Source organism: Pseudoduganella sp. GW821-FHT11H04, assembly GCF_058807935.1.
The window spans coordinates 56511-113408 of record NZ_JBXARE010000011.1 but is presented as its reverse complement, the minus strand read 5'-3'; the positions used below and the strand labels follow the sequence as shown (position 1 = coordinate 113408).

Below are 56898 nucleotides of genomic sequence, written 5' to 3'. Positions count from 1 at the left end.
AGTGTCTGACCCTGCGGGTCAGACACTGGGTTACCGGTTTGAAGAGGCAATCGCCGGCGCCGACCTGATCCTGCTGGCCGCGCCCGTCGCGCAGACAGGCCGCATCCTGCAGTCGATCCTGCCGCACCTCGACGCCAGCACCATCGTCACCGACGCCGGCAGCACCAAATCCGACGTCGTCGCCGCCGCCCGCGCCGTGATGGGCGAGCGAGTGCGCCAATTCATCCCCGGCCACCCCATCGCCGGCCGCGAAACCAACGGCCCCGACGCCGCGATCATCGACCTATACCAAGGCAAAAAAACCGTCCTCACGCCCCTGGCCGAGAACGACCCCGCCGCCGTCGAACGCGTGGCCGCCGCCTGGAAAGCCTGCGGCGCCATCATCCACACCCTGACCCCGGAAGACCACGACAAGGTCTTCGCCGCCGTCAGCCATCTTCCCCACCTGCTGGCCTACGCGCTGGTAGACGACATCGAGCGCAAGCCCCACTCGGATTTGCTGTTCCAATATGCTGCCAGCGGATTCCGCGACTTCACCCGCATCGCCGGCAGCTCGCCTGAAATGTGGCGCGACATCAGCCTCGCCAACCAGGCCGCACTCCTGACTGAGCTGGATGCATATCTGGCACAATTAACCCGTTTGCGCGCCAGCTTAGCCGCTGGCGACGCCGCCGCCCTTGAAGCTACCTACGCCAACGCCCAACGCGCGCGCCGGCAATGGATCGAGACCATCGAGGCGGCTGAGCCGCCGCAGCCGAAAGACGCGGCGGCAGAATAAGGAACACGCATGACTGATTATCCGCACCACCTCGACCTGCTGCCGGTCGCCCAAGCACAGGGCACCGTACGCCTGCCAGGCTCGAAATCCATCTCCAACCGCATCCTGCTGCTGGCCGCTCTGGCCGAAGGCGAGACCCGCGTCATCGACCTGCTGGCATCCGACGATACCGCCGTGATGCTGTCCGCACTGCGCTCGCTGGGCGTGGAATGGACCGAACACCGCGAAGGCGAAAGCACCATACACGTCGTCAACGGCGTGAAAGGCAGCTGGCCGCAACGCACGGCAGACCTGTTCATGGGCAATGCCGGCACCGCGATCCGCCCGCTGACCGCAGCCCTTGCCGTGATCGGCGGCGACTACAAGGTGCACGGCGTGCCGCGCATGCACGAGCGCCCGATCGGCGACCTGGTGGACGCGCTGAACGCCGCCGGCGCCGATATCGAATACACCCTGAACAAAGGCTACCCGCCGCTGCACATCCGCACCGGCGAGTTCAAGTCGCAGCGCCTGTCCGTGCGCGGCGATGTGTCGAGCCAATTCCTGACCGCCCTGCTGATGGTAGCGCCGCTGATGGCACGCGATCATGCTGTGACCATTGACGTGGAAGGGGAGCTGATTTCCAAGCCTTATATCGAGATCACCCTGAACCTGATCCGCCGCTTTGGCGGCGTTGTTGAGCAGGATGGCTGGTCTTCGTTCACCATTCCGGCGGGGCAGACGTACAAGAGCCCGGGCACCATTCACGTTGAAGGCGACGCATCCAGCGCCTCCTATTTCCTGGCTGCCGGCGCGATAGGCCGTGGCCCGGTGCGGGTGCAGGGCGTGGGCAACAATTCGATCCAGGGCGACGTGCGCTTTGCGCAGGCGCTGGAGCAGATGGGCGCGACCATCGTCATGGGCGATAACTGGATTGAGGCCAGCGCCTCCGGCCCGCTGAAGGCCGTCGACATGGACTTCAACCATATTCCGGATGCGGCGATGACGATTGCTGTCGCTGCGCTGTATGCGGAAGGCACGACGACCCTGCGCAATATCGCTTCCTGGCGCGTGAAGGAGACTGACCGCTTGTCGGCCATGGCGACTGAGCTGCGCAAGCTGGGCGCGACGGTGGAGGAGGGGGCTGACTGGTTGTCCGTCACCCCGCCTGCCGTCCTGCAGCCGGCTGCCATCGACACCTATGATGACCACCGCATGGCCATGTGCTTCTCGCTGGCGTCGCTGGATGGTTATATCCGCCAGGGCGCCAAGGTTCGGATTAATGATCCAAAATGCGTCGCCAAGACCTTCCCTGAGTATTTTGCCGCGTTCGCGTCGATCGCGAAGCGTGGTAGCGTTTAACTTTTAGCCGATCAAAACCGGTAAAGCAGTGCCTGACCCGCAGGGTCAGGCACTGGTCTGCGGCGGCCGCAGGCAAGTGTCTGACCCTGCGGGTCTGACACTGGGGTACCGGTTTAAACATTAAACTTATGCCAACATCGAACATCCCAGTCATCACCATCGACGGCCCGACCGCTAGCGGCAAGGGCACCGTGGCCCACAAGGTCGCGGACAAGCTTGGCTTCCACCTCCTCGATTCCGGCGCGCTGTACCGCCTCACCGCATTGCAAGCCCTGCGCCGCGAAACCAACCTGAACGATGAGCACGCCCTGGCCAAGCTGGCCGAGCACCTGAACATCCACTTCGCCGGCGACGCCATTTACTTGTCGCAAGAAAACGTCACCGACGCGATCCGCGCCGAAGAAGTTGGCAATACTGCATCAAAAATCGCCGCACTGCCAGCCGTACGCCAGGCGCTTTTCGGCCTGCAGCTGAGCTTCCGCAAGACCCCAGGCCTGGTCGCCGACGGCCGCGACATGGGCTCCGTTATCTTCCCGCACGCCCCCCTGAAGGTGTTTTTGACCGCTTCCGTGGAAGCGCGCGCCGATCGTCGCTATAAGCAATTGATCGGAAAGGGAATTTCTGCTAGTATGCAAGACCTGCTGATGGATTTGAAAGCGCGCGACGACCGGGATATGAACCGGGCCATTGCGCCGCTGGCGCCAGCAGAGGGTGCTTTCCTCCTCGATACATCTGAAATGAACGCTGATGAAGCGACCGAGCAGGTGTTGAAATGGTGGGCCGCTGCCCATAAATAAATAGCTGTTTTTGTTCAACCCTCAACCCAGTTGAAGCCGCACATCGCGGGCCTTACTGGCTAACCTGGAAATAAATAATGGAAAGTTTTGCAGCCCTCTTCGAAGAGTCCCTGTCGCGTCAAGACATGCGCTCTGGCGAAGTGATCTCCGCTGAAGTCGTGCGTCTGGACCACAACTTTGTGATCGTTAACGCCGGCCTGAAATCGGAAGCTTTCATTCCTGTTGAAGAATTCAAGAATGACCAAGGCGAACTGGAAGTCAAAGTAGGCGACTTCGTTTCCGTGGCCATCGAATCGCTGGAAAATGGTTTCGGCGATACCATCCTGTCCCGTGACAAGGCTAAGCGCCTGGCATCGTGGCTGGCACTGGAAAAAGCAATGGAATCCGGCGAGATCGTCGTTGGTACCGTCAATGGCAAAGTCAAGGGCGGCCTGACCGTTCTGACCAACGGCATCCGTGCTTTCCTGCCAGGTTCGCTGGTAGACACCCGTCCAGTTAAAGACACCACCCCATTCGAAGGCAAGACCCTCGAGTTCAAGGTTATCAAGCTGGACCGCAAGCGTAACAACGTGGTTCTGTCCCGCCGCGCCGTCATCGAAGCTTCGATGGGCGAAGAGCGTCAGAAGCTGATGGAAACCCTGAAAGAAGGCACCGTGGTTACCGGCGTCGTCAAGAACATCACCGACTACGGTGCGTTCGTTGACCTGGGCGGCATCGACGGCCTGCTGCACATCACCGACCTGGCATGGCGCCGCGTGCGTCACCCTTCGGAAGTCCTGACCGTTGGTCAAGAGATCACCGCTAAGGTCCTGAAGTACGATCAAGAGAAGAACCGTGTGTCCCTGGGCGTGAAGCAACTGGGCGACGATCCTTGGACCGGTCTGTCCCGTCGTTACCCACAAGGCACCCGCCTGTTCGGTAAAGTCACCAACCTGACCGACTACGGTGCGTTCGTTGAAGTTGAACAAGGCATTGAAGGCCTGGTTCACGTGTCCGAAATGGACTGGACCAACAAGAACGTGGCTCCTAACAAAGTCGTTCAACTGGGCGACGAAGTTGAAGTCATGGTCCTGGAAATCGACGAAGAGCGTCGTCGTATCTCCCTGGGTATGAAGCAGTGCAAGGCAAACCCTTGGGACGACTTCGGCATGACCCACAAGAAGGGCGATAAAGTCAAAGGCGCAATCAAGTCGATCACCGACTTCGGCGTGTTCATCGGCCTGCCAGGCAACATCGACGGCCTGGTGCACCTGTCCGACCTGTCCTGGACCGAGTCCGGCGAAGAAGCCGTACGCAAGTTCAAGAAAGGTGACGAACTGGAAGCCGTTGTTCTGGCAATCGACGTTGAGCGTGAGCGCGTTTCCCTGGGCGTTAAGCAACTGGAAGGCGATCCATTCAACAACTTCGCAGCCATGAACGACAAGGGCTCCCTGGTAACCGGTACCGTTAAGTCGGTTGAGCCAAAAGGCGCCGTGATCCAGCTGTCCGAAGAAGTTGAAGGCTACCTGCGCGCTTCCGAAATCTCCCGCGACCGCGTGGAAGATGCCGGCACCCACCTGAAGGTTGGTGATTCCGTGGAAGCCCTGGTGATCAACATCGATCGCAAGGCACGTTCGATCCAGCTGTCGATCAAAGCTAAAGACAACGCGGACACCGCTGAAGTGATGTCGAAGATGGCTGCTGACTCCAGCGCCGCTTCCGGCACCACCAGCCTGGGCGCGCTGCTGAAAGCCAAGTTCGACAACAAGAACTAATCTACCGAGCACTTAGATGACTAAGTCCGAATTGATCAACCGCCTGGCTGAGCGTTACTCTCAGCTGGTGGCCAAAGATGCGGAGTATGCCGTCAAGACCATTCTCGATGCGATGACCAACGCCTTGGCTGAAGGCCAGCGCATCGAGATCCGTGGTTTTGGCAGCTTTGCCCTGAATTCGCGGCCGCCACGCATTGGACGCAATCCCAAGTCCGGCGACAAAGTGATGGTCCCTGAAAAACGGGTGCCTCACTTCAAGCCTGGCAAGCAGCTGCGCGAGCGGGTCGATGCGATGGTCGGGCAACCGATCATTGAGGACTGAGTCTCTGGCACAGTAGAATGAAGGGGCGGGCATTTGCCTGCCCCTTTTTTGTTGTATAGAACCGGTAAACCAGTGTCAGACCCGCAGGGTCAGACACTGGGCCCGCGACAGCCGCATGACAGGTGTCTGACCCTGCGGGTCAGACATCGGTCTACCGGTTTTAAAATTTGGAACCGACAATGAAATTTATTTCAACCGCCTTCGGCGTTGTCCTGTTTGTCCTGTTCTTTGGTTTTGCGTTAAAAAACACGCAGGAAGTCGACCTGCACCTGTTCCTGAATTACGAGCTGCGCGGCCCGCTGGTGCTGATGCTGCTGGCCTTCTTCGTGGCCGGCGCCGCACTGTGCTTCCTTGCACTCACCCCAACCTTGTTCCGCCAACGCCGCGAATCGAACAAGCAGAAATCCACTATCCAATCCCTGCAAAGCGCGGCCATGCAAGTGAACGAGCGCCCGCTGCCGGACAGCATCAACACCCAGCACTAAGAAAAATATGGAATTTGAATTCTGGTGGCTGCTGGGCATCCCAGCTTTCTTCACCCTTGGCTGGATCGCCGCCCGCGTCGATATCCGCGCCGTGGTATCCGAATCGCGCACCCTGCCGCGCGGCTACTTCCGTGGCCTGAACCACTTGCTGAACGACCAGCCGGACAAGGCGATCGACTCTTTTATCGAGATCGTCAAGCTCGACCCGGAAACGGCCGACATGCACTTCGCGCTAGGCAACCTGTTCCGCCGCCGCGGCGAGACGGAACGCGCCATCCGCGTGCACCAGAACCTTTTGTCGCGTCCCGACCTGCCGGCCGAACAGCGCGCCCACGCCGAGTATGAGCTGGGCCAGGATTACCTGAAAGCCGGCCTACTGGACCGCGCCGAAGAGACCTACACGCGCCTGCTCGACACCTCCTACGCCGTGCAAGGCCGCAAAGCCCTGCTGGAAATCTACCAGCGCGAAAAGGAATGGCAGCGCGCCATCGATGCAGCGCTGGCGCTGCAGGATGCCGGCGCCGGTTCGCGCCAAAAAGAGATCTCCCAGTTCTACTGCGAGCTGGCGCAAGACGCGCTGGTGCACATGAAGCCTGAAGAAGCGGAAGCCTTGCTGGAAAAGGCCCTGCAAGCCGACCGTTCCAGCGTGCGCGCCACCATCCTGTGCGGCGACGCCTTGCTGGCCAAGGGCGACACCGAAGCCGCGCTCACCATGTGGCGCCGCGTCGAACAGCAATCCGTGCCGCACACCGCGCTGGTGGCAACGCGCCTGATGGATGGCTACCGCAAGGTGGGCCGCCCGCAGGAAGGCGTCAGCCTGCTGAAATCCTACCTGGAGCAAGCCTCCTCGATCGACCTGCTGGAAGTAGTGTTCAAGGCCGTCATCGAACTGGAAGGCGTGGAAACCGCCAAACAGCTGGTGATCGACGAGTTGCGCCGCACCCCGACGCTGCTCGGTCTCGACAAGCTGCTGGAAGCGCGCATGATGGACGCGCCGGCCGCCGTGCTGTCCGAACTGTCGATGGTGAAGAACCTGGTGCACGGCTACACGCAAAAGCTGGCCCGCTACCAATGCAGCCACTGCGGCTTCAAAGCGCGCCAGTTCTACTGGCACTGCCCGGGCTGCAGCCGCTGGGATTCCTACCCGCCGCGCCGCACCGAAGAACTCAACGTAATGAACTGATATGAGCAAAGCCCCCGCACTCGATAAAGTACGCATCCTGGTCGCCGGCGACGTCATGCTGGACCGCTACTGGTTCGGCGATGTCAGCCGCATCTCGCCGGAAGCCCCTGTTCCCGTGGTGCGCATCGAACGCCGCGAAGCCCGCCTGGGCGGCGCAGCCAACGTCGCACGCAACGCCGCAGCCCTGGGCGCGCACGCCGGCCTGCTTGGCATCGTCGGCGCCGACGAAGCGGGCACCGAAGTGGAACAGCTGCTGCAAAGCGGCGGCATCCACAGCTACCTGAAGCACGACAACGCCATCTCCACCATCATCAAGCTGCGCGTGATCGGCCGCCAGCAGCAAATGGTGCGCATCGACTTCGAAGAACCGCCAAGCGACGCCGTACTGCGCAACAAGCTGGTGCAGTTCAAGACACTGCTGCCGGAATACGACGTGATCGTACTGTCCGACTACAACAAGGGCGGCCTGGTCGACGTATCCGAAATGATCGCCACCGCCCGCGCCGCCGGCAAGATCGTGATGGTCGACCCGAAAGGCGACGACTTCTCGCCGTACAAAGGCGCCACCGTGCTGACCCCGAACAAATCGGAACTGAAACGCATCGTCGGCTCCTGGAATAGCGAAGAACAGCTGATCACCAAAGCCCAGAACCTGCGTGCCGAACTGTCGCTGGACGCACTGCTGCTGACCCGCTCGGAAGAAGGCATGACCCTGTTCACTGACGAAGGTATCTTCAACGTCCAGGCCAGCGCCCGCGAAGTGTTCGACGTCTCCGGCGCAGGCGACACCGTGATCGCCACCATGGCCGCCATGCTCGGTTCCGGCGCCGGCTGGCAAGAAGCCGTCGAAACCGCCAACCGCGCCGGCGGCATCGTCGTCGGCAAGCTCGGCACCGCCACTGTCACCCGCGACGAACTATTCGCCTAAAAGTCGGGGTCAGGTCGAGCAAACGGACACGGGCTCAGCTGCGCAGCAGCTGAGCCCGTGTCCGTTTGCTCGACCTGACCCCGACTTTCATGGTAATTGGCAGATACGATTACCGGCGCGGGCGGGAGGGGAACTTTGCTATATTGGCAATCCATCCATCCTTCCCAAATTGCCATGCGCCTGCTCATCCTTTCCCTGCTTGCCGCAGTCTCATTGCAAGCCCACGCACAACCCAACTTCTCTAAAGACATCGCCGGCGGCAGCGACCATCCGCTGCTGCACCGCTATGAGGGCTCCATGCTCTATATGGTCGGCGGTGAAAACCTGGGGCCGGCCCAGGTCGTCGATACCGAAGCGGGCAAGCCTGTCCTGCGCAAGGTGGAAGGCAAGACTGCCAACCGCTTCTATTGGGGACCGAAGGGCCGCAGCGCGCTTGAAATCTACCGCAACTATCAGCAGGCATTGAGCGCTGCCGGCTTTAAGGTCTTGTACGCCTGCGAGACCGATCAGTGCGAGAAGGCCAACACCCAGCGCCTGGTGCAGGAGTGGCCGCGCGAAGCGAACTGGAAAGAATTCAATCCCTTCGTCAGCAATATGTTCAATAGCTCCAACCAGCCGCGCTTTCACCTGCTTAGCGCGGTCAAGGCCGGTCCGGGCGGCAATACCTATGTCCAGGTCGGTCTGAGCGAATTTGCCGAGTACCAGCGTATTCGCCAGTTCGTGCAGATCGTTGAGCCTACCGTGATGGAGGGCGGCAAGGTGACTGTCGACACGCGCGCCATCCAGGACGGCTTGCAGCGCGATGGCAAGGTGGCCTTGTATGGCGTGACCTTTGATACCAACAAGGCGGTCATCCGCGAGCAGTCTGGCGAACAGTTGGAGCAGATGGCCAAGGCCTTGCAGGCTCAGCCGAAGATGAAGGTCTTCATCGTCGGCCATACCGACGACCAGGGTGAATTCGAAGCCAACCTGACGCTGTCGCAGAAGCGTGCGCAGGCCGTGGCCGATGCGTTGGCCTCCAAATACGGCATCCCTGCCAATCGCATGCTACCGAAGGGCGTGGCGAATATGGCGCCGGTGGCGAGCAATGCCAGCGATGAAGGCCGCGCAAAGAACCGTCGTGTTGAATTAGTTGTGCGTTGATTGATCTGCCTCAAACCCCGGGCCGTCCGTGTCAGCCGGGCGGCGCGCGGGGCGTTGTGTCGGGACGAGGTCTTCTCGTGTCCACATTTGGAGGCAATCATGATCAGGAAACTGCTGCTCGCCGTCGCAACCCTCGTAGCTTGCATGGGCATGGCGTTCGCCCAGGTTGATGTCAACAAGGCCGATGCGGCCGCACTCGATAGCGTTAAGGGTATCGGCCCGGCCAAGTCCAAGGCCATCCTGGCTGAACGCGCAAAAGGGGAGTTCAAGGACTGGGCGGACCTTGAGCAGCGCGTCAAAGGCATCGGCGAGAAGAACGCCATCAAACTGTCGGAGGCAGGGCTGATGGTCAACGGCAAGCCGCGCGAAGGCGGGGCTCCTGCACCACATAAAGAAAGCATGAAGAAGAAATAAGCTTTCGCAGCGAGCCGTTTGCGGCAGGCGCTGCCTTTCGTTAAGATGGAACACCAACGACTAGGGACGCCTGCTTACACAATGGCTAATTGCAAATCCACCCTCATGGCCGCGGCAATCGCTGCGGCCTCCGCCAACGCCATGGCGGCCGCGCCGGACACTGAACGCCGCCAGCCGCAAGTCGAAAAGATCGTCGCTGAGATATCGCCGCAGCGCATCGAAGCCAATATCCGCAAGTTGGTAAGCTTCAAGACCCGCCACACCATGTCTGATACCGAATCAGAGACCGTCGGTATTGGCGCTGCGCGGCGCTGGATTAAGTCCGAGATGGAGCGCTGCGGCGCGGGTAAATTGCAGGTCGCCTTCGATAGCCATATCGCACCCATCTCCGCCCGCATCAGCCGACCGACTGAAGTAGTGAACGTCGTCGCCAACTTGCCCGGCGCGCAAGCCGAATCGAAAGACCGCGTCTACGTGGTCAGCGGCCACTATGACTCGCGCAACAGCGACATCATGGACGCCAAAGGCGATGCACCCGGCGCCAACGATGATGCCTCCGGAACTGCCGCCGTGATCGAAATGGCCTGCGTCATGGCCAAGTACAAATTCGACGCGACCCTGGTCTTCATGGCTGTCGCCGGCGAGGAGCAAGGCTTGCTCGGCGCGCGTCACTATGCGGAGCAGGCGAAGGAAAAGGGCGTCAACATCGCCGGCATGTTCACCAACGACATCATCGGCAGCTCGCACGACGAGCATGGCAACAGCAATGGCAAGTCTGTGCGACTGTTTGCCGAGGGCCTGCCGATCGAGAAGGAAGCCAGCGAGACCACGCGCATGCTGGTGTCCACCGGAGGCGAAAACGATTCCCTTTCCCGCCAGCTGGCGCGCCATGTGAAAGAGCAGGGCGAGCGCTATGTGCCAGGCTTTAAAGTGAATGTGATCCAGCGTCGTGACCGCTACCTGCGCGGCGGCGACCACATGCCTTTCCTGGAACGCGGCTACGCAGCGCTGCGCTTCACCGAACCGGCGGAAGACTTCAGCCACCAGCACCAGAACCTGCGCACCGAGAACGGCAAGGTCTATGGTGATTTGTCGGAGTTCGACGATTTCAATTACATCGCCCAAGTGGCGCGCGTGAATGCTGCGGCGCTGGCGACCCTGGCCAATGCGCCCGCTGCACCGGCCAAGGTGCAGGTGCGCACCAAGGAATTGGAAAACGATACGGCCTTCGTCTGGCAGGCAAACAAGGAGCCGGACATCGCCGGCTACCGCATCGTCTGGCGCGAGACCACGGCCGCCGACTGGCAGTCCAGCCTCTTCGTCGGCAACGTGAGCGACGCGAAGATCAGCCTGTCGAAGGACAACTTCTTCTTCGGCATCCAGGCGGTGGACAAGGACGGGAACGTCAGTCCCGCCGCTTATCCGACGCCGCTGCGCTAATGCACGCCAGGTTGGCAAGTTTTGCGCAGCGTCCCGTGCTCGCCGGCGGACTTGCGGGGATGGTTGCATTTGTCATTGGACAGGTTTCCCTGACGCTGCTGCTTGGTACGCCGCCGACCGATGAGCCTTTAGCGGCGGATCGTCTTTTCTCCACAAACAATTTGTGGCTGATCTCATTTATGGCGAGCGTCTGGGCGCCAGTCTTCGAAACGGCTGTGGCCCAGTGGCTGCCAATTGAGCTTTTGCGCCGCCTTGGCGCGCCTTCGATAGTCAGTCTGCTTACTAGTGCAGCCGTGTTCGGCTGCGGTCATATGCTGGGTGGCGGCGGTGCGCTGCAAGGCGTGATTACTCTTGTGTTTGGCGTGATGCTGGCGACAATCTACCTGCAATTCCGTGACAAGGGTCCAGGCCGGGCATTTGCCGCGGCCTGGGCGTGCCATTGCGTGAACAACACCCTCGCGATCGCCGGGATCGCGCTGGGATTCAACTGACCTGCTCGACCGGCAGGTTGGCGAGGAAGGCGTGGATCTGCGAAACCACGGCTGCGCCTTCACCGACACCAGCCGCAACGCGCTTGGTGGACCCTGAACGCACGTCGCCAATCGCAAACACACCCGGCACGCTGGTCTCCAGCGGTGCGCGCTGCGGTGCGTCGGCCAGGGTCATCTTGGCGCGGCACTGGTCCTTGACTGCGTCGAAGCCGGTGCGGATGAAGCCTTGCGCATCGACTTCCACACCGCAGTCGGCCAGCCACGCCGTATTCGGGTCGGCGCCGATGAACAGGAACAGGCGGCACACGTCGCAGCTGTCGACTTCACCAGTGTCCTTGCAGCGGAAAGTTACGCGCGACAGGCCGTCGTCATTGCCTTCCAGCGCGACGATCTCGGTGTGCGTGTGCAGCTCGATATTCGGCGTGGCCTTGATGCGGTCGATCAGGTAGGTGGACATGGTGGACTTCAGGCCCTCGCCGCGGATCACCATATGCACCTTGGAGGCATGGCCCGCGAGGAAGACTGCCGCTTGGCCGGCCGAGTTGCCGCCGCCGACCAGCACGACTTCCTCCGATTTGCACAGCTTGGCCTCGATTGGCGAGGCCCAGAAGTAGATGCCGCGTCCTTCGAATTCGCTGATGTTGTCGAGGGCAGGGCGCTTGTAGCGCGCGCCGCTGGCCAGCACCACGGTCTTGGCGCGAACCATCTGGCCCTCTGCAATTTCCACGCGCAGCGGCCAGCTGTCGCACAATAGGCGCGTTGCGGGAGCGGGGATTGCTACTTCCACGCCAAACTTTTGCGCTTGCACGAAGGCGCGGCCGGCCAGGGCGCGGCCGGAAACGCCGGTGGGGAAGCCAAGGTAATTCTCAATGCGGGCGCTGGCTGCGGCTTGCCCGCCGTAGGCGCGCTGCTCAAGTGCCAGCACGGACAAGCCTTCCGAGCCTGCATACACGGAGGTCGCCAGGCCGGCGGGACCTGCGCCAACCACCACCACATCCCACAGCTTTTCGGTATCGATATCCGGCAGCAGGCCAATGCAGTAGCCGATTTCGGCGTTGCTCGGGTTCATCTTCACCACGCCGTCCGGACATACTACGAGCGGCCAGTCGTCCGGGCCGGGCTGGTAGTAGTCGCACAGGGCCTGCGCCTGCTCGTCGTCCTTCGGATCGAGGATGCGGTAAGGGTAGCCATTGCTGCTCAAGAAGGAGCGCAGGTGGAACAAGGCTGCGTTGCCCGGCGGGGAAACCAGAACCAGGCCGCCGCCTTCGCGTTCCAGCAAGCCTACGCGGCGCAGGATCAGGGCGCGCACAATGCGCTCGCCCAGTTCCGCTTCCGCGATCACCAGGGCGCGCAGGTTTTCCGGCGTAACTTCCAGCACTTCGACATCATCCTTCGCCGTGGCGTTGACCAGGGAAGGGCGGCCGGACAGCTGCGATACCTCAGCGGTAAATTCGCCGGGGCCGTGTTCGGCCAGGAATTCTGAATTACCCAGCCCATCGTATTTGCAGATGGTGATGCTGCCTTTCAGCTGGATGATCAGGCCAAAGCAGGTATGGCCCGCTTCGAGAATGCGCACGCCGCGCGCATATTGGCGCACGGTGCCAAAGCGGTGCAGGCGCTTGATTTCCTGCTCGGTCAGCACGGGGTTCACCTGGTGCCGGCGGCTCTCCAGAGAGGATGGCACGGAGATGACTTCAGATTCGCTCATGGGGTAGGGCTCCTGTCGTAATGAATGCAGTTTAATGCAATTCCAGCCCCTGTTATGATCTGCCATGACCTTTATCATCCGGCCGCTGGAATTCGAAGAACTGGCCGCCTTCTTTCATTACCTGAACGACCACCTGCTCGATAACGGGCGCGATGGCGCTCCCTTGTTCCAGCCCATGCCGCGCACCAGCGCCGGCTTCCCGCCTGAGAAAGCGAATGGCTTCAGCACCGGCCTGCAGGCCAGCTTCGGCCAGCAGGGCTGGCGCCGCGTCTGGGTCGCCGTGCGGGAGGACGAAATCATCGGCCACATCGACCTGCGCTCGCGTCCCGAGGCTGCGGCCCGCCACCGCTGCCTGCTGGGCATGGGCGTGCACCGCGCCGCGCGCCGCGAAGGCCTGGGCGCCGCGATGGTGGCGACGGTGGCCGCCTGGGCGCGCGAACAAGGCCTGGAATGGATAGACCTGGAGGTTTTGGCGGGTAATGCACCGGCCCGCGCCCTGTATCGCAAATGCGGTTTCGTGCAGACCGGCGAGATCGGCGATATGTTCCGGATCGACGGCGAAAGCCATGGATATGTGTTCATGTCACTGCAGCTCGCCGCCGAAGCGGATAGAATGGCCGTTTGACAGAACAATCGCAAAGCAGGAAACATGGCATACAAGACAATCGCCGATACCATCGGTAACACCCCGCTGGTGCAGCTGGTGCGCATTCCTGGCGCTGAAGCGGCTGCCCGCGGCAACATCATCCTCGGCAAGCTGGAAGGCGACAATCCGGCTGGTTCGGTCAAGGACCGCGCTGCCATGTCGATGCTGCGCCGCGCCGAAGAGCGCGGCCAGATCAAGCCGGGCGACACCCTGATTGAAGCGACCAGCGGCAATACCGGCATTGCGCTGGCCATGGCCGCTGCGATCCGCGGCTACAAGATGGTCCTGCTGATGCCTGAGAACCTGAGCGAAGAACGCCGCATGAGCATGGCCGCCTACGGTGCGCAAATCATCCTGACGCCAAAGACCGGCGGCATGGAATATGCGCGCGACCTGGCGGACCAGATGCAGAAGGACGGCAAGGGCATCATCCTCGACCAGTTTGCCAACGGCGACAACCCGCGCGCCCACTACGAGAGCACTGGTCCGGAAATCTGGCGCGATACCGAAGGCCGCGTGACCCACTTCGTTTCCGCCATGGGCACTACCGGTACCATCATGGGCGTGTCGCAGTTCCTCAAAGAGAAGAACGAAGATATCCGCATCATCGGCGCGCAGCCGGAAGAGGGTTCGTCGATTCCTGGCATCCGCAAATGGCCGGAAGCCTACCTGCCGAAGATTTACGACAAGGCGCGAGTGGATCAGGTGGAATATGTGTCGCAGGCTGCTGCGGAGCGCATGGCTCGCCGCCTGGCTGCGGAGGAAGGCATCTTCTGCGGGATTTCGGCAGCAGGCGCTTGTGAGATTGCGCTGCGCATTTCGCAGCAAGTGGAAAACGCGACGATCGTGTTCATCGTTTGCGATCGCGGCGACCGCTATCTCTCCACCGGGGTGTTCCCGGCTTAAGCACAGCGGTACTCACCCTCCCCGGGCGGGGAGGGTAAAACCAGGACTAAAACTTAGCCCTTGTTTTCGGTCGAGCCGCCGGCGCCTTCTTTTGGCTTGAACTGCTTGTCGCTGATGCGGAACTTATTGCGACGGTCACCCATCAGGTAACGCAGGTCACGGATGCTCAGGTCGGAAACCTCGTGCATGCGGATCAGCAACGATGCGCCAACCGGCAGGCGGTGGTGGCGGATCTTGGAGATCACAGGCGGTGCGACTTCCAGAGCGCGCGACAGGGCCGCATCGTTTTTCAGGCGCAGGTTTTCGATCAGGGTGTCGAGCAGGCGGTTCGGGTTGTACTGCAGCAGATCATCGCCTTCCGACTCGTTGTTCATATCATTACCGACTTGGTTGGTCATGTCCTCTGTTCCTTCTCTAAAGTTGTCCTGCTAACGACCCTCAATCCGAAAACGGATTCCTGTTTAACAAGTTTCATAATATATACACAATTGTACAACAGTGCGGTCAGCAGTACTTGCGTGCAACAAAAAATAGTATATTGCTCTCGAAACGCGTTGTCCTATCGCAACATTCTGAGAGAATTCTACCCTAATTTTTGTGTTATGGTAATTCTGTTCTCTTGCTTATCACACAAGTTACAACCCGTTACATTGTTTCCTTCATTGAAAGCTTTATCGCTTTCCCCAGTTCGACCACCGACATGGCATAGAAATAACTTCGGTTGTACTTTGTGATTGAGAAGAAGTTATTGCTGCCAACCCAGTATTCCGTAGGCTCCGAACCGTTCTGCAAATCGACCAGGCCATACAGGCCGGGCGGTAGGTCGACTGCCGGATGTACGCCGTCGGCCAGCAAGGCTTCCCCGGTGTACTGGGCTTCCAGTCCGGTGCCAATATATTTCTCCCAGGCCCGCTCGGGCGATACCGTTGCCGGGTAGGCCAGCGTTGCCGGGTCGTCTCGTTTCCAGCCGTGCGCAACCAGGAAGTTGGCCACGCTGCCAATCGCATCGGCAGGCGAGTTGCGCAGGTCGACCTTGCCGTCCTTGTCGAAGTCCACGCCCAGCTTGGTGATATTTCCAGGCATGAATTGCGGCATGCCGACTGCGCCGGCGTATGAGCCCACCAGCGACAGCGGATCAAGCCCGGTCTGGCGCGCCGACATGATGGTCGCTTCCAGTTCGCTGCGGAAGAATTCCATGCGCGCATCGCGGTTCGGTGTCAGCGGGTAGGCGAAGGCCAGCGTCGCCAGCACGTCCAGCACACGGAACTTGCCCATGTCGCGGCCATAGATGGTTTCCACGCCGATGATGCCGACGATGATTTCGGCCGGCACGCCATACAGCGTTTCGGCGCGCGCCAGCATATCGCGGTTTGCATTCCAGAATTCGACGCCGGCGGCGATGCGTTTCGGCTCGATGAAACGCGAGCTGTAGGCCTGCCAGTTTTTCGGCTTGCCCGGCGGCGCCGGCTTCATCAGCTGCACGGCGGAGTCGATATAGCGCAACTCGAGGAAGAGCTTCTCGGATTCGGCGACGGGCACGCCGTGCTTCTGTTCCATATCGCCCATGAACTGCTGCACTTCTTTCCATTGGCCGAAGTTGACGAACTCGCCGCTGTAATCGATGGCCGGTTTTTTCGGAGCTGCTTTTTTGACTTTGGCTGGCTTGCGCGGCGCCGCATCGGCGGCGGGCGGCAGGGCGATGCCAAGGCAAGCCATCGCCAGCAGGGAAGTGGGTAATTTTTTAAAGAGTGTCATCGGGATTGCTTGAGCAAACTATTCAGCCGAGCGGCCGGGTTATCTTTTTGCGCTTTCGGTGCGCCATATTTGAGTGCGCCATACAGCTCCAGGAATTGGATCATGGCAGCTATTTTCTCCTGCGGCAGTTTTAGTTGCCGCACGCGATGGGACAGGCTCAGCGGCCCTTCGTCCGGCGCTTTCGTCACGCCATGCCGCGCCAGTTGGCGGCAGAAGGCGAGATAGGCGGTATCGACGGGATCGCGTTTGTGCAGTGCCCAGCGCTGTTTGGCCAGCAGTGCCAGCGCGGCGCAGGCGGCCAGGGAGGCCAGCAAGCGCCAGTCGCCAAAGGCGGCGGCCAGTTCCTTAAGGAAATTTTCCTGCCTGCTTGGATTGTAGTCGAGGATCCATTGATTCCAAGCATTATTGACAGCACTGATGCCAAAACGCATCTTTGCCAGCCAGGAATTCTGGTCACGCGCCAGGTTAGCTAACCCTTGCAGGCCGAAAGGCGCTTCTTGCGGCAGGGTTTGCGCCAGGCTGCTGCGGATGCGTTCCGGCGCCACTGCGGCGGTCGGGTCGAAGCGCGTCCAGCCGCGCTTGGGGCCGAGCCAGACTTCGCTCCAGGCGTGGGCGTCGGACTGGCGAATGGTGTAGTAGCCGTCGACCGGATTACGTTCGCCGCCCTGGTAGCCGTTCACCACGCGCGCCGGCAGGCCCGCTGCGCGCATGATGTAGACAAAGGCGCTGGAGAAGTGTTCGCAGAAGCCCTTGCGCGTATCGAACAGGAATTCGTCAACCGCGTCGTGCCCCAGACGGTCCGGCTCCAGCGTGTATTCGAAGTTGTCGCGGAAGTTGGCCAGCACGGCGCCGATGGCGATATCGTCGCCCTTTTCTGCGCGCAGGGCCTGGATCTGCGCGGCATAGCGCAGGGTGCGCGGGTTAAAGCCTTGCGGCAGCTGCAGCCAGGTTTGCAGCGCTTCCGGGTCCAGGCCGGCTTGCGCGTAGTAGGCGGGATGGGCCACGCCGTCGTAGCGCAGGCGCTTGTCGCTATTGGCCTGCACCAGTTGTTCCAGTTCGTCACTGTAAGTCGTATTTGCGCCTTCGACGTTGGCCAGCGGCTCGCTCAATTCCAGCATGAAGAGGAATTGGCGGCGGCCCGGCTCCAGCGTTACTTCATAAGAATAGGACGGGCCAGACCAGGTGAGCTGCCGTTCCAGCATCACCATTTTGCGCGGCGATTGCGGCTGCCCAATGCGCGTCCAGGTACGGCCGTCGTAGCGGCTTAGCACGGGACCGCGCCAGTAAAGCTGCTGCTGCAGCGGCGCGCCGCCGCTGAAATTGACGCGGAAGGCTACTTCCTCCGACAGGGCGAGGCTGGTCATGGAGCCGGGCGACATGGTGTCGGACATGCCGCTGGAACCGCTGGCGGCATCGCCCGGCAAGCCCCACAGCGGGCCCTGGATGCGCGGAAAGCCGATGAACAGCAGAACGCCCAGCGGCGCGGCGACCAGGAACACGCGGCCCGCCAGCTTCAGGCGCTTGGCCAGCGGCGGTACGGCGCCGGTATATTGGAAGGTGATCTGCGCTGTCAGCAGCACGATGATGGTGGCCACCATCACCAGCGCGGTGGTAATCGTTTGCGAGTAGAAGAAGTTCGTCAGCAGCAGGAAGAAGGACAGGAAGATCACCACGAACAGGTCGCGCCGCGCGTGCATTTCCAGCAGCTTGAAGGTGAGCAGCAGGGTAAGCATGGTGACGCCCGGCTCGCGTCCCAGGAGGGTGCGAAAACTCAGGTAGACGCCGCCCATCGCCAGCAGCGACACCGGCAGCAGCAGCCAGATCGGCGGCAGGCGGCTGCCGCGCATGGTGATGGCGGCGCGCCAGAGCAAGGTGAGGCTGACGGTGGCCGAAGTCCAGGACGGCAGGTGGCCGAAGTGCGGGAACAGCACCATGACCGACGCCAGCAGGAGCAGCAAGGTATCCGACTTGTCGCGCGTGAGCGGGCCGGCGATTTTGGAGAGGCGGGCGATCATGTTCCCTCCTTGCCGTACAGGGCCAGGGCGCGCAGGCATTCGGCGCAATGGACTTCGCCCAGTCCTTGTGCGATTTCGCGATGCCCCACGTTGAGGGCATAGGGCAGGGCGCGCCGCTCCGCTTCCAGTACCCAGGCTGCAAGGCGGGACAGGCGCACTTCGATATCGAGCATGGGCGGCAGCGCGTTCAGGTCCAGCAGCAGGTCGGACACGGCGCCGCCTTCGAAATGCTTGCTCACCAGGTGGCCGCCATCGGCCGGATGCAGGCGCGCGATCTGGCGCCAGGCCAGGTGGCGCATCGGGTCGCCGGGCTGGTAGTTGCGGATGCCGGAGAAATTATCCAGTCCTACGGTACCGTAGCCGTCTTCGCGCGCGGCGCCGCTGGTAGGCAGGGGCGGCGCCGACACTTCCGGCTGCGGGTAGGCCAATACTTTCAGGTCAGGCTGCCAATAAGCCCAGGCGCCGAACAGGCCAAGCGGAAAGCGCGTGAACAGGCGCACGCGCGGGGCGGTCAGCCAGCCGCGTTCTTTCGTCGGCCGCGAAAGCACCACCGCGGCGCTGCCGCCGGAAGTCACGTCGACCGCCTGGCGCGGCTCGCCCTCGTCCTGGAATCCCAGCCAGACGGCGTAGCGGTCGCGCGGCGTGTCATTGCGTAGATGCAGTTCAAACTGGGCTTCGGCGCCGGCGAATACCGGTTGGGCGCGGCCCGGCACAAGGCGCAGGAAGGCCAGGTTCTTGGCCGTCAAATACATGTCGACCAGGGCGCAGGAACCGGTGAAGAAGGTCAGCACGAAACCCAGGCCCAGGTTGTAGTTGACCGAGCCAATCAGCATGATCAGGAGCAGGCCGACAAAGGCGATGCCGGGCTTGGTGGGCAGGATGAAGACGCGGCGCATCACCAGCAGCACTTCGCCCGGTTCTTTTTCCTTCAGCTGGAAGATCCAGCCTCGCAGCCATCTCCGCGTTGCGGCAAGCATGGACTTAAACCGGGACGGACTTTTGCAGCTGCAGCACCAGGTCGCGGCTGGCCAGCGCGGTGCCGTGCGAAGACTTGAGCGGACGCAGGCGGTGCGCGCACACCGGCACCAGCACGGCTTGCACGTCTTCCGGCATCGCGTGGTCGCGGCCTTCCAGGGCGGCCCAGGCACGGGCGGCCTGCAGCAGGGCCAGCGCGGCGCGCGGGCTCAGGCCTTCGGCGAAGAAACCGTTCTGGCGCGAGGCTTGCGCCAGGGCTTGCACGTAATCGATCAGGGCCGGCGAGGCGTGGATCTGGCGCAGCGACTGCTGTGCGGCGAAAAGTTCGGCCGGTGTCATGGCCGGCGCCAGGTGCTTGAGCATCTGGCGGCGGTCTTCGCCCATCAGCAGCGCGCGCTCGGCGGCAGCATCGGGGTAGCCGAGCGAGATGCACATCAGGAAGCGGTCCAGCTGCGATTCGGGCAACGGGAAGGTGCCTACCTGGTGCGTCGGGTTCTGCGTCGCGATCACGAAGAACGGCTCGGGCAGCGGACGCGTGACGCCATCGGCCGAGACCTGGCGTTCTTCCATCGCTTCCAGCAGGCCGGATTGGGTTTTCGGCGTGGCGCGGTTGATTTCATCGGCCAGCAGCACTTGCGTGAAGATCGGGCCGGGGTGGAAGCTGAAGGCGTTCAGCTCGCGTTCATAAATCGAAACGCCGGCCACATCGGCCGGCAGCAGGTCGCTGGTGAACTGGATACGGTTGAACTGCAGGCCCAGCGACAGCGCCAGGGCATGCGACAGCGTCGTCTTGCCGACGCCCGGCAAGTCTTCAAGCAATAAGTGGCCGCCAGCCAGCAAACAGGTCAGCGACTGGCGCACCTGCAATTCCTTGCCGACGATGACCTGGCCGACCTGGGCTGCTACGGCGTGTAATTTGGTGAACATGGTTTTGGTACGTTGGTTTGGTGGGCCTGCCGCCGCGTGGTAGATTAGACGCATTCTATGCGAGAAACGCGATTCATGAGCACAGCTATTTACAGTCATCCAGACTGCCAGCGCCACGAGATGGGCGACTGGCATCCCGAATGCCCGGCGCGCCTGCAAGCCATTGCCGACCAGTTGATCAACGCCCACATCGACGACTTGCTGGAACACCGCGATGCGCCGCTGGCCGAAGTCGAATCGATTGCGCGCAACCACACGGCCAATGCGATCGGCATCGTGCGCGATAACCTGCCGGCCGCCGGCGATTACTACCCGATCGATGGCGACACCTCGCTCAATGTCCATAGCTGGAATGCGGCGCGGCGTGCGGCCGGCGCTGCGATTGCGGCCACCGATGCGGTGATCGACCGCGAAATCGATAATGCCTTTTGCGCCGTGCGCCCGCCGGGCCACCATGCGCGCCCCACGGAGCCGATGGGCTTCTGCCTGTTCAATAATGTGGCAATCGCGGTCAAGCATGCGCTCGACGTGCGCGGCCTTGAGCGCGTGGCGGTGGTCGATTTCGACGTCCACCACGGCAATGGCACGGAAGAAGCCCTGCTCAACGAGCCGCGTGCGCTGATGGTCAGCTTCTTCCAGCATCCTTTCTATCCGTATTGCGAAGTGCTGCCGGAGACGCCGAACCGCGTCAACGTGCCGGTGCCGGCCGGCTCCAAAGGTGATACGGTACGCGCGCTGGTGCAGGAGAAGTGGCTGCCCGCACTGCATGCCTTCAAGCCGCAGATGATTTTCATCTCCGCCGGTTTCGATGCCCACCGCGAAGACGACCTGGGCGGCATGGGGCTGGTGGAAGCCGATTACGCCTGGATGACGCAGCAGGTGATGGAGGTCGCGCGCCAGCACGCGCAAGGCCGCATCGTCAGCTGCCTGGAAGGCGGCTATAACTTGTCCGCGCTGGGCCGCAGCGTGGTCGCCCATGTAAAGGCGCTGGCGGAAATCTGAGATGCTGTCGTTGTTGATTGCGCTGGCCGGGGCCAGCGCGTTTCCTTATCAGTCGCTGGTCACGCCGGCCAGCTGCACGGTGCCCGAATGGCCGCGCGAAGCGTTGCGCTACGAAATCGAAGGCACGACCACGCTGCAATTCCAGATCGGCAAAGACGGCGCCGTGCGCAATGTGCAGGTGACGCAGGGCAGCGGCTGGAGCATCCTGGACCAGGCCGCGCTGGCCGGCCTTGCGCGCTGCCGATTCAAGCCTGGCCTGGAAGCGGCGCGCGAAGGCACCGAATTCCCGGTTCAATACGCGTGGACGCTGGAAGGCCCGGCGCCGCTGCGCCCCACGCTGCTGCCGGGAAGCTGCGCCCGTTCGCGCCATTTCCTGCGTTACGATAATTTTGACCGGCGGGAGGACGGCCGGGCCGCCATCAAGCTGCGCTTCCTGGTCGATGCCGACGGCAAGGCGCAGCGCGTGGCGGCCGAGGCGCGCCAGTTCGAGCCGGTGGTGGCGCGCGACGCGGTGGAGTGGCTGCAAACCTGCCGTTTCGGCATTCCGCCCAAGGCCGCCGGTGCGCGCACCGATACTTCTTATGGCTGGGCGGTGTTGAGGTAGGTCAGCTCGATCACGGCCTCGTCGCTCCAGTTCTTGTCGCGCAGCGGGACGTCATACCCCAGGCGGTTTTTTGCCACCTTCAGCGCCTGTACCCGGTCGCCCTCGCGCAGCTGGGCGCTGCCCAGCGGCTGCAATGTCTCTTCGATCCACTTTGCATTCGTCGAATTGCATGGATCGCGGCTGGCGGAAAACATGGCGCGCAGCAGGACGCTGCTGTCTTCGCGTCCGATGGTCCAGAACACCTTGCATTCCAGTCGTACATCGCCCAGGCGGCGCCGGTCATGCGGCAGGCCGGGTGTGCGGACCTCGGGCGCCCAGCGCACGGCGCCGCGTTTGCGGTTGGTGCGCAGGTCGGCATCGTCGACGGCGGCGGTCGCGTCATGCGGCAATGAGAAGGTCAGCTGCTCGTCAAGCGCCACCGGGATCGCGTTGCTGTCGCCGACGATGCGCAGTTCGAGCCCCTTGGTGTTGACTCCCTGGTCCGGCAGAAGCTGAAAACGCAGCACGCCTTGCGGCGCGAGAGTACGATTCTTCTCAAAGGCTTCGACGCCGCTCAGCATCAGGCGGTACGATTTGAAGGCGGGATCGCGTACGTTGGATACTTCGACTGTCGGCTCAGGGGAATCCTGGGCCGCCGCTGGCGCCAGCGCAAGGGCCAGGAGCAGGGAAGCGATTCTCATGTGGTAGAAGTAAAGTTATAAGAATTGCAAATAGTAGCAAAGCGGTGCCGCCATGTAAAATAGCGGATTGTTCATTCGATTTTTAAGGCAAGAGCATGTCTATCCAATGGTTCCCCGGGCATATGAACGCCGCCAAGAAAAAGGCGGCGGAACAGATGGCCGACGTCGATGTCGTCATCGAAGTAGTCGACGCGCGCCTGCCTGCGGCCAGCTGCAATCCACTGGTGGAAGAACTGCGCAAGTTTCGCTCGCGCCCATGCTTGAAAATCCTGAACAAGATCGACCTGGCCGACCCGGATGCCACCGCGGCATGGATCCGCCATTTCGAGCAGGACAAGACCGTCACCGCGTATGCGATGACGACCAAGAAGCCGTCCGACGTGGCCAAGGTGATTTCCAAGGCGCGCAAGCTGGCGCCGCACCGCAACGAGGCGATCAAGCCGCTGCGCATGATGATCATGGGGATTCCAAACGTTGGGAAGTCGACCCTGATGAACGCATTGCTCAAGCGCCGCGTGGCCAAGGTAGGCGATGAGCCGGCGGTCACCAAGCAGCAGCAGAAGATTTACCTGGATCTGGAAACGGTGCTGATCGATACTCCGGGCTTGCTGTGGCCGAAGATTGAGATGCCGTCCGACGGCATGGCGCTGGCGGCTTCCCATGCGATCGGCGCCAATGCGCTGATCGAGGAGGAGGTAGCGGTGTGGCTGGCGGAGGAATTGCTGAAGCGTTATCCGGAGTTGCTGAAGGCGCGCTATAAGGCCGATGTGTCGGCGATGGATGGCGTGGCGCTGATCGAACGTGTGGCGCAGTTGCGCAGCTATCGTTTGAAGGGCGGGGATTGGGATTTCGAGAAGGCGTCGCATATGCTGCTGCAGGATTATCGCAGCGGGGCGCTGGGGCGGATTTCGCTGGAGACGCCGGCGACCCGCGCGGAGGCGTTGGCGGTGTATGCTGAATCAGAGCGCATCAAGGCCGAGGAAGCAGAGCGCAAGGCGGCTGAGAAGGAAGCCGAGCGCATGAAGGGCAAGCGCGGAACCTGAACCCCGGTAAACCTGGGTCAGACGGGACGGCCATCCGGCAAGGGTCTGACCCAGTCTGCTCACCGGTCGACTGGAAAGCACCGTCAACGGCTGATCCGATAGGGTCCGGCCCTTGGGCCGTACCCAGGTTTACCGGGTTTAGCCGAGCTTAAAGCTACTGACCGCCATCGCCCCCATAAAGCGGTCCTCGTGATACACCACCTGCGCCGCCTCACCCTCCGCGGCACCCACCACCACCATCAAGGGCAGCAAATGCTCCTCCCGCGGATGCGCCATGCGCGCCGCCGGCGCCCGTTCCCACTCAAGCAAACGCGCCGTCCGTTCCGCCGGCTCCGCCGCCATGGTCTCGCGCAGCCACGCATCAAACACATGTGAAGCCTCGGCCCCCGCAGCATTGAACGCCCGCAGGTTGTGATAACTCAGGCCGCTGCCAATAATCAGTACACCCTCGTCACGCAAAGGCCGCAGCAAGCGTCCGACAGTCAAATGCTCCGCCGGATCCAGCCCATGCCGCAGCGAGAGCTGCACGATCGGCACATCCGCCTCCGGAAACGCCGGATACATGGCACTGAACGTGCCATGGTCAAAGCCGCGATCAGGATCAAGCCGCGCGCGCTCGCCCAACAGCGAAGCCACGCGCTCCGCCAGTTCAGGCGAACCGGGCGCAGGATATTGGATCTGGTAGGTATGCGGCGGGAAGCCGCCGTAGTCGTAGATCATCGCCGGCTTGGCCGACGATGACAGGAGGAAGTCGCGCCCCTCCCAATGTGCAGTCACAACGAGAAGGGCTTGCGGCTTGCCGCCGGCCTGGCGCGGCAAGTCGCGCAGGGAAGCCTCGAGCTGGTCGTAGGCGTTGCCGAATTGGTCACGCATCCAGGGCCAGGGGCCGCCGCCGTGTGACAGGAAGAAGGTGGGCAAGGTAGTCATGCCCACCAATATACTCCGGTCAGCGGTTCGTTGCAGACACCGACATCAGCGCAAACAGGCGCGCCGCGCGCATCCACGCCACGGCCAGTGCGATCAGCTGCGCCAGCACAAAGGCCGCCAGCAGCAGGAGGGCATTGCTGCCGGCCACCTGCAGTCGCGCCACAGCCAGCAGGGCAGCCAGCAGCAGGCCGGCCACGGTCAGCACCATATAGCCGCCCAGCATGGAGACAGGACGGCGCAGCATCAGCTTCACGCCCCACCACCAGGCCTTTACGGCGGAGGTGCGGCGGCGGTCGATGGCCAGTTGGGCGCGCCCAGCATCCAGCGTCAGGTTAGCCAGCAGCAGCAGGAAGGCGGTAGCGATATACGCTGCATTCGACCAGGTCGAGGCATCGGATTCCAGCGTCGCGCCCAGTGCATGCTTCTCGGCCGCCTCTGCCAGCGCACCGCCAAGGGCCAGCGCCACGCCCATCGGTACGATGGACCACAGCAGCATGCGGAACATGCGCGGGTATTCCGCGATGCCGCCGGCGAGCAGTTCGCGGAAGCGCGCGGTCTCCTGTGAACGGCCGGCTGTGGTGATCACGCCGGTCAGGAAAGGCGACAGCAGCAGCGTCGCGAACAGGGCAGCCAGGCCGCCTGCCTGCAGCGCAACGTTATTGCGGCGCAGTTCACCCATTAGGTCGGTAAAGGCGAGCAGGTCCAGCGTGCGCGCCAGTTCGGGAGCACGCACGGAATGATTGAGCAGCTCGGACAGCGCACTCCAGACGGGCAGGGCGAGCAGCAGTGCCGGCAGCAGCACGGCGGCCAGCCATACCAGCAGCAGGCGCCATTGCAGGGCGGCGCGGGCCGCGTTTTTCAGGTTGGTGGTCAGCTTCATACGGTGGCAATCAGGGCAATCAGGGATTGGATAATGGCGGCGAAGTCGAAGGTCCAGCGGCGTGCAGCGCTGCCGTCGGACTTCAGCGTGCGGCTGTCATCGAGTTTGCTCACGTCGAGCAGGTTCTTGTTATCCGGGTCGATGCGGGCCGAAACGGCTTTCACCGGCTTGGTCCACTCGAAGGTTTGCCAGCGCTCAGGGCCGCTCCAGTTCACGGTTTCCTTGCTGCCGTCGGCGAACTCCACCACCAGCACTTGCGGCACGTCGGCGCCGCGGCGGCGCACGGTGACCTTGGTCAGGTAAGGGAAAGCGCCGGTGCCTGGCTTGGCATCAGGGTGCTTCTTTTCCCATTCCTTGCGCTGCTTGTCCGCCTGTTCGTCGGCCTGGTCTTCGGTCAGCTCCACGCGCTTGCCGTTCACCATGTGCACGCCGGGCTGCGGTACGACTTCTTCGCTGCTGAACTTGGCGACGCGGTCGTCAACCTTCTCGATGGCGTACACCTGCTGCGCGAACACGCGCTCGACCAGCGCACGCTTGCCGCTCACTTCGGCCAGGGTTTCACGCAGGTCGGCGATGCTCGGATGGCGGAATTTCCAGCGGCGGTAGAACTCCTTGAAGGCGCGCTCGGTAGTTTCCCTGCCCAGTTGGGCTTCCAGGTCGTGCATCGCAAGCGAGGTGCGGGAATACACAGGGCCAACGCCTTGCAGGCGGTCGTAGGCATTCTGGCCGATCGGGTCGGACGGTTCTTCGCGCGGCGTGCCCAGTCGTTCGATCTGCATGAAGTCGACCGGCGGGGCAATGCCCAGGCGGCGCGACAGCTGGCTGGCGGCAAAGTATTTGCGGCCGGTATCGCGCAGCATGCGGTTATCCCAGTACTCGTTCAAGCCTTCGTCCAGCATCGGCTCTTCGAACTCGTTGTTGGCCAGGATGCCGTAGAAATAACCGTGGCCGAATTCGTGGATGTTGACGAAGTCCAGCAGGCCGGCGCCCATGGTGCCCGGCGCCACATCGCCGTAATTGTCAGCGGTGTAGAAGGTCGGGTACTCCATGCCGCCCGCCTCGTTGGCATTGAAGGGCGGTACCACCACGGTCAAGGTCTTGTAAGGGTAGGGGCCCAGGGTGCGCGAGAAGTACTCCAGCGAGTCCTTCGCCGATTGCAGCGAAGGCGCCGCGTGCGAAGCGTATTCCGGCGGGAACAGCACGGTGATCTTCACTTCCGGGCTGCCTTCGCCGTGCCATGTCGCGGTCAGCGGCTTGGCGGTGCGGTTGTCGGCGGTCCAGGCGAAATCGTGCACGTCGCCCTGCATGAAGTGGTAGGTGTGCTTGCCGTCTTTTTCGACCGGCTCGCCTTGCTGCTCGCCGGTGGCGCCGACGGTGTAGGCTTTCGGCACGGTGAGTTTGACGTCGTAGGAGCCGAAGTCGGCATAGAACTCCGACTGCGAGTGGTATTCATGCGCATTCCAGCGCACTGCGGTGGCGCCGCGTTCACCCGGCAATTCCAGTACGCCGATTTTCGGGAACCATTGCGCCACCAGGTGGAAGCTGCCGAAGTAGCCGGAGCGCGCGACCACGCGCGGCAACTGGTCGAAGAAGCTGATGTCCAGCGTGGTGCTGGCGCCCGGCGCTACCGCCTGCGGCAAGTCCATGCGCACCACGGTCTGGTCGGTGGCAGGGCCGCCGTCCGGATGCACGAACTTCCACGGCACGCTGGCGCCGCCTTGCTGCACGCTGCGCAGCTCCATATAGCCCCAGTCGCCATCCTTGGTGTCGACGCCGGAACGGAAGCCCGAGCCGGCCTTGCGCTGCTCGGTGAAGAAGGTGCTTTCAGCATTCTGGAAAGCGTTCAGGTACAGGTGCACGTACACGCTGCGCACAGGCTCGTTGCTGCGGTTGCGCCAGGTCAGTCGCTGCTTGCCGTCCACGGTGTGCTTGACCGGGTCCAGGCTGGCTTCGATCTTGTAGTCCACCACGCGGTCGGACAGCGTGGCTTCCTTCCCGGTGCGGATGCCGCCCCAGGCATTGGCGGCACTCGGCTGGGTCACGGCAGCGGCTTTTGGCAGCGCCAGTGGAATGCCGGTACCCGCTTCCGGTACGGTGGCGGGAGTGCCGCCTTCCGCCCACAGCGAGGCTTGGACCGCGACGCCGCCGAGTAGGGCGGCCGCGGCCAAAATTTGTGCGATACGCATAAGTCTCCATTAAATAATTTGCAACGCGAAAATATAGCCTGAGTGTCGGTTAATTGCCAAGATTTTCATGGTCCACCGTGGCCTGCGTATATAATGTCGGCGCCTTGGTGCCCGCCCCCTGTTCATGGGGGCAGTTAAACGGGAAACGCATAGTGCTGCCCCCGCAACGGTACGCAAGCGCCGTCATTGACGACGGCAGGCCGCGCCAGATAACCACTGCAATGCAGGAAGGTGGCCCGGTCAGACTTGCTAGCCCGGATACCGGCCAGGGAGGTGGAAGCGCGCCCGCGCAGGGTGCGACTTCTGTGGATTCCGGCTGCGGGGACGCAGGCGGATACTCTTTCTACTGTTTGATCATGACCTTCATCTCCTCGCGCTGCGCCCTGGCCGCAGCTGTAGCCCTGTGCTTCGCCGCACCGGCCCAAGCCCAATCCGATACCGTCGTTATTTCCGGTTCCCGCTTCGCCAGCGACCCATCGCTGGCGCCGATCGGCGCCAGCACCATCAGCGCGGCCGACATTCGCCGCTCCGGCGTCTCCAGCGTCAATGAAGCGATCCGCAAGATCGGCGGCGTGTACGGCCGTACCAGCCTGGTAGGCAGCCCGGCCGACTTCAGCCTGGACCTGCGCGGCTTCGGCAGCAGCAGCGACCAGAACGTGGTGATCGTGCTGGACGGCGTGCGCATGAGCGAGAACGAGCTGACCAGCGCCACCCTGTCCACCATCCCGATCGACCTGGTGGAACATATCGACATCATGCGCGGCGGCGCCAGCGTCCTGTATGGCGAAGGCGCCACCGGCGGCGTAATCAATATCGTCACGAAGCGCCCGCAAGCGGGCAAGCGCAGCGGCAACGTCTTCACGGAACTGGGCCAGTTCCACAGCGGCGAAGTGCGCGGCAGCGTAGCGCAGGGCTTCGACGGCTTCGCCATCGACGCATCGGCCGGCCACCTGCGCACCGACAACTACCGCGACAACAACGATTTCAAGCAGTCGCGCTTTAACGGCGGCCTGCAATTCGACGGCGCCTTCGGCCGCCTGTCGCTGCGCGCCGACATCGCGCGCCAGGACACCCGTTTCCCGGGCAGCCTGTCGGAAAAGCAGTTCGAAGCCAATCCGCGCCAGACCTTCACCCCTGAAGATTTCGGCAAGGTCGACACCGACCGCTACACCGCGGCCTGGTCGCACAAAGTCGGCGCCTTTGATTTCGCAGCCGAACTGTCGCACCGTACCAAGGACGCGGAAGCCACTTACTTCGGCTCCAAGTCGGTCTACAACAGCAAGCAGACCCAGTTCTCGCCGCGCGTACGCCACCTGGGCCAGTTCAATGGCCTGCTGAACGAACTGGTAGCCGGCGTCGACTTCGGCCGCTGGAACCGCGAAACCCACAGCGACTGGTCAGCCGCAGACGCGACCCAGCGCAGCAAAGCTTTCTACCTGCGCGATGAAGTGAAGTTCGCCGGCCCGCAGCAATTCCGCCTGTCCGCCGGTGCACGCCGCGAACTGTTCGAGAAGGACTCCGTCGATCCAGCGCCGTTCGCATCCGACATCTACAGCATCAAGCAAGCGCATAACGCCTGGGAACTGCAGGGCAGCATGCTGGTTGCGCCAGGCCTGACCGCCTGGACCAAAGTTGGCCAGAGCTACCGCGTCGCCAACTCCGACGAAAATGGCTACACCCCGCAAACCGGCGGTCCGCTGAAGACCCAGACTTCGCATGACGCCGAAATCGGCCTGGGCTACGCAGCCGGCGCCGCCAAGCTGGACGCACGCCTGTTCCGCCACCGCCTGGAAAACGAGATCTATTACGACCCGACCGCCGGCATGTTCGGCTCCAACGTCAACCTGGCGCCGACCCAGCGCAAGGGTTTCGAACTGGATGGCAGCTACCGCTTCGCCAAGGAATGGCAAGTGCAGGGCCACTTGCAGGTGGTTGACGCCGAGTTCCGCTCCGGCCCGAACGCCGGCCGCGAGCTGGCGCTGGTACCGAAGAACATCGTCACCGTGCGCCTGGCATGGCTGCCAACGGACGGCCAGAGCGCCGACATCGGCGTACAGCGCGTCGGCAAGCAGCGCTACGGTGGCGATTTCACCAACAGCTGCGACGCCCGCATGCCGGCCTACACCACCGTCGACGGCCGCTATGCACGCAAGTTTGGCCCATGGGAGCTGGCGCTGACTGCGCTCAATATGTTCGACAAGGACCACTACAGCCAGGCCTTCTCCTGCCACGGCGGTATCTACCCGGACAATGGCCGCCAACTGAAAGTATCTGCGCGCTACGACTTCTGATCTAAGCGCTTAAAGCAGCCTTAAATTAGCCCCGGGGGCGCCATTTTGGCCGCCGGGGCTGATCACAGCGCGCAAAAAATGGTAATCTCGCGGCGTTTACCATTTATCTGTAAGGATGACCATGCGTTTGCTGCGACTGCTGATTGCTTCTGCCGCCCTGATGTTCACCGCCGCCGGCGCCTACGCCGCCGAGCCAAAAGAGGGCGTTGATTACTCGACCATTCCGCCAGTGCCGACTGAAAGCGCTGGCAAAAAGGTTGAAGTGATCGAGTTCTTCATGTTCACCTGCCCGCACTGCAATGCGCTCGAGCCACGCATGTCGGCCTGGGTCAAGGCGAACGCCGACAAGGTCCACTTCCGCCGTATCCACTTCGCCCGCAACGAGAAAGATGTGCTGGCACGTGCCTACGTGACCCTGGAAACCATGGGCACCCCTGATATCGCCAGCCAGAAGCTGTTCGACGCCATCCACAAGGACCACAAGCGCCTGATGCGTGAAGAAGACGTGACCGCCGTGGTGGTCAGCGCCGGCGTGGACAAGGCCAAGTACGAAAGCGTCTATAAATCCTTCGGCGTCGAGTCTAAAATGAAGCGTATCGGCACCCTGATCGGCCAGTACAAGGTGGAATTTGCACCAACCCTGGTGGTCGATGGCCGTTACATGACTTCGCCAACCCAGGCTGGCCGTCCTAACCAGTCGGAAGAGCAGTCCCAGGCTGCAGCGATTGCCGTGGCGGATTACCTGGTAGCCAAGGTTGCAGCGACCAAGAAATAAGATGGAAGAACGTGAAGAAGGCGTGATGAGAGCATTCCGGGAGTCGGCCCCTGACGAGGCCGGCCTGGTGCAGCGCACCTGGGTCAATCACCTGGCCTGGACGCTGGTGGTCCTGTTGTGCGGACTGGTGTTCTGGCTGGTGGTGGCCGTGATCAATGCGGAAAACCAGCGCAATGCGCTGATGAATATGCAATGCCGCGACCAGGTCTTCAAGGAAGAGATCGACCGCCAATGCATGCTGGGCGTGCAGTCACGCGAACATTGGTGGGAGCACCTCATCTACGCGATGAAGCACACCAAACCTCAAAAGTAGTGAAATAAAAGTCGGGGTCAGGTCTGGCAATCGGACATTTTGCGCAGCAAAATGTCCGATTGCCAGACCTGACCCCGACTTTTATTTAAGCGGTGACGTCCAGGTTGGCGAGCTGTCGCTTGAACAGCTGTTCCTGCACCTTGATGTCGTCGCTGTTATAGCCTTCGTAGGCGCGCGTGGTACGCGTCCAGACTTCCGGCATGACCTGCTCGATCAGGTTGCGGCCCGCTTCGGTCAGGGTGATCATCACGCAGCGGCGGTCGCCCGGGCGGTTGCCGCGGGTGATCAGGCCTTGCGCTTCCAGGTCGTTGCAGACCCGGGTCAGGTTGGCCGGCTTTTCCATGCAGGCTTCACCCAGGTTGGACGCGGTCGAAGACTCACTCTCCGAACCATACAGCACCGCCAGCACCATATAGCTGGCATCGACCAGGTCGTACTTGCGCAATACCGAATTCGCCAGATCTTTCATGCGTTTCTGGACGTGATAGGTCATGCGCAGCAGGCGTACCAGATCTTCCGGGAATTCCGGGATGCGAGTATGAATATTTTTCAGGCGCTTGTTTGTTGCGTCAAAACTACTCATTCTGCAGGCACTCCTGTGCAATTTGTTCAAGCCTGAATTGTACTAGTGTTGACCTAAGGTAAATGCAACTTTGATCTGTATCAAAGCCCAAACGTAAGTCCCATGTAAGCATCGGTTGCGTATTTTTTGATAGCTACATCTTGGGAAAACCTTATACCTGCGGGGGAAATTTGGTACAAATGTGATAAAACTGAAGATATTTCTGTAATATTGCCCAAGTAACATAGTGTTGGCATCTTCCAACACTGCGCCGCCTGATAGCCGAATTTGTTAAATTCCTGGAAACAGGAGGACATCATGTCAGGAACCAGTACCCTCGATCCGGACAATATGCCAGTCGAGCCCGACCGTGAATTGCGCAAGGGCCATGGCACCGGGGCGCTCGGCCCCAGCGATTCGTCCGATTCCGGCAGCGACCTGCAGGGCGCACGCCCGCCAGGCCCCCGTGACACCGAACTCGACAGCGATACCGACGCCGAAGGCACCGGCGAGCGCGCCAGCGTCGGCGGCGATACGCCGGCCCCGGACGGCGCGGATATCGATGTCGACCACGTTGAATCGCTGCCAGACACCAAACGCCCTGAGCACGACGACGCCGAGCGCGGCAGCTAAGGTGAAATGAAAATGGGCGTTGCCGGTGTGAACCGAACAACGCCCTGGCTAGACGGGTCTTAATGACCGTCCGTACTTACATTTTCCAGTGGAAGCCGGCCGAGACTGAACGTCCGACCTGGACCGTGCCGAAATTGCTCACCTGTGCGTTACCCGCATTGCCGAAATGGTAGTACTGCTGCTGCATTTCGTTCGTCAAGTTGACTCCACTGATATCAAACGACATGTTGTCGTTGATTTTGTAGGAGACCTGGAAGTCCACGCTCTTTTCCGGATGGCGCCAGATGCCAATCGGATTGGCAAACAAGGCGGCTTCGTTGGCGGCCAGGAAGCCGGAGCGCCAGACATAGGACAAGCGCGCGCTGACCGGACCCTTTTCGTATGCCAGGGTGGCGTTGTAGGAGCTCCTGGATACGCCGAAGAACGGAGTCTCAAGCTGGGCAACGACGACGCCGGCGTCATTGGCGTCAGGCACGTTTTGCGACGAGCTGAGTCGCGTATAGCTGCCCTGGAAACCCAGGCCGTCCAGCAGGCTAGGCAAGCCTTTCGGGAAATAGATCAAGCCGAGCTCGGCGCCCTTAATCGTGCCGTTGGAGGCATTGACCGGCGAGTTGATGACGTAGTCATAGCCGTTCGTATGGTCGCCGCCCGAGGTCGAGTTGCGGAACGGGTCGTTCGCCGGATCGACGTGAACTTTGTGGCGCAGGTTCACGACCAGACCGTCGATCTTGCGCTTGAACACGGTGCCGTAGAGTGCGCTGTCCTTCTGGAAGTACCACTCAGCCGTCAGGTCCAGGTTCTTGGAGCGCGTCGGTTTCAGGTCGGGATTGCCGCCGCCGCCGGAGCCATAACCCACCTTCGAAACGTCGTCACCTAATTGCAGGACAGGATTCAGGTCACCAAAATTCGGGCGGCGCAGGGTTTCGCCATAGTTGAGGCGCGTCACGACGTCCTGGGATGCGTCGTAAATCAGGGTCATGCTTGGCAGGACCTTGCTGGTCGACTTGCTGGCGCTGGACGAGGTGACCGCCTTGGTGGTGGCATCAACCTTATAGAAGGTCATATCGGTATCGACCTTGACGTAGCGCAGACCGAAATTGCCGCGCAGGCGACGGCCGAACAGCTCGTTTTGGGTGTTCCCCATCAGGAAGAGGTTGCTCGTCTTTTCATCGACCTCGAACGTCTTCTGCAGGTTCAGTTTGTCCGTCGTCAGGAAGTTCGCATCGGCCGAGTTATAGAGCTTACGCCATTCGTCGATATTGTCGCGGATGTAGTAGGCGTTGGGCTCCACCCATGAGCGCGGAACGTCCGAGATGGCCGTGCCGAAGTTCGAGTTGGTGGAGGAATAGCCGGCACCCAGCGAGGCGAGGTTGCGGCCCAGGAAGGCCGATTGCGTCCGGTTCGCTTCCGACGCTTTGCGGTCGTCGAAGCGCACGCCGAATTGGATCGTCTGCAAGGCACCCCAGTCGGCATCGTAGACGCCCGTCAGGTTGGCCGTCGCAGCACTACCCTTATTGCGGTTGGCGTTATCGTAGAACTGCGCAACATTCCACTTGCTTGGGTCGGCCAGGTCGGCATCGTTGTTGAAATGGAAGGCCGTGTTATTGCCGCCGGCATTGAAGTCGACGTTGATGGACGGTGCAACGCGATCAATCCGGGTGGCTGTGAATTCCGAGTGATAGCTGCTGGTTTGGTAGGACAGGTCACCGTCCAGCTTCAGGCGGTCGCCGATGTTCCACTTGCCGTTCAGGGCATAAACGTAGGAATCGGTTGCCGACGTGGTGTAGTCGCCGCTGTTGAAGCCATAGACGTTATTGACTTTGCGGCTCTTGATCACGTTCGTTCCCGGGAACGTCGTGATCGTCCCCGCAGGGTTGCTGCCGAGATCGCCCCACCAGTCAACGAAGCTGAACAGCAAGCGGTTGAAGGACTTGTCACGATAACCGTTGTACATCGATTCGAAGGTGTAGACCGAATCAGCGTTCGGTTTCCACTGCAAGGCGATATTGGCGGCAGGACGCTTGCGCTCGCCCTCAACATCGCTTTGGAAAATAGCGTCACGCGCCAGGTAGTAAGGATAAGCCTTGCCGTTGAAATTCAGCGTTGAACCCTCGGCCATCGGCAAGCCTGTATGGGTTCCAGGTGTCCAGATATTGTTGTCGAAGATGCGCTGCAAGGGCGTGTAACCTGGGGGAACTTCGGCGGCATTTGGGCTGGTAAATGGCACCATGGCGCCCGGCGTCACGCTTTCATTGCGGTATTTCGTCCTGGTAGCCGACACATTGACCAGAGCGCCGATTTCGCCGATGCCGGTTTCCCAGCGGTTGCTCAACATGGCGCTGAACTGAGGGTTCGTTTTTTTCGCTGGATCGAGATAGGTTTCACGCACCGAAAGCGAAACTTTCGGACCTTTGAAATCGAACGGCCGCAGCGACTTGACGTCAACCTGGCCCGCAATGCCGGTTTCTAACTGGCTGGCGTCGCGTGTCTTGTAGACGTCAATCTGGCGAACCAGGGTCGAGGGAATGTCCTGAAGCGCGACCTGCGTGCCGGACGCGGTAAAAATATTGCGGCCGTTCCAGGTGGTTTGCAGGTCGGGCAGGCCGCGAATGGAGATGGTGCCGACTTCGCCGCCGGCGCGGTTGGTGACCTGGATACCCGTCACGCGCTGCAGCGCTTCGACGACATTGTTATCGGGCAGTTTGCCGATGTCTTCAGCAACGACCGATTCCAGGACCTGGTCGCTGGTGCGCTTGATCGCCAGGCTCTTGATCAGTGATGCCTTGACGCCCGTGACGACCACGGTCGTGGTGTCATTCGGCTCGGTCTTATCGGCGGCCGCTTGCGCCCACACCGAGGCGCTGCTGAGCACTCCGGCGCCCATCAGCGCGGTCACGGTCAGCTTCAAGGCCAAAGGGCGTGCAGATACATGCGATTTCATACGTCTCCTCTGTTTCTAGTTATGGAAAAAATTGGTATTGCTCTGAAATCCATGTTAGAGATGCAGCAATGACCAATCCAATGACTTTTTCCAGGTTTTTAATATTGGTTTCGGTATCGCACCAGGCTTGGAGACCACGAAAACCGGAGCGGTTTTCGCTGGTCATAAACAGTTGCAAAAACCGGTTTCGCAGAGGGGAAAGCGTGGGCCTTCGCGCCAGCCGGCAGCGTCGCCGCAACGATCCTCAGGCAAGGGTTCGAAGATGACGTGATCGACTTGCTGGCGATCAAGAACATTGATTGCAAGCGCTGCCGCATGACGCGTCCGCGCAACGTTTGTTACGAGCGCGTCTTCGGCTTGTCCTTGCGCTGGCGTACGTGAGGCACGGCGGAGTTCTCCTCCGCGCTTGCCAGGTAGATGGGAGTGACCTCAAGCAGTTTGTCGATCGCGACACGCAGCTTGGCGGGCATGTAAGGGGTATGGGGCCACACAAGATGCATGTGTGAGGCTTCCATCGCCCCGCAATCGAACAGCACTTTCAGTTCGCCCCGTTTCACATATGGGGCAACCAGCCAGCAGGGCAGCCAGGCCAGGCCCATGCCGCGCGCTGCCGCATCGGCGATGACCTGCAAATCATCCAACAGGATGCGCTGCTGCGGCAGCAAGTCCAGCGTGCGTCCGTTGACCATAGCGACCGTCCATTCCTTCACTACGCGGCCACGCGAATAGACGATGCCTGCATGCTGCGGGATTTCCAGCAAATCCTTTGGCGCGCCGTGTTTCTTGACGTAGGACGGCGAGGCGCAAACCAGCATGCGCTGATGGCCGAGGTGACGTGCGGCGAGGCTGGTGCTGTCGGGCAGGGGGCCGACGCGCAGGCCAAGGTCGAAGCCTTCGTCGACCAGGTCCACCACGCGGTCGCTGAAGGAAATGTCGACGGCCAATTGCGGGTAGAGCTGCGCCAGGTCCATCATCAGCGGCGCTACGAACTGGCGTCCGAACAGGACGGGCACGCTGATGCGCAGGCGGCCCATGGGTTCGCTGCGTCCACTGCCGATGCTGGCTTCGCCCGCATCCAGTTCGGCCAGCGCGCGCACGCAGCGCTCGTAATAGGACTGGCCGGCTTCGGTCAGGTTCTGGCTGCGCGTGGTGCGGTGGAACAGACGCACGCCAAGGCGCTCCTCCAGCCGCGCGATGGACTTGGCGACGGCGGAGCGGGTCTGGCTTAAGCGGGCCGCCGCGGCGGAAAAACTGCCGGCTTCCACCGCCTGCACGAAGACGTTGATGCCGTTCAGGCGTTCATTCATATTGTTTCCAAATGGGCGACAATCTGTGGAGAAAACTCCACCACTGTGGAGTACAAGGAAACTATATAGTTCTTTGCACTGAACCACAACTTGTAAGGAGTTTCAAATGCATGCTTACCAAATCACCCCTGGCGCCGGTATCGAAAGCCTGGAGCCAATCAAGCTGCCGAAGCGCGAATTGCAGCACCACGAAGTGCGCGTCAAGGTGCGCGCCGTCGCACTGAACTACCGCGACCTGATGGTGGCGCATGGCTCTTATCCAACCAGCGGCGAAGGCGCTGTGGTGCCAGGCTCCGATGCGGCCGGCGAAGTGATCGAAGTGGGTCCCGGTGTCGAGAACTTCCGCGTCGGCGACCGCGTGGCGACGACCTTTTTCCCTGAGTGGGAAGACGGCAAACTCAACCCGGGAAAAACTGCTGTGACCCTGGGCGCGGGCGGCACTGGCGTGTTGTCGGAAGAACTGGTGATCCATGAAGGCGGCCTGGTAGCAGTTCCGGCTCACCTGAGCTACGAAGAGGCGGCCACGCTGACTTGCGCCGGGGTGACGGCCTGGAATGCGCTGTTCGTGGAAGGCGGCCTGAAAGCAGGCGACACCGTTCTTTTGCTGGGCACCGGCGGCGTGTCGATCTGGGCGCTGCAACTGGCCAAAGCCGCAGGCGTGCGCACCATCATCACTTCGTCAAGCGACGCCAAGCTGGAAAAGGCGCGCGAGCTGGGCGCCGATGTGCTGGTCAACTACCGCAAGAATCCGGAATGGCAGGAAGAAGTGCTGCGCGCAACGGACGGCAAGGGCGTCAACCTGGTGCTGGAAATTGGCGGACAGGACACGCTGGCGCGCTCCATCGCTTCCGCCGGTATGGGCGGCAAAGTGGCCGTGATCGGCGGCCTTGGCGGCGGTTTCGAAACCGGCATCCAGCTGCTCGGCCTCGTCATCGGCGGCAAGAGCATGAGCGGCATCTACGTCGGCAGCCGTAAAATGCAGGAAGACTTATCGCGCCTGGTCTCCCTGCGCAAAATCAAGCCAGTGGTGGACCGCGTCTTCGACGTCCACCAGGCCCGCGAAGCCTACCAACACCTAGCCTCCGGCAACCACTTCGGCAAGGTCGTGATCAGCATCTGATTATTCTTCCCACTGGACCGGGTATTCACGCAATTCCCGGTCATTCCACGCCTGCACCCGGGCGACGACAAAAGTTCTTGAGGCTGAAAGGGAAGTGGTGTGCTGCACATTGATGCCTGTCGTGAAATATTCGAAACCGGGGCCGACGCGCGCTGCAACTTCGCGGCGCGCCTTTGCAGCTTCATCTCCGTTCAGCATCTTTGCGTCAAAGCCTGCCGCGGCGAGTCCCAGCAAGCCACCAAGTACCAGCGGAATGCGCATATCGCGCTGCTTATGGCCAGCGGCGGTGCGAGCGGCTAATACTGGCGGAAGGCCAAGCTGGCGAAACACGTAGAAGGTAAGGGCTAGAAGCAGCAATTCGCCGCCATAATGCAGCGAGACCGCGCCAGGAGCAAAACGCATCTGGGCCAGGTGCAGGCTGGCAGGCAGCACCAAGATTTCTCCCAGTATGATCAAGGCGCCCGACAGCAAGCCAAGGCAGGCCAGCCGGCGCACAACTGAAACCACACGCATATTGCCGAAGGCGATCGCGCTGCCGACGAGTATTCCGAGGACCTGGAAATTGAAAGTCCCTTTCGGGGCAGATGCCATGCCCATGATGAATTCGACGATTCCAAGCAGGATGATGATGGCGCCTGTGCGGCGCAGGATGACGCGGTCTTCCGAATTTTCCATCAGAGTTCCATGAAAAAAGCCCGCATCACGGCGGGCTTTTGATTGCGGCAAGTTCGCGATTAAGCGAAGTTCTGGGCCACGAAGTTCCAGTTCACCAGGTTCCAGAAGATCTCAACGTACTTAGGACGTGCGTTGCGGTAGTCAACGTAGTAAGCGTGTTCCCATACGTCGCAGGTCAGCAGAGGCTTGTCTGCGCCGGTCAGCGGAGTGGCAGCGTTGGAGGTGTTGACGATCTCGACGGAGCCGTCAGCTTTCTTCACCAGCCAGGTCCAGCCGGAACCGAAGTTGCCGACGCAGGACTTGGTGAATTCAGCTTTGAAGTTGTCGAAGGAACCGAACTTGGCGTTGATGGCGTCAGCCACGGCACCGGTTGGCGCGCCGCCGGCGTTAGGAGCCATGCAGTTCCAGTAGAAGGTGTGGTTCCACACCTGGGCTGCGTTGTTGAACACGCCGCCGGAGGATTTCTTGACGATTTCTTCCAGGGACAGGTTTTCGAACTCGGTGCCCTTGATCAGGTTGTTCAGGTTGGTGACATAAGCCTGGTGGTGCTTACCGTAGTGGAATTCCAGGGTTTCCTTGGAGATGTGCGGCTGCAGCGCGTCCATCGCGTACGGCAGTGGTGGCAGGGTATGTTCCATGAATGTTTCCTTTTGATTGAGACGAAAAGTTATTTTTGCCGAAACGGCCACTATTGTAATACGAACGCTAGGTAAGCGTTGGTTGCACGGAGGCGACGCCGATTTCGGCGCTGCCCTCGGCCAGGCGTACGCCCAGCGATTGTCCCGGTTTGATGTGCGACGGGTTGCGCAGTACGGCGCCGGCGGCATCGGTGACGATGGCGTAGCCGCGTTCCAGCGTGCGCTGGGGATTCAGTAATTCGAGTTGCGCCGACAGGGCGTTCAGTGCATCGTGCCTTTGCACCAGCTGGCCGCGCATGCTGGCGCCGGCGCGGTGCTGCAAGGCCTGCATCGCTGCGCGCGCCGCCGTGGCATCGGGCTTGCGTGCAGCCAGGCGGGACGCGAGACGGTCGACAGTAAAGCGCGCCTGCTGCAGCGGATTGCGCGTGGCGTGCATCATCGCGGTGGACAGGCTTTGCAACTGCATGCGCTGTTGCGCGATGCGGGCGGTTGGGCTGAGCAGGCGGCGTTGCAGGTTGTCCAGGGTTTGTGTGGCGTCGCTCAGGGCGCGGCGCATGGCACGGCGCAGGTCGGTGGCATCGGCGCGCAGGGAACCGAGCCAGTCCGCACGGGGCGTCGCGGCCAGTTCGGCTGCGGCGGTCGGCGTCGCGGCGCGCACGTCCGCGGCAAAGTCGCAGATGGTGAAATCGGTCTCGTGGCCAACGCCGGAGACCACAGGAATCGCGCTGTTGGCAACTGCGTAAGCGACCACTTCCTCGTTGAAGCACCACAGGTCTTCCATGCTGCCGCCACCGCGCACGACCAGCAGCACATCGCATTCGGCACGGCGCGAAGCCGTATCAATGGCGGCGGCGATCTGTGCGGCGGCCTGTTGCCCCTGCACAAGGCTAGGGTAGAGCACCACTTTCACATGGGGAGCGCGGCGGCGCAGGGCGATCAACACATCGCGCAGGGCCGCAGCTTGCGGGCTGGTAACAATGCCGATGGTGCGCGGGAACAGGGGCAGGGCGCGCTTGCGCTCGTTGTCGAAGAGGCCAGCAGCCGCCAGGCGTTCTTTCAGGCGCTGGAAGGCTTCAAATAAAGAACCCACTCCGGCGCGGCGGATTGCTTCCACATTGATCTGGTAATCCCCGCGCGGCCCGTACAGGGTCACCAGCGCCCGCACCTCGACCTTGTCGCCTTCGCGCGGCACAAAGCCCGCGTACTGGGAACGGCCGCGGAACATGACAGCCCGCACCTGGGCCGCATCATCCTTCAGGGTGAAGTACCAGTGGCCCGAGCTTGCCCGGGTGAAATTCGAGATTTCCCCAGATATCCACTGAAGCGGGAAGGAGCGCTCCAACAGGCGTGCAACGGCTTGGTTTAGGGCACTAACTGAGATGACCTGGTTTGGTTCGGGGCTATTGATCATGGACCTGTCCACACTTTTTGAAAGCGGTCATGCTTATGTCATATATCACTTCACACCGCAAGCATTTTTTGTAAGCTCATGATTATTAAGGATAAACGCCAATGCTACATTAGCGGGCAATTTATGAATTTCCTTATAGATCAAGGACTTTGCGATAGCGATTGGCTGTTACGCACAAAGATATCCACAGAATGTGTGAGGAACTATTTGGCTGCGAAACTTGCGTGATGAAAATGTTTGCACGGTAACTTTCATTTTAGAAATCAAGGACTTGGCACTCGAGTCTGTCCCTTGCTAACAATTTTATCCACAGAAGCTGTGGGGAAAAATGCTGCCTAAAAATTAGGCGTGAAACGATTGTTCTTGCGGATCAAGGACTTGCACTATCTCCCGTAGCCTTGCACACAACATTGTCCACAGAATTTGTGCAGAAGGGCAAAAAATGTCCACCTTGGGGTCAGGAACGATGGTGGACATTCCAGTGCGAAATTTTTACGCATGGCAAGAAAGTCCTTATGGATCAAGTACTTTACGCCTCAAGCATAGCCTTGCTCACAATCTTATCAACAGATTATGTGAAGAAGTGCACAGCTGGAAAATACCATCCATATGCCAATGCGCATTTTTTGTGCTTGAGAATAATTCGCTTTCGCATCAAAGGCTTAGGATATAAAAGCCGCCATTCCCCACAATTTTGTCCACAGAATATGTGCAAAACTGTTCCTTCCAGAGCTGATGAAATTTTTTGCATTAGAAAAAATCATAATTAAATCATGGAGTTAACGCGAAATAGTTGGATTGCCAACAATGTTGTCCACAGAAAATGTGAAGAATGCACACACTTGCCTGTTAGCTCTCGACAGGCTACATTGCGCGTTTGGGATTTCTTTCTTAGGAGTACGTCTTGCTCGCAATTTTCCAGGCCGCCGGCTGGCCAATCTGGCCTCTGCTGATCGCTTCCATCGTTGCCCTCGCTCTGATCGTTGAGCGCCTGATGTACCTCCGCCGTTCCCGCATCATTCCCAAGACCTTGCTGGACGAGGTTGTGCGCGTTTATCGCAGCGGCAATATCACGGCTGAGATCATCGATAAGCTGGAAAAATCGTCCCAGCTGGGCGTTGTTCTTTCGGCAGCGTTGCGTAATGTCAACGCTCCACGCGATGTGATGAAAGAATCGATCGAAGAAGCGGGCGGCGCCGTGGCGCATGACCTGGAGCGCTTCCTGACCACCTTGGGCACGATCGCTACCCTGGCTCCGCTGATGGGCCTGTTCGGTACCGTGGTTGGCATGATCGAGATCTTCGGTTCGCAGAATTCGAGCGGCGCCAACCCGGCGCAGCTGGCCCACGGTATTTCGACCGCGCTGTACAACACCGGCTTTGGCCTGGCGATCGCCATGCCGACCTTGGTGTTCTACCGCCACTTCCGCGCGCTGGTGGACTCCTTCGTGATCGATATGGAGCAGCAGGCGGTCAAGTTCGTGGACCTGGTCCACAACACCCGCAAGTAAGCGAGGGCTCAGTTTATGGCGATGAATTTCCGCCGCGGCCAGAAGCGCGAAGATCCGGAGATCAACCTGATCCCGTTCATCGACGTGCTGCTGGTGATCCTGATCTTCCTGATGATCACCACCACCTACAGCAAGTTCACCGAGCTGAAAATCACGCTGCCGACCGCCGATGCGGAAAAGTCGGTGGAGCAGCCGAATGACCTGACTGTGACCGTGGATGCCAAAGGCAACTACACCGTCAACGGCACGCCAGTGTCGTTCCGCGACGTGCCCGGCCTGTCCGAGCAGATGAAGGAAGCTGCCAAGGGCGGCAACCCGATCGTGAAGATCAATGCCGACCAGTTCGCGATGCACCAGATGGTGATCAACGTGATGGAGGCGGCGCGCCTGGCAGGCTTCGAGAAGGTGACCTTCGAGGCACAGACCGCCCAAGCCAAGTAATGGCCTCTTCCCTGGAGACGACGTTCTCCCGCGAGTGGCTGCGGCGGGGCGCACTGGCTTGTGCGCTTTGGCCGCTGTCGCTGCTGTTCCGTTTTCTCGCGTCTTTGCGCCGGGCTGCATTTGCGGCCGGGCTGTCGCCGTCCGAGCGGCTGCCGGTACCGGTGGTCGTGGTCGGGAATATTTTCATTGGCGGGACCGGCAAGACGCCGCTGACCATTTGGCTGGTGGATGCGTTGCGGGCGGCTGGTTTCCGGCCGGGGGTGGTGTCGCGCGGGTTTGGCAGCAAGGATGCGGCGCCGCGCGAAGTCGCTGCGTCATCGACGCCCGCCGAAGTGGGCGATGAACCGGTGCTGATTGCGGCCCGCACGGGCTGCCCGGTGTTCGTTGGCCGGGCGCGCGCCGCTGCGGGCAGGGCGCTCCTGGCTGCCCATCCCGAAGTCAACGTGATCGTTACGGACGACGGCTTGCAGCATTACGCCCTGGCGCGCGACGTGGAAATCGTGCTATTCGACGGCCGCGGCGTCGGCAATGGCTGGACGCTGCCGGCGGGGCCGCTGCGCGAGCCGCCATCCCGCAAACGCGATTTCACGGTGGTCAATGCAGCCGAGCTGACGCCGGCCCTGGCCGCCGCCGTCGCTCCGGTAGGCGCGCCCTGGCAGATGCGCCTTGTCGGTGATGTCGCCGAGCGCCTGGCCGACCGCAGCGAACGTATGACGCTGGCCGGGCTGGCGCAGCGCACGGTGCAGGGTAGCGGCCTGCGGGTCGCTGCGGCTGCCGGCATCGGCAATCCTGCCCGCTTTTTCGGGATGTTGAAGGCGGCGGGAATCGAGCCGCAGGAGCTTCCTTTACCCGATCATCACGACTTTAAAGACCGCCCGTTCACTAATTTGCAGGCCGACTTTATTCTGGTGACGGAGAAGGATGCAGTAAAATGCTGGCAAATTGAAGAATTACGCAACGATCCAAGAATCTGGGTCGTTCCAGTCAGCGCCCGCATCGACGCCGCGCTAGCCGATCAAATTGTGGAGAAACTACGTGGACGCACGCCTGCTTGATATCCTGGTCTGCCCTGTGTGCAAGGGCCCTCTGGAGTACGACAAAAAAGCCCAGGAAATGATTTGCAAAGGCGACCGCCTCGCATACCCTATCCGCGACGGCATCCCGATCATGTGGGCCGACGAAGCGCGCTCCCTGCCCGACACCACGGAGTAAGCGGTGTCCTTCGTTGTCATCATCCCGGCCCGCCTGGCCTCGACCCGCCTGCCCAACAAGCCCCTGGCCGACCTGGGCGGCAAGCCGATGGTGGTGCGCGTCGCCGAACGCGCCAAGGAAGCCGGCGCTGCCCGCATCATCGTCGCCACCGACCACGCCTCTATTAAAGAAGCCTGCGAACAGCACGGCATCGAAGCCTTCATGACCCGTGCCGACCACCCGTCCGGCACCGACCGCATCGCCGAAGTGGCGCGCGCCATGAACCTGCCGATGGATGCTGTAGTCGTCAATTTGCAGGGCGATGAACCCCTGATCGATCCGAACCTGCTGCAAGCCGCCGCCGCCCGCATCGGCGCCGACGTGCCGATGTCCACCTGCGCCCACCCGCTGCACGATGCGGCCGACGCCTTCAACCCGAACGTGGTGAAGGTGGTGCTGGATAAGCAGGGCCGTGCACTGTATTTCAGCCGTGCCACCATTCCGTGGCACCGCGATGCCTTCGCCAAGGACAAATCGGCCCTGCCGGCCGGCTACGTCCCTTTGCGCCATATTGGCCTTTACGCTTATAGAAACGACTTCCTGCAAGCCTACCCGGCGCTGGAAGTGTCGCCGCTGGAAGGGATAGAAGCCCTGGAGCAGCTGCGCGTCCTTTGGCATGGTTACCCCATTGCCGTTCACGTGACCGATTCCGCTCCGGCGGCGGGGGTGGATACCCCGGAAGACCTGGCGCGTGTGCAAGCGATCTACAAAAGTGGCGGATAAGCCAACTTCTGTGGTAAGTTTCTAGCAAGGTGGCTAAGGCATCATCAAAAATTATTATTAAATCGTTTAGGAACATTCATGCGTCTCATTCTGTTAGGAGCTCCAGGAGCCGGTAAGGGCACCCAGGCCAACTTCATCAAGGAAAAGTACAACATTCCCCAGATCTCCACCGGCGACATGCTGCGTGCCGCAATCAAGGAAGGTACTGAACTGGGCCTGGCCGCTAAAAAAGTGATGGATGCTGGCCAGCTGGTTTCCGACGACATCATTATCGGCCTGGTGAAAGACCGCCTGAAAGCTGCGGACTGCGCCAACGGCTACCTGTTTGACGGCTTCCCGCGCACCACCGCGCAAGCCGACGCGATGAAGGACGCAGGCGTCACGATCGACTACGTTCTGGAAATCGCCGTGCCTGACGACCAGATCGTCGAACGCATGAGCGGCCGCCGCAGCCACCCGGCTTCGGGCCGTGTGTACCACGTCAAATTCAACCCTCCTAAAGTCGAAGGCAAGGACGATGTCACCGGTGAAGACCTGGTGCAGCGCGACGACGACAAGGAAGAAACCGTCAAGAAACGCCTGGACGTTTACCACAACCAGACCGAAGTCCTGCTTGGCTATTACGGCGAGTGGGCCAAATCGGGCCAGCCTGGTGCGCCTAAATACCGCAAGATCGAAGGCGTTGGTCCAGTCGACGAGATTCGCGACCGCGCATTCGCGGCTCTGAACAGCTAAATCACACTAAGCGGGCTTCGGCCCGCTTTTTTATAACCGGCAACCCGGTACCCGACCCGCAGGGGCAGGTACCGATACGCGGCAGTCGCGTCTTAGGTGTCCGACCCAGTGGGTCAGACACCGGTTTACCGGTTTGGCGGCCCCCTGGCCGTGAAGTGTCAAAGTTTTGCAGTACGTAGTTCGGTTGTACCGAGTTCGTTTTGTGGCTTTTGATTCTAATAACGTAAGGGGGCAATTTATGGCAGCAAGTTTGTGGTTCGCGATTGCGTGCGGCGTGCTCGCGGTTGTGTATGGGCTGTGGGCGCGCAGCTGGATTCTTGGTCAGGACGCGGGCAACGCCCGCATGCAGGAAATCGCGACAGCCATCCAGCAGGGTGCTGCGGCCTACCTGGCCCGCCAGTACCGCACCATCGCTATCGTCGGTGTTGTGCTGCTGGTCGCCATCGGGGCGGCGATCGATATCAAGACCGCCGTCGGCTTCCTGCTTGGCGCCGTGCTTTCCGGCGCTTGCGGCTTTATCGGCATGAATGTGTCGGTACGGGCCAATGTGCGTACCGCGCAAGCTGCGTCGGTGGGCATGAATGAAGCGCTCAATGTTGCGTTCAAGGGCGGCGCTATCACCGGCATGCTGGTGGTTGGCCTGGGCTTGCTGGGCGTGGCCGGCTTCTACTGGATCCTGATGGCCATGGGCGGTCCTGCTGCGAGCGTTCACGATGTGCTCAAGCCGATGATCGGCCTGGCCTTCGGCGCTTCGCTGATTTCCATCTTCGCCCGTCTGGGCGGCGGTATCTTCACCAAGGGCGCCGACGTCGGCGCCGACCTGGTGGGCAAGGTGGAAGCGGGCATTCCTGAGGATGACCCGCGCAACCCTGCCGTGATCGCCGATAACGTGGGCGACAACGTGGGCGACTGCGCGGGCATGGCGGCCGACCTGTTTGAAACCTATGTGGTGACCTTGATTGCGACCATGCTGCTTGGTGCTCTGATGATCACCGGCTTCGAGGCGCAGGCTGCGATTTACCCGATGCTGCTGGGCGCGGTGTCCATCATCGGCTCCATCATCGGTTGTTCGATGGTCAAGGCCAAGCCGGGCAAGAAGATCATGTCGGCGCTGTACACCGGCTTGTGGTGGGCTGCCGGCCTGTCGCTGATCGGCTTCGTGGTCGTGACCTGGATGATCTGGCCTGACGATGCAATGCGCTACAAGATGATGGGCGCAACCGTCGTCGGCATCGTGTTGACCGGCCTGATGGTCTACATCACCGAGTTCTATACCGGCACTGAATTCACCCCGGTGCGCCATATCGCGGAAGCTTCCACCACCGGCCACGGCACCAATATCATTGCCGGCCTGGGCGTGTCGATGAAGTCCACCGCATGGCCTGTGATTGCGGTCTGCGTGGCGATCCTGGTCTCCTTCAAGCTGGCCGGCCTGTACGGCATTGCGATCGCGGCGACCTCCATGCTGTCGATGGCGGGTATCGTGGTGGCGCTGGACGCCTACGGTCCGATTACCGACAACGCCGGCGGTATCGCCGAAATGTCGGGCATGCCGGATTCCGTGCGCGCTATTACCGACCCGCTGGATGCGGTGGGTAATACCACCAAGGCCGTCACCAAGGGCTATGCGATCGGTTCCGCCGGCCTGGCCGCGCTGGTCCTGTTCGCCGACTACACCCACGCGCTGGAGTCGCGCAGCCTGCAGATGACCTTCGACCTATCCGACCCGATGGTGATCGTGGGCCTGTTCATCGGCGGCTTGATTCCTTACCTGTTCGGCGCCATGGCGATGGAAGCGGTGGGCCGTGCTGCCGGTGCGGTGGTGGTGGAGGTGCGCCGCCAGTTCCGCGACATCGCGGGCATTATGGACGGCACCGGCAAGCCGCAGTACGACAAGGCTGTCGACATGCTGACTGCATCCGCGATCAAGGAAATGATTGCGCCTTCGCTGCTGCCGGTATTGGTGCCGATCCTGGTCGGCATGCTGCTTGGCCCGCGTGCGCTGGGCGGCCTGTTGATGGGTACCATCATCACCGGCCTGTTCGTGGCGATTTCCATGACCACCGGCGGCGGCGCCTGGGATAACGCGAAAAAGTATATCGAGGACGGCAATCATGGCGGCAAGGGCTCCGACGCGCACAAAGCGGCGGTGACCGGCGATACCGTGGGTGACCCGTACAAGGATACTGCCGGCCCAGCCGTCAATCCGCTGATCAAGATCATTAACATCGTGGCGCTGCTGCTGGTGCCGCTGCTGCCGGCTACCGGCATCCTGTCGGTGACCATGGCGCCGATGCAGGCCAACCAGCAAGTGGTGGCTCCGGCTCCTGCGCAGCAGGCCGCGGCGCCTACTGCACTGGCTCCGGCGGCTGCGGCAGCTGAAGCCCAGGCTCCTGTTGAAGCTCCAGCGGCGAAGTAAGCCGCGCCACTCATTCCTCCGCGGCGTATGATGGTCTTACGCTGTGGAGGAAATCATGCATCTGCTCATCCTGCTGGCGCTGGCCTCCGGCGCCACATCCCTTCCCACTGACGAGTACCGCAAGCTGCCGGAGTGCCGGTTGAGCGCTGATGGCCAGCGCCTGGCGCAGGAGCCTTGCCGCACCGCGCCGGCCCGAAAAGTGATGCCGCGGCGTCCAGTGCCGCTGAATGTGGTTCCGACCCCGCGCATCGCACCTGCGCCAGATCCGGCGCTGACCTGGGCGCCGATCCTCACCAAACGTGATCCTTCTTCCGCCCCGACGGCAATTGCACAATTGCCAAGAGCTGGCGTTCCAACCCCGCCTGCGGTGGGCGCAACTTTGCCGGGACCCAGCGTTCCCACGCCCGTGATGTGCGATGCGGGCGGTTGCCGCGACGCCAGCGGCACCTATTACCACGGCCCGCCTGGGCAAGTCGTCAGCCCGAGCGGAAGAGTGTGTTCGACCAACGCCGGATGGATGACTTGCCAGTGATTTCGCGTACAATACGCCTCGATTGACGTTTACGTAACGTAAAGTGAATAGGGGAGAAAACTATGCAAATCAAGGATCAAGTATTCATCATTACCGGCGGCGCGTCGGGCCTGGGCGCGGCGACCGCGCGCATGATCGTCGAAAACGGCGGTAAAGTCGTGCTGGCGGACGTGCAGGCGGAAGCCGGTGAAAAGCTGGCGGCTGAACTGGGCGCAGCCAAATTCGTCAAATGCGACGTGACTTCGGAAGCGGACGGTTTGGCCGTGGTGGCTGCGGCTACCGCCATGGGTACCCTGCGTGGCCTGGTCAACTGCGCCGGCGTGGCGCCTGCGATCAAGACCGTTGGCAAGGATGGTCCGCACCCGCTGGATTCCTTCGCACGCACCATCAACATCAACCTGGTCGGCACCTTCAATATGTGCCGTCTGGCGGCTGATGCCATGGGCAAGACCGAAGCGGCCGAGTGGGGCGAGCGCGGTGTGATCATCAATACCGCTTCCGTGGCGGCGTTTGACGGCCAGATCGGCCAGGCGGCTTACGGCGCGTCCAAGGCCGGCGTGGCTGGCATGACCCTGCCGATGGCGCGCGACCTGTCGCGCTCCGGCGTTCGCGTGATGACCATTGCGCCGGGTATTTTTGAAACCCCGATGCTGCTGGGCATGCCGCAAGAAGTGCAGGATGCGCTGGGCAAGATGGTTCCGTTCCCGCCACGCCTTGGCAAGCCGTTCGAATACGCTTCGCTGGCGAAGGCTATTATTGAAAATACCATGCTGAATGGTGAGACGATTCGCCTGGATGGCGCGATTCGTATGCAGCCTAAGTAAAACCGGTGCCCCGGTCGGGTGGCCGCCCCGTCCGACCCGCAGGGTCAGACACCGATACGCGGCTGCAGCAGGCCAAGTGTCTGACCCTGCGGGTCAGACACTGGTTTACCGGTTTTGGTGTAGCATGCACCAATGAAAGCCATCGCCCTAGCCGCAGTCCTGCTCTGCACCCTCCCGCTCCACGCCCAAGACAACCGCGCTCCTGAAATTGCCACTGGCTGGCAGGAGAAAGCCGGCTGGTCCGCGCAAAAATTCATGGTCGCCGCTGCCAATCCTCTCGCAACGGAAGCCGGCTACCAAATGCTGAAACAAGGCGGTTCCGCCATTGACGCAGCCATCGCCACCCAACTGGTCCTGACCCTGGTCGAGCCGCAATCGTCCGGCATCGGCGGCGGCGCCTTCATGATGCATTGGGATGGCAAGAAAGTCCGCTCCTTCGACGGCCGCGAAACCGCGCCCGCCACTGCGACCGAAACCTTGTTCCAGGATGCCAACGGCAAGCCCTTGTCGCGCGCTGAAGGCGTGGTTGGCGGCCGTTCCGTCGGCGCGCCCGGCGTGCTGCGCATGCTGGAGATGGCGCACAAGGAATACGGCAAGCTGGCCTGGCCCAAGCTGTTCGCACCGGCCATCAAGCTGGCGGAAGAGGGCTTCGCCGTCAGCCCGCGCCTGAACGCCTTGCTGTCGAATGAACGTTACCTGCAGCGCGACCCGGTCGCCGCCGCCTACTTCTTCGACAAGGACAAGAAAGCCTGGCCTGTCGGTCATATCCTGAAGAATCCAGCGCTCGCCAAGACCCTGCGCGAAATCGCAGCGGAGGGCGCTGACGCCTTCTACCGTGGCCACATCGCTCGCGACATCGCCGCCAAAGTGCAGGGCCACCCGACCAATCCAGGCGGCCTGACGGCTGCGGACATCGGCGGCTACAAGGCCAGGGAACGCGAGCCCGTATGCTCCGACTACCGCGCTTACATGGTATGCGGCATGCCTCCGCCATCGTCCGGTGGCATTGCGATTGCGCAGATCCTCGGCATCCTCGAAACCAGCAAGATCGGCGACTACGCGCCGGTCAATGGCGTTCTGACCGCCGATGCCATCCACTTGATGACGGAAGCGGAGCGCCTGGCGTACGCGGACCGCAACCGATATGTGGCCGATACCGATTTCGTGCCGCTGCCGGGCAAGGGCTCCAGCGGCTTGCTGGACAAGTCCTACCTGCGCCAGCGCGCTACCCTGATCGGTGACAAATCGATGGGCCGCGCCCGCGCCGGCGTGCCGGCCGAAGTGAAGGTCGCCTGGGGCGACGACACGGCGCTGGACAAGCCATCCACCTCGCACCTGGTGGTGGTGGACGCCAATGGCAACGCCATCTCCATGACCACTTCGGTGGAAGACGCCTTCGGCTCGCGCCAGATGGTTGACGGCTTCCTGCTGAATAACCAGCTGACCGACTTTTCCTGGGATTCGGTGGACGAAAATGGTCCGATCGCCAACCGCGTGCAGCCGGGCAAGCGTCCACGCAGCTCGATGGCGCCGACCCTGGTGTTCGACAAACAAACGAAGCAGCTGGTGCTGGCCACCGGTTCGCCGGGCGGCTCCACCATCATCAACTACGTGTCCAAGGTGCTGGTCGGCGCGCTGGACTGGAAACTTAATGTGCAGCAGGCTATCAGCCTGCCGAACTTCGGCAGCCGCAATGGCCCGACCGAACTGGAAGCGGGCAAGGTGTCTGCCGCCCTGGTGGAGCAGCTGAAAGCACGCGGCCACGAGGTGCGCCAGGTGGAACTGAACTCCGGCTTGCAAGGCTTGCAGCGCACGCCGATGGGCTGGTTTGGCGGCGCCGACCCGCGCCGTGAAGGCGTCGTGCGCGGCGAGTGACAAGGGCGCGACAGGGCGGGGCGCGGGCAGGCCGCAGCCATTCCCGCTCCGCGGCCGGCATGTTACCCTTGATAAATGGGCATGAAAAAGAAAACGGGCTTGATCCTGACGGGCGGTGGCGCCCGGGCGGCTTACCAGATAGGTGTTTTGCAGGCGATCTCCGAAATCCTGTGGGAAGAGGGTTGGCCGCCGGCGCGTAATCCATTCCAGATCATCTGCGGCACCTCGGCCGGCGCAATCAACGCCACCGCCTTGGCCTGCCGTGCCGACAACTTCGGCGAGGGCGTGCAAAAGCTGCTCGATGTGTGGAGCAATTTCGAAGCGAACCAGGTCTACCGCTCCGACTCGCTGGGCGTGCTGCGTTCCGGCGCTCGCTGGCTCTCGCTGCTGTCCTTCGGCTGGCTGCTGCGCAAATGGCGCGCGGCGCCGCCGCAGTCGCTGCTCGATAACACTCCGCTGGTGAACCTGCTGCACCGCATGCTGGACTTGCCGCGCCTGGACAACTGCTTGCAGGAGGGCTTGCTGCACGCGGTGGCCGTCACCGCTTCGTCCTACACCGGCGGCCAGCACATCACCTTCTACCAGACCGCCGCCGAGATCGCGCCGTGGATCCGTATGCAGCGTGTGGCGATGCAGGACCAGATCGGCGTCGAGCACTTGCTGGCTTCGTCCGCCATTCCCTTCATCTTCCCGGCCACCCCGTTGTACATGGGCGGCCACCTGGAATACTGCGGCGACGGCTCGATGCGCCAGCTGGCGCCGATTTCGCCCGCGATCCACCTCGGCGCGCAAAAAGTGCTGGTGGTCGGCGCGGGGCGCCTGACCGAGCCGCCGCGCACGATGACGGAGACGCCGCGCTACCCAAGCCTGGCGCAGATCGCCGGCCACGCCATGTCCTCCATCTTCCTGGATGGCCTGGCGGTTGATATCGAGCGACTGAACCGCGTCAACAAGACCTTGTCCATGCTGCCGGAGGAGCTGCTGGCCCAGACCCCGCTGAAACCGGTGGAGCTGCTGGTGATCGCGCCGTCCGAACGGCTGGACGATTTGGCGGCGCGCCATATCAGCAGCCTGCCGGCGCCGATCCGCACCATGCTGTCCGGGATTGGAGCGACCGAGGCGCGCGGTGCGGCGCTGGCGTCCTACCTGCTGTTCGAGTCCAGCTACACCCAGGAGCTGATCCGCCTCGGCCAGCGCGACACCCAGGCCCGGCGCGCCGACGTCCTGGCGTTTTTCGAGTCCTGATCCGGCGAATAGTAAAATGGCAGCTTTTTGCTATTCCTGAACCCGTGGCCGGAACAAAACCACGCCTGCTACCCCGCCTGGCCGCACTGGCTCTGGCTTGCACGCTCGCCTTGCCGGCGCTGGCGGCGCCGCCGCGCACCCTGCGTTTCGAGCAGCTGGACGTGGACGATGGCCTGGCGCAGGAATCGGTGCTGTCGATTGTGCAGGATCGCCAGGGCTTCATGTGGTTTGGCAGCCAGGCCGGCCTGAGCCGCTTTGACGGCTACAAAGTCACCGTCTACCGTAATATCGTGGGCGATGCGCGCAGCCTGTCGGAAAACTGGGTCGGCGTGCTGCACATCGATCCTCGCGGCCGCATGTGGGTCGGCACCGACGGCGGCCTTGACCTGTTCGACCCGCGCTCGCAAGCCTTCCTGCACTACCTGCCGCGCGAACCGGAAAAGCGCGGCAGCGGCAACCGCCATATCAAGGCCATCATCGACGACGGCCACGACGGCCTGTGGATAGGCACCGCCGACGGTTTGCAGCATTTCGATCCCGCCACCGGCAATTTCGAAATTTACCACCACGAGCGCGGCAACTCCGGCAGCCTGGGGCACGACCAGGTCAACGCCCTCGCGCGCGACAAACAGGGCAGGGTGTGGATTGCGACTTCGGTCGGTATCGACATGCTGGAACCTGGTTCGCGCAACTTCGTCCATTACCCGCTGCTGGCGGCCGGTGCACGCGGCGCCCAGTCCTTGCTGGTGGACCGCGACCAGGTGCTTTGGGTCGGCACGCAGAATGGCATCGAGCGCTGGTCGCTGGACGGCAAATACCCGCAGCGCCGCATGCTTGGCGCGGCGCAAGGCCTGCCGCAAGGGACGATCAAGAAGATTTACCAGGACCAGGACGGCTCGCTGTGGGTTGGCAGCCAGACCAGCGGCATGTTCCGCTGGCGCCCGGAAGACGACCGCTTCGTGCAATACCGCCACCAGCAGGGCGACCCGCACAGCGTGGCGGACAATTACGTCTACTCGCTGTACCGCGATAACGTAGGCACGCTGTGGGTGGGCACCTGGTATCGGGGCGTGAGCCGGGTCGACCTGGGCAGCGGCGGTTTCTCGCGCCTGGTCAAGGATCCCGGCCAGCCTTCCACGCTGTCCGATAACAAGGTCCGAGCGCTGGTCGACGCCGGCGACGGCAAGATTTGGGTCGGCAATAGCGACGGCCTGAATTACTTCGACCCGGTGGCCGGCAAGACGGACCTGTACCGTCCGGGAACCGGCAGCGACAGGCTTGAGTCCGAGATTACGGCCCTGATGCAGGACCCGCGCGACCGCAACCTGCTGTGGGTGGGCGGCCGTTACGGCGTGCGCCGCTTCGACATCAAGGCGCGCCGTTTTGGGCCGCTGATCCTGTCGCATGGCGATCCGGAAAACGACGTGGTCCGCTACCTCTACGGCGACCGCGAAGGCATGATCTGGGCTTCCACCCGCACCGGCCTGCACCGCATCGACCCAGTCAGCAGCAACGTGCAAACCTACCGCCATGACCCGGCCGACATCAACAGCCTGGCCGACAGCGTAGTGCGTCCGGTGCTGGAAGACCGGCGCGGCAACCTGTGGGTAGGTACCTTCAACGGCCTTGACCTGCTGGACCGCAAGAGCGGCCGCTTCACGCATTACCGCAACAATCCGAACGACCAGGGAAGCTTGAGCCACAACGAGGTGCATTACCTGTTCGAGGATGAGAACGACACGCTGTGGGTCGGCACCGCGTCGGGCCTGAACCGGATGGAGCGCCGCGCCGACGGCAGCCTGCATTTCCGCCGCTTCCTACGCAAGGACGGCTTGGCCGACGACGCCATCGCCGGCATCCTGCCGGACAATGGCAAGTACTTGTGGCTGTCGACCAATACCGGCATATCTCGCCTGGACATGGGCAACGGCCAGGTGCGCAATTATTCCGGCGTGGACGGCACCATCGAAGGCGCCTATTTCGACGGCTCCGCCTTGCGCGCGGCTGACGGCACCCTTTACTTCGGCGGTTTCAACGGCATCACTGCATTCGATCCGAAGGAAGTGCGCGAGAACAGCGCGGCGCCGACGGCAGTCATTACCGACTTCCAGATCTTCAATAAGCCGGTACGCCCGGGGCAGGCTGGCGTCAACAGGGGCGTACTGCAACAGGCGATTGAATACACCAGCGCCTTGTCGCTGCGCGAGGGCGACTCCGTGTTCTCGCTGGAATTCGCGGCGCTGCATTACGCCGCGCCGCAGCGCAACCGCTTCGCCTACCAGTTGGTGGGCTTCGACAAGGACTGGGTGGTGACCGACGCCGGCAAGCGTTTCGCCACCTATACCAACCTTGATCCCGGCACTTACCAGTTCCGCGTCAAGGCGGCCAATAAGGACGGCATCTGGAGCGATAATGCCGCCTCGCTGTCGATCACCATTGCGCCGCCGTTCTGGAAAACCTGGTGGTTCCGCCTGATGATGCTTGCGACCTTGCTGGGCGGCGCCTGGGCGGCTTACCACATGCGCGTGCGCGTGCTGCGCCGCCAGCAGCAGCGCCTGGAGCAGCAGGTCGGCTTGCGCACCGCCGAAGTGGAGTTGAAGAACCAGCTGCTGCTGGAGCAAAAGCGCGAGCTGGAACAGCGCGACAAGCACCTGTCGCAGGCCAAACAGCGCGCGGAAGATGCAACACGGCAGAAGTCCGAATTCCTGGCCAATATGAGCCACGAAATGCGTACCCCGCTGGCCGGCGTGATCGGCATGCTGGGCTTTGCATTGCGCGACCATGCGCTGGCTGAACGTACGCGCGATCAGATCGAGCGCGGTCAGGGCAATGCACAGTCGCTGCTCGCCATCATTAACGACCTGCTCGATTTCTCGAAGATCGAAGCGGGCAAGCTGAAGATCGAATCGGTCGACTTTGCGCTGGCCAGCCTGGTGGAAAATGTGGTCAGCCTGTTCGCCGAGCAGACCATGACCAACACGGTGGGCTTCGAAGTCGATTTCGCCGAAGACTTGCCGGACTTCGTGAAGGGCGACCCGACCCGCCTGCGCCAGGTGCTGGTCAACCTGGTCGGCAACGCCTTCAAGTTCACGGAGCGCGGCAAGGTCTCGCTGCGTGTGGAATGTGAGAGCAGCGGGCCGGAAGGACACCATATCCGCTTCATCGTGGAAGACACCGGGATCGGCATCCCGCCCGATGCCTTGCCGCGCCTGTTCCAGAAATTCGAACAGGGCGACACCACGACAACGCGCCGCTACGGCGGCACCGGCCTTGGCCTGGCGATCAGCAGCCAGCTTGTGGAATTGATGGGCGGTGCGATTGAAGTGGTCAGCGCGCCCGGCGCCGGCTCCACCTTCGCCTTTACCATCCCGCTGCGCGACGGCGTGGCGCCGCCGCTGGCGCCGCATGTGGCGCGCGAACCGCACACGCACCAGTTGCGCGTACTGTGCGCGGAGGACTTCCCGACCAACCAGATCATCATCCGCATGATGCTGGAAGATATGGGACACAAGGTTGATATTGCCGGCAATGGCGTGCTGGCGCTGGCCGCCTGCGCCCAGCAGCGCTACGACCTGGTGCTGATGGACGGCCGCATGCCGGAAATGGATGGCGCTACCGCCACGCGCCTGATCCGCTCCGGGGGGCCGCGCGAAGCGCCGGTGCTGGACCCTTACCTGATGATCGTGGCGGTGACCGCCAACGCCAGCGACGAAGACCGCAGCCGCTACCTGGCGTCCGGCATGGACGACTTCCTGACCAAGCCTATCGACGAAGGCGCCTTGCACACGCAAGTGGAGCGCGCCATCGAGCGCCAGCTGGCTCGCGGGAAAAAGCTGCCGCGCATGCGCGGGCCGGTGGAGTCGCGCCCTTCGGTGGCGGACCTGGACGCCATGTTCGGCGTAGTCGACGAGGCGCCGCCGGAACCGATGTCGGCCCAGTCGGGACAAGCCCTCAAGCTGCGCCTGCGCGACGCCTTCATCGCCGACCTGCCGGAGCGCCTGCGTGAAATGGACCAGGCGCTGGCCGCTGCCGATGCCGATGCGGCGGGCCGCCTGTTCCACGGCATGAAGGGCAGCGCCGCCTATCTGGAAGAAGCGGAATTGCAAGCACTGTGCGGGGAACTGGAAAAAGCAGCCGACCGCGCCATGTGGCAGGCGATCCGCGACAAGCTTCCGCGTTTGCGGGTACTGTTGGACCACGTTGTTTCACCAACGCGCTATTAAAACCGGAGAGAAGATGAAAGTATTGGTAGTCGACGACGATGTAGTCTCGCGCATGGTGCTGATGCACCTGATCGATGGTTGCGGCAAGTTCGAAATCATCGAAGCGGAAGACGGCGCCGACGCCTGGCAGCAGCTGGAAGGCGGCCTGCGCCCGGGGATCATTTTCTGCGACCTGCGCATGCCGCGCCTGTCGGGCCTGGAGTTGCTGCAGCGCGTGCGCGCGCATGACGACCTGGCGCAGGAGCCCTTCGTGCTGGTGTCGTCCGCCACCGACAAGGACACGGTGCAGCAAGCCACGCAGGCTGGCGCCACCGGCTATATCGTCAAACCGTTCCAGTCCGACCAGGTGCGGGCCCACCTTGGCGCCTTCCTCGACCAGGCGGCCAACGGCTACGAACACCTTGCGGAGGAGCCGTCCGCCACCCTGGCGCGGCTGGGGATTGGCGCCGACCGCCTGCTGGTCTACCTGGCCGGTTTCCAGAACCAGCTGACGGCGGCCAGCACTGAACTCGATGCACTGCTGTCCCGCAACGAACAGGCGGAGGCCGGCGTGCGCCTTGAGCGCCTGTACACCGGCTGCACCACGCTGGGACTGCGCGGCGCGGCCGATGCGTTGAAGCCTTTGATGGGCGGCCATGCCAGTAACGAGGCGGTGCAAGCGGCGCTGACCGACGTGATCCGGGCGGTGCTGCACCAATCCTCGCTGGTGCGACAGGGGTAGGGTGTTGTTGTTTTAGCCTTGTGGATAATATATTTTAGGTTTAAAGTAGTCTGCACTTGACTAAGCAGGCTGACTTCAACACCTTACCCAGGCGATCATGAACAGACCCACTGCAGCAGAGCAGAGCGCGCATCTCGACCAGTTCGCGCGCCAGCACCTTCCGCCATTCGATCAATGGCCGGACCTGGTATTCGACCTTCCTGAATTGCAGTATCCGGCGCGCCTGAACTGCGTTGGCGAAATCCTCGACAAGGCGGTGGCAGAAGGCCGCGGCGAGCGCCTGGCGCTGCGCGGCGACGGCATCAGCTGGACTTACGCCGAACTGCAGCAGCAGGTGGACCGCATCGTCAATGTGCTGCGTGGGTCTATGGGACTGGTGCCCGGCAACCGCGTGCTGCTGCGT

General features: G+C 61.9%; 53 protein-coding genes and 1 riboswitch (2 of these 54 running past the window's edge). Of the genes, 36 read left to right on the top strand and 17 right to left on the bottom strand.

The genetic code is table 11. The features are described 5' to 3' along the window. From AC1RTP_RS21615 to AC1RTP_RS21560, 12 genes are all read left to right on the top strand, one after another. Nucleotides 1-778, top strand: the 3' portion of a protein-coding gene (locus AC1RTP_RS21615; protein WP_498610320.1) for a prephenate dehydrogenase. The gene continues 221 nt to the left of window position 1, outside the view; 778 of the gene's 999 nt are visible here — the last part of the coding sequence; its start codon lies beyond the left edge, outside the window; its stop codon occupies nt 776-778. Between the two features lie 9 nt (nt 779-787). Next, nucleotides 788-2119: a 3-phosphoshikimate 1-carboxyvinyltransferase gene (gene aroA / locus AC1RTP_RS21610; protein ID WP_498610319.1), complete on the top strand. Its 1332-nt coding sequence runs from the start codon at nt 788-790 to the stop codon at nt 2117-2119. Between the two features lie 128 nt (nt 2120-2247). Then, a complete protein-coding gene (cmk, locus tag AC1RTP_RS21605; protein WP_498610317.1) occupies nt 2248-2916 on the top strand; it encodes a (d)CMP kinase in 669 nt (222 codons plus the stop codon). 77 nt (nt 2917-2993) lie between these two features. Continuing rightward, nucleotides 2994-4670: a 30S ribosomal protein S1 gene (gene rpsA / locus AC1RTP_RS21600; protein ID WP_090441252.1), complete on the top strand. Its 1677-nt coding sequence runs from the start codon at nt 2994-2996 to the stop codon at nt 4668-4670. A gap of 16 nt (nt 4671-4686) precedes the next feature. Continuing rightward, the gene (locus AC1RTP_RS21595; RefSeq protein WP_057260302.1) at nt 4687-4992 is read left to right on the top strand and encodes an integration host factor subunit beta; all 306 of its coding nucleotides are present in this window, start codon (nt 4687-4689) and stop codon (nt 4990-4992) included. Nucleotides 4993-5171: 179 nt separating this feature from the next. Beyond that, nucleotides 5172-5477 (top strand): LapA family protein, encoded by a 306-nt coding sequence (locus tag AC1RTP_RS21590; protein WP_498610315.1) that lies wholly within the window; start codon nt 5172-5174, stop codon nt 5475-5477. Nucleotides 5478-5484: 7 nt separating this feature from the next. Then, on the top strand, nt 5485-6660 hold the full coding sequence (lapB, locus tag AC1RTP_RS21585) for a lipopolysaccharide assembly protein LapB (RefSeq protein ID WP_498610313.1): 1176 nt from the start codon (nt 5485-5487) through the stop codon (nt 6658-6660). Nucleotide 6661: 1 nt separating this feature from the next. Then, complete coding sequence (gene rfaE1, locus AC1RTP_RS21580) at nt 6662-7588, top strand: D-glycero-beta-D-manno-heptose-7-phosphate kinase (RefSeq protein WP_498610311.1); 927 nt, start codon at nt 6662-6664, stop codon at nt 7586-7588. A 174-nt stretch (nt 7589-7762) separates the two neighbouring features. After that, nucleotides 7763-8731 (top strand): OmpA family protein, encoded by a 969-nt coding sequence (locus AC1RTP_RS21575; RefSeq protein WP_498610309.1) that lies wholly within the window; start codon nt 7763-7765, stop codon nt 8729-8731. A 99-nt stretch (nt 8732-8830) separates the two neighbouring features. After that, nucleotides 8831-9145, top strand: a complete 315-nt coding sequence (locus AC1RTP_RS21570) for a ComEA family DNA-binding protein (RefSeq protein WP_498610308.1) — start codon at nt 8831-8833, stop codon at nt 9143-9145. Between the two features lie 105 nt (nt 9146-9250). Next, nucleotides 9251-10585, top strand: a complete 1335-nt coding sequence (locus tag AC1RTP_RS21565) for a M20/M25/M40 family metallo-hydrolase (RefSeq protein WP_498610306.1) — start codon at nt 9251-9253, stop codon at nt 10583-10585. Beyond that, nucleotides 10585-11076, top strand: coding sequence for a CPBP family glutamic-type intramembrane protease (locus tag AC1RTP_RS21560; protein WP_498610304.1), 492 nt, complete (start codon nt 10585-10587; stop codon nt 11074-11076). The genes AC1RTP_RS21565 and AC1RTP_RS21560 overlap by 1 nt, the downstream gene beginning before the upstream one ends. Here the strand turns inward: AC1RTP_RS21560 and AC1RTP_RS21555 are convergent. Continuing rightward, on the bottom strand, nt 11069-12784 hold the full coding sequence (locus AC1RTP_RS21555; RefSeq protein WP_498610302.1) for an FAD-dependent oxidoreductase: 1716 nt from the start codon (nt 12782-12784) through the stop codon (nt 11069-11071). The two genes, AC1RTP_RS21560 and AC1RTP_RS21555, sit on opposite strands and share 8 nt — an antisense overlap. Before the next feature lie 64 nt (nt 12785-12848). On the opposite strand from AC1RTP_RS21555, the gene AC1RTP_RS21550 reads away from it, so the two are divergent. Next, entirely contained in the window at nt 12849-13409 is a 561-nt protein-coding gene (locus tag AC1RTP_RS21550) for a GNAT family N-acetyltransferase (protein WP_498610300.1), read from the top strand. A 24-nt stretch (nt 13410-13433) separates the two neighbouring features. Then, the gene (cysM, locus tag AC1RTP_RS21545; RefSeq protein WP_498610298.1) at nt 13434-14336 is read left to right on the top strand and encodes a cysteine synthase CysM; all 903 of its coding nucleotides are present in this window, start codon (nt 13434-13436) and stop codon (nt 14334-14336) included. Nucleotides 14337-14389: 53 nt separating this feature from the next. Here cysM and AC1RTP_RS21540 read toward each other — a convergent pair whose 3' ends face one another. From AC1RTP_RS21540 to AC1RTP_RS21520, 5 genes are all read right to left on the bottom strand, one after another. Then, nucleotides 14390-14734, bottom strand: a complete 345-nt coding sequence (locus tag AC1RTP_RS21540; protein ID WP_130314953.1) for a hypothetical protein — start codon at nt 14732-14734, stop codon at nt 14390-14392. Between the two features lie 247 nt (nt 14735-14981). Next, nucleotides 14982-16091 carry a lytic murein transglycosylase B gene (mltB, locus tag AC1RTP_RS21535; protein WP_498610296.1) on the bottom strand — a complete coding sequence of 370 codons (1110 nt, stop codon included), beginning with the start codon at nt 16089-16091 and terminating at the stop codon, nt 14982-14984. Then, the gene (locus AC1RTP_RS21530) at nt 16088-18106 is read right to left on the bottom strand and encodes a transglutaminase TgpA family protein (protein ID WP_498610294.1); all 2019 of its coding nucleotides are present in this window, start codon (nt 18104-18106) and stop codon (nt 16088-16090) included. The genes mltB and AC1RTP_RS21530 overlap by 4 nt, the downstream gene beginning before the upstream one ends. Further along, nucleotides 18103-19083 carry a DUF58 domain-containing protein gene (locus tag AC1RTP_RS21525; protein ID WP_498610292.1) on the bottom strand — a complete coding sequence of 327 codons (981 nt, stop codon included), beginning with the start codon at nt 19081-19083 and terminating at the stop codon, nt 18103-18105. The genes AC1RTP_RS21530 and AC1RTP_RS21525 overlap by 4 nt, the downstream gene beginning before the upstream one ends. 4 nt (nt 19084-19087) lie before the next feature. Beyond that, entirely contained in the window at nt 19088-20008 is a 921-nt protein-coding gene (locus AC1RTP_RS21520) for an AAA family ATPase (RefSeq protein ID WP_498610290.1), read from the bottom strand. 75 nt (nt 20009-20083) lie between these two features. Here AC1RTP_RS21520 and AC1RTP_RS21515 point away from each other — a divergent pair, with 75 nt between their 5' ends. Together AC1RTP_RS21515 and AC1RTP_RS21510 are read left to right on the top strand one after the other, a co-directional pair. After that, nucleotides 20084-21010 (top strand): histone deacetylase family protein, encoded by a 927-nt coding sequence (locus tag AC1RTP_RS21515; RefSeq protein ID WP_498610288.1) that lies wholly within the window; start codon nt 20084-20086, stop codon nt 21008-21010. Between the two features lies 1 nt (nt 21011). Continuing rightward, nucleotides 21012-21614: an energy transducer TonB gene (locus AC1RTP_RS21510; RefSeq protein WP_498610286.1), complete on the top strand. Its 603-nt coding sequence runs from the start codon at nt 21012-21014 to the stop codon at nt 21612-21614. On the opposite strand, the gene AC1RTP_RS21505 is transcribed toward AC1RTP_RS21510, so the two are convergent. Continuing rightward, the gene (locus AC1RTP_RS21505; RefSeq protein ID WP_498610284.1) at nt 21590-22294 is read right to left on the bottom strand and encodes a hypothetical protein; all 705 of its coding nucleotides are present in this window, start codon (nt 22292-22294) and stop codon (nt 21590-21592) included. The two genes, AC1RTP_RS21510 and AC1RTP_RS21505, sit on opposite strands and share 25 nt — an antisense overlap. A gap of 95 nt (nt 22295-22389) precedes the next feature. On the opposite strand from AC1RTP_RS21505, the gene ylqF reads away from it, so the two are divergent. After that, a complete protein-coding gene (gene ylqF, locus AC1RTP_RS21500; RefSeq protein WP_498610282.1) occupies nt 22390-23337 on the top strand; it encodes a ribosome biogenesis GTPase YlqF in 948 nt (315 codons plus the stop codon). 138 nt (nt 23338-23475) lie between these two features. On the opposite strand, the gene AC1RTP_RS21495 is transcribed toward ylqF, so the two are convergent. Genes AC1RTP_RS21495 through AC1RTP_RS21485 form a run of 3 tightly spaced genes read right to left on the bottom strand, consistent with a single transcriptional unit; the run spans nt 23476 to nt 27330 of the window. Beyond that, nucleotides 23476-24264: a DODA-type extradiol aromatic ring-opening family dioxygenase gene (locus tag AC1RTP_RS21495; protein ID WP_498610280.1), complete on the bottom strand. Its 789-nt coding sequence runs from the start codon at nt 24262-24264 to the stop codon at nt 23476-23478. Nucleotides 24265-24283: 19 nt separating this feature from the next. After that, nucleotides 24284-25144: a hypothetical protein gene (locus tag AC1RTP_RS21490; RefSeq protein WP_498610278.1), complete on the bottom strand. Its 861-nt coding sequence runs from the start codon at nt 25142-25144 to the stop codon at nt 24284-24286. After that, nucleotides 25141-27330, bottom strand: a complete 2190-nt coding sequence (locus AC1RTP_RS21485) for a M1 family metallopeptidase (protein WP_498610276.1) — start codon at nt 27328-27330, stop codon at nt 25141-25143. The genes AC1RTP_RS21490 and AC1RTP_RS21485 overlap by 4 nt, the downstream gene beginning before the upstream one ends. Nucleotides 27331-27418: 88 nt before the next feature. Beyond that, a riboswitch (cobalamin riboswitch) is annotated at nt 27419-27614 on the top strand. A gap of 72 nt (nt 27615-27686) precedes the next feature. On the opposite strand from AC1RTP_RS21485, the gene AC1RTP_RS21480 reads away from it, so the two are divergent. The 3 genes from AC1RTP_RS21480 (at nt 27687) to AC1RTP_RS21470 (ending at nt 30709) form a co-directional block, all read left to right on the top strand. Beyond that, a complete protein-coding gene (locus tag AC1RTP_RS21480) occupies nt 27687-29621 on the top strand; it encodes a TonB-dependent receptor (protein WP_498610274.1) in 1935 nt (644 codons plus the stop codon). Nucleotides 29622-29742: 121 nt separating this feature from the next. Beyond that, complete coding sequence (locus AC1RTP_RS21475) at nt 29743-30396, top strand: thiol:disulfide interchange protein DsbA/DsbL (protein WP_498610273.1); 654 nt, start codon at nt 29743-29745, stop codon at nt 30394-30396. A gap of 1 nt (nt 30397) precedes the next feature. Beyond that, the gene (locus AC1RTP_RS21470; RefSeq protein WP_498610271.1) at nt 30398-30709 is read left to right on the top strand and encodes a hypothetical protein; all 312 of its coding nucleotides are present in this window, start codon (nt 30398-30400) and stop codon (nt 30707-30709) included. Nucleotides 30710-30794: 85 nt separating this feature from the next. On the opposite strand, the gene AC1RTP_RS21465 is transcribed toward AC1RTP_RS21470, so the two are convergent. After that, complete coding sequence (locus AC1RTP_RS21465; protein WP_498610270.1) at nt 30795-31292, bottom strand: MarR family winged helix-turn-helix transcriptional regulator; 498 nt, start codon at nt 31290-31292, stop codon at nt 30795-30797. Nucleotides 31293-31589: 297 nt separating this feature from the next. On the opposite strand from AC1RTP_RS21465, the gene AC1RTP_RS21460 reads away from it, so the two are divergent. Continuing rightward, a complete protein-coding gene (locus AC1RTP_RS21460; protein ID WP_498610268.1) occupies nt 31590-31904 on the top strand; it encodes a hypothetical protein in 315 nt (104 codons plus the stop codon). A gap of 76 nt (nt 31905-31980) precedes the next feature. On the opposite strand, the gene AC1RTP_RS21455 is transcribed toward AC1RTP_RS21460, so the two are convergent. The 3 genes from AC1RTP_RS21455 to AC1RTP_RS21445 form a co-directional block, all read right to left on the bottom strand. Further along, a complete protein-coding gene (locus AC1RTP_RS21455; protein WP_498610266.1) occupies nt 31981-34845 on the bottom strand; it encodes a TonB-dependent receptor in 2865 nt (954 codons plus the stop codon). Nucleotides 34846-34864: 19 nt separating this feature from the next. Beyond that, the gene (locus AC1RTP_RS21450; RefSeq protein ID WP_498610265.1) at nt 34865-35011 is read right to left on the bottom strand and encodes a hypothetical protein; all 147 of its coding nucleotides are present in this window, start codon (nt 35009-35011) and stop codon (nt 34865-34867) included. Nucleotides 35012-35183: 172 nt separating this feature from the next. Continuing rightward, a complete protein-coding gene (locus AC1RTP_RS21445) occupies nt 35184-36152 on the bottom strand; it encodes a LysR family transcriptional regulator (RefSeq protein WP_498610264.1) in 969 nt (322 codons plus the stop codon). A gap of 106 nt (nt 36153-36258) precedes the next feature. Between AC1RTP_RS21445 and AC1RTP_RS21440 the strand changes: the two genes are divergently transcribed. After that, nucleotides 36259-37272 carry a zinc-dependent alcohol dehydrogenase family protein gene (locus AC1RTP_RS21440; protein ID WP_498610262.1) on the top strand — a complete coding sequence of 338 codons (1014 nt, stop codon included), beginning with the start codon at nt 36259-36261 and terminating at the stop codon, nt 37270-37272. Here AC1RTP_RS21440 and AC1RTP_RS21435 read toward each other — a convergent pair whose 3' ends face one another. The 3 genes from AC1RTP_RS21435 to xseA form a co-directional block, all read right to left on the bottom strand. Further along, a complete protein-coding gene (locus tag AC1RTP_RS21435; protein ID WP_498610260.1) occupies nt 37273-37947 on the bottom strand; it encodes a hypothetical protein in 675 nt (224 codons plus the stop codon). Nucleotides 37948-38006: 59 nt separating this feature from the next. After that, a complete protein-coding gene (gene sodB / locus AC1RTP_RS21430; protein ID WP_090441166.1) occupies nt 38007-38585 on the bottom strand; it encodes a superoxide dismutase [Fe] in 579 nt (192 codons plus the stop codon). 67 nt (nt 38586-38652) lie between these two features. After that, on the bottom strand, nt 38653-39996 hold the full coding sequence (gene xseA, locus AC1RTP_RS21425; protein WP_498610258.1) for an exodeoxyribonuclease VII large subunit: 1344 nt from the start codon (nt 39994-39996) through the stop codon (nt 38653-38655). A 904-nt stretch (nt 39997-40900) separates the two neighbouring features. On the opposite strand from xseA, the gene AC1RTP_RS21420 reads away from it, so the two are divergent. The 14 genes from AC1RTP_RS21420 to AC1RTP_RS21355 all read left to right on the top strand — a co-directional run. Continuing rightward, nucleotides 40901-41506, top strand: a complete 606-nt coding sequence (locus AC1RTP_RS21420; protein WP_498610257.1) for a MotA/TolQ/ExbB proton channel family protein — start codon at nt 40901-40903, stop codon at nt 41504-41506. Nucleotides 41507-41527: 21 nt separating this feature from the next. After that, the gene (locus tag AC1RTP_RS21415) at nt 41528-41947 is read left to right on the top strand and encodes an ExbD/TolR family protein (protein WP_498610449.1); all 420 of its coding nucleotides are present in this window, start codon (nt 41528-41530) and stop codon (nt 41945-41947) included. Continuing rightward, nucleotides 41947-43002: a tetraacyldisaccharide 4'-kinase gene (gene lpxK, locus AC1RTP_RS21410; RefSeq protein ID WP_498610255.1), complete on the top strand. Its 1056-nt coding sequence runs from the start codon at nt 41947-41949 to the stop codon at nt 43000-43002. Before AC1RTP_RS21415 ends, lpxK begins: the two co-directional genes overlap by 1 nt. Further along, the gene (locus AC1RTP_RS21405) at nt 42983-43159 is read left to right on the top strand and encodes a Trm112 family protein (RefSeq protein WP_082507565.1); all 177 of its coding nucleotides are present in this window, start codon (nt 42983-42985) and stop codon (nt 43157-43159) included. Before lpxK ends, AC1RTP_RS21405 begins: the two co-directional genes overlap by 20 nt. Nucleotides 43160-43162: 3 nt before the next feature. Continuing rightward, a complete protein-coding gene (gene kdsB, locus AC1RTP_RS21400; RefSeq protein ID WP_498610253.1) occupies nt 43163-43921 on the top strand; it encodes a 3-deoxy-manno-octulosonate cytidylyltransferase in 759 nt (252 codons plus the stop codon). 78 nt (nt 43922-43999) lie between these two features. Further along, on the top strand, nt 44000-44656 hold the full coding sequence (gene adk / locus AC1RTP_RS21395) for an adenylate kinase (protein ID WP_498610251.1): 657 nt from the start codon (nt 44000-44002) through the stop codon (nt 44654-44656). 238 nt (nt 44657-44894) lie between these two features. Next, nucleotides 44895-47075: a sodium-translocating pyrophosphatase gene (locus AC1RTP_RS21390; protein WP_498610250.1), complete on the top strand. Its 2181-nt coding sequence runs from the start codon at nt 44895-44897 to the stop codon at nt 47073-47075. A gap of 55 nt (nt 47076-47130) precedes the next feature. Next, nucleotides 47131-47607, top strand: coding sequence for a hypothetical protein (locus AC1RTP_RS21385; RefSeq protein WP_498610248.1), 477 nt, complete (start codon nt 47131-47133; stop codon nt 47605-47607). Nucleotides 47608-47669: 62 nt separating this feature from the next. After that, entirely contained in the window at nt 47670-48431 is a 762-nt protein-coding gene (locus AC1RTP_RS21380; RefSeq protein WP_498610246.1) for a 3-hydroxyacyl-CoA dehydrogenase, read from the top strand. A 132-nt stretch (nt 48432-48563) separates the two neighbouring features. Then, nucleotides 48564-50306: a gamma-glutamyltransferase gene (gene ggt / locus AC1RTP_RS21375; protein WP_498610244.1), complete on the top strand. Its 1743-nt coding sequence runs from the start codon at nt 48564-48566 to the stop codon at nt 50304-50306. Nucleotides 50307-50381: 75 nt separating this feature from the next. Continuing rightward, nucleotides 50382-51551 carry a patatin-like phospholipase family protein gene (locus AC1RTP_RS21370; protein ID WP_498610243.1) on the top strand — a complete coding sequence of 390 codons (1170 nt, stop codon included), beginning with the start codon at nt 50382-50384 and terminating at the stop codon, nt 51549-51551. A 44-nt stretch (nt 51552-51595) separates the two neighbouring features. Then, complete coding sequence (locus AC1RTP_RS21365) at nt 51596-55774, top strand: two-component regulator propeller domain-containing protein (protein ID WP_498610241.1); 4179 nt, start codon at nt 51596-51598, stop codon at nt 55772-55774. A 13-nt stretch (nt 55775-55787) separates the two neighbouring features. Continuing rightward, the gene (locus AC1RTP_RS21360) at nt 55788-56495 is read left to right on the top strand and encodes a response regulator (protein WP_498610239.1); all 708 of its coding nucleotides are present in this window, start codon (nt 55788-55790) and stop codon (nt 56493-56495) included. A gap of 97 nt (nt 56496-56592) precedes the next feature. Further along, on the top strand, nt 56593-56898 hold the 5' end (the start) of the coding sequence (locus AC1RTP_RS21355) for a benzoate-CoA ligase family protein (protein WP_498610238.1). It continues 1329 nt past the right edge of the window; only the first 306 of its 1635 coding nucleotides appear in the window; the start codon lies at nt 56593-56595; its stop codon lies beyond the right edge, outside the window.

Bases quoted from the DNA above. Each gene is read 5' to 3' on its own strand.
- aroA (WP_498610319.1), top strand. From the start codon at position 788: ATGACTGATTATCCGCACCACCTCGACCTGCTGCCGGTCGCCCAAGCA.
- cmk (WP_498610317.1), top strand. From the start codon at position 2,248: ATGCCAACATCGAACATCCCAGTCATCACCATCGACGGCCCGACCGCT.
- rpsA (WP_090441252.1), top strand. From the start codon at position 2,994: ATGGAAAGTTTTGCAGCCCTCTTCGAAGAGTCCCTGTCGCGTCAAGAC.
- AC1RTP_RS21595 (WP_057260302.1), top strand. From the start codon at position 4,687: ATGACTAAGTCCGAATTGATCAACCGCCTGGCTGAGCGTTACTCTCAG.
- AC1RTP_RS21590 (WP_498610315.1), top strand. From the start codon at position 5,172: ATGAAATTTATTTCAACCGCCTTCGGCGTTGTCCTGTTTGTCCTGTTC.
- lapB (WP_498610313.1), top strand. From the start codon at position 5,485: ATGGAATTTGAATTCTGGTGGCTGCTGGGCATCCCAGCTTTCTTCACC.
- rfaE1 (WP_498610311.1), top strand. From the start codon at position 6,662: ATGAGCAAAGCCCCCGCACTCGATAAAGTACGCATCCTGGTCGCCGGC.
- AC1RTP_RS21575 (WP_498610309.1), top strand. From the start codon at position 7,763: ATGCGCCTGCTCATCCTTTCCCTGCTTGCCGCAGTCTCATTGCAAGCC.
- AC1RTP_RS21570 (WP_498610308.1), top strand. From the start codon at position 8,831: ATGATCAGGAAACTGCTGCTCGCCGTCGCAACCCTCGTAGCTTGCATG.
- AC1RTP_RS21565 (WP_498610306.1), top strand. From the start codon at position 9,251: ATGGCCGCGGCAATCGCTGCGGCCTCCGCCAACGCCATGGCGGCCGCG.
- AC1RTP_RS21560 (WP_498610304.1), top strand. From the start codon at position 10,585: ATGCACGCCAGGTTGGCAAGTTTTGCGCAGCGTCCCGTGCTCGCCGGC.
- AC1RTP_RS21555 (WP_498610302.1), bottom strand. From the start codon at position 12,784: ATGAGCGAATCTGAAGTCATCTCCGTGCCATCCTCTCTGGAGAGCCGC.
- AC1RTP_RS21550 (WP_498610300.1), top strand. From the start codon at position 12,849: ATGACCTTTATCATCCGGCCGCTGGAATTCGAAGAACTGGCCGCCTTC.
- cysM (WP_498610298.1), top strand. From the start codon at position 13,434: ATGGCATACAAGACAATCGCCGATACCATCGGTAACACCCCGCTGGTG.
- AC1RTP_RS21540 (WP_130314953.1), bottom strand. From the start codon at position 14,734: ATGACCAACCAAGTCGGTAATGATATGAACAACGAGTCGGAAGGCGAT.
- mltB (WP_498610296.1), bottom strand. From the start codon at position 16,091: ATGACACTCTTTAAAAAATTACCCACTTCCCTGCTGGCGATGGCTTGC.
- AC1RTP_RS21530 (WP_498610294.1), bottom strand. From the start codon at position 18,106: ATGATCGCCCGCCTCTCCAAAATCGCCGGCCCGCTCACGCGCGACAAG.
- AC1RTP_RS21525 (WP_498610292.1), bottom strand. From the start codon at position 19,083: ATGCTTGCCGCAACGCGGAGATGGCTGCGAGGCTGGATCTTCCAGCTG.
- AC1RTP_RS21520 (WP_498610290.1), bottom strand. From the start codon at position 20,008: ATGTTCACCAAATTACACGCCGTAGCAGCCCAGGTCGGCCAGGTCATC.
- AC1RTP_RS21515 (WP_498610288.1), top strand. From the start codon at position 20,084: ATGAGCACAGCTATTTACAGTCATCCAGACTGCCAGCGCCACGAGATG.
- AC1RTP_RS21510 (WP_498610286.1), top strand. From the start codon at position 21,012: ATGCTGTCGTTGTTGATTGCGCTGGCCGGGGCCAGCGCGTTTCCTTAT.
- AC1RTP_RS21505 (WP_498610284.1), bottom strand. From the start codon at position 22,294: ATGAGAATCGCTTCCCTGCTCCTGGCCCTTGCGCTGGCGCCAGCGGCG.
- ylqF (WP_498610282.1), top strand. From the start codon at position 22,390: ATGTCTATCCAATGGTTCCCCGGGCATATGAACGCCGCCAAGAAAAAG.
- AC1RTP_RS21495 (WP_498610280.1), bottom strand. From the start codon at position 24,264: ATGACTACCTTGCCCACCTTCTTCCTGTCACACGGCGGCGGCCCCTGG.
- AC1RTP_RS21490 (WP_498610278.1), bottom strand. From the start codon at position 25,144: ATGAAGCTGACCACCAACCTGAAAAACGCGGCCCGCGCCGCCCTGCAA.
- AC1RTP_RS21485 (WP_498610276.1), bottom strand. From the start codon at position 27,330: ATGCGTATCGCACAAATTTTGGCCGCGGCCGCCCTACTCGGCGGCGTC.
- AC1RTP_RS21480 (WP_498610274.1), top strand. From the start codon at position 27,687: ATGACCTTCATCTCCTCGCGCTGCGCCCTGGCCGCAGCTGTAGCCCTG.
- AC1RTP_RS21475 (WP_498610273.1), top strand. From the start codon at position 29,743: ATGCGTTTGCTGCGACTGCTGATTGCTTCTGCCGCCCTGATGTTCACC.
- AC1RTP_RS21470 (WP_498610271.1), top strand. From the start codon at position 30,398: ATGGAAGAACGTGAAGAAGGCGTGATGAGAGCATTCCGGGAGTCGGCC.
- AC1RTP_RS21465 (WP_498610270.1), bottom strand. From the start codon at position 31,292: ATGAGTAGTTTTGACGCAACAAACAAGCGCCTGAAAAATATTCATACT.
- AC1RTP_RS21460 (WP_498610268.1), top strand. From the start codon at position 31,590: ATGTCAGGAACCAGTACCCTCGATCCGGACAATATGCCAGTCGAGCCC.
- AC1RTP_RS21455 (WP_498610266.1), bottom strand. From the start codon at position 34,845: ATGAAATCGCATGTATCTGCACGCCCTTTGGCCTTGAAGCTGACCGTG.
- AC1RTP_RS21450 (WP_498610265.1), bottom strand. From the start codon at position 35,011: ATGACCAGCGAAAACCGCTCCGGTTTTCGTGGTCTCCAAGCCTGGTGC.
- AC1RTP_RS21445 (WP_498610264.1), bottom strand. From the start codon at position 36,152: ATGAATGAACGCCTGAACGGCATCAACGTCTTCGTGCAGGCGGTGGAA.
- AC1RTP_RS21440 (WP_498610262.1), top strand. From the start codon at position 36,259: ATGCATGCTTACCAAATCACCCCTGGCGCCGGTATCGAAAGCCTGGAG.
- AC1RTP_RS21435 (WP_498610260.1), bottom strand. From the start codon at position 37,947: ATGGAAAATTCGGAAGACCGCGTCATCCTGCGCCGCACAGGCGCCATC.
- sodB (WP_090441166.1), bottom strand. From the start codon at position 38,585: ATGGAACATACCCTGCCACCACTGCCGTACGCGATGGACGCGCTGCAG.
- xseA (WP_498610258.1), bottom strand. From the start codon at position 39,996: ATGATCAATAGCCCCGAACCAAACCAGGTCATCTCAGTTAGTGCCCTA.
- AC1RTP_RS21415 (WP_498610449.1), top strand. From the start codon at position 41,528: ATGAATTTCCGCCGCGGCCAGAAGCGCGAAGATCCGGAGATCAACCTG.
- lpxK (WP_498610255.1), top strand. From the start codon at position 41,947: ATGGCCTCTTCCCTGGAGACGACGTTCTCCCGCGAGTGGCTGCGGCGG.
- adk (WP_498610251.1), top strand. From the start codon at position 44,000: ATGCGTCTCATTCTGTTAGGAGCTCCAGGAGCCGGTAAGGGCACCCAG.
- AC1RTP_RS21390 (WP_498610250.1), top strand. From the start codon at position 44,895: ATGGCAGCAAGTTTGTGGTTCGCGATTGCGTGCGGCGTGCTCGCGGTT.
- AC1RTP_RS21385 (WP_498610248.1), top strand. From the start codon at position 47,131: ATGCATCTGCTCATCCTGCTGGCGCTGGCCTCCGGCGCCACATCCCTT.
- AC1RTP_RS21380 (WP_498610246.1), top strand. From the start codon at position 47,670: ATGCAAATCAAGGATCAAGTATTCATCATTACCGGCGGCGCGTCGGGC.
- ggt (WP_498610244.1), top strand. From the start codon at position 48,564: ATGAAAGCCATCGCCCTAGCCGCAGTCCTGCTCTGCACCCTCCCGCTC.
- AC1RTP_RS21370 (WP_498610243.1), top strand. From the start codon at position 50,382: ATGGGCATGAAAAAGAAAACGGGCTTGATCCTGACGGGCGGTGGCGCC.
- AC1RTP_RS21360 (WP_498610239.1), top strand. From the start codon at position 55,788: ATGAAAGTATTGGTAGTCGACGACGATGTAGTCTCGCGCATGGTGCTG.